The organism is Pseudomonas sp. JV414, assembly GCF_032424305.1.
In the GTDB taxonomy this organism is placed as follows: domain Bacteria; phylum Pseudomonadota; class Gammaproteobacteria; order Pseudomonadales; family Pseudomonadaceae; genus Aquipseudomonas; species Aquipseudomonas lini.
This window is the reverse complement of record NZ_VYKC01000013.1, coordinates 57,672-115,342: the sequence shown is the minus strand read 5'-3', so window position 1 is coordinate 115,342 and position 57,671 is coordinate 57,672. Positions and strand designations below refer to the sequence as shown.

Here is a 57,671-nt window from a genome sequence, read left to right as displayed (position 1 = left end):
TTTGCGGCATTATTTCTTAATTCATCCCAGCGCTGACCCGCGGTATCAATTTTAGCTAACGGATGACTTGCGCCCTTATACAAAGTGCCGGCGTCGTATTCTGAAAATGATGGAGGCGCCGCAAACGCTAAAGCACTAATAAAACAAAGCAATAGAAGTGTTTTAGACAAAAATTTACCCAGCATTTCTTTTAGACTCCTCGAGTGCACGGACCATTTCGTCGGGTGTAATATGAGCAGAGTTCAGCCCATCGCCTTGATAGAAAGATACTCCTTCCGACTGAGCATGTCGCTCGACCCACTGTTTTTTATGAGTTACAGGGTGAAGAATTGGGACGCCTGCAGCATCCTTCAAAACTATAGAGCTGATTTTCTTTCCTTGCCTTACGCCTGCCGACGCAAATTCTTTCGCCCATGCGTAAATTGCATCCTCCACATCACCATCCCCTTCCAGATAGTTAATTATGGCTTTCCTTTTTATTTTAATCAGGTAATCAACAAATATTCTATCCTGCATCGCCTCATCATATTTTTGAGACGTATCCAAACCAAGCTTATCTACGGCCTCAGCTAGAGTAGGCGTGATAAGTTGGTACCGCCCTGTTGCAAACATTTCATCATTTTCTTGCTTCTGCTGAACCTCAGCAATTGTCAGAGATGTCAGATTTGTATTGTAGAATGATTTAAGTACAGGTGTTGTAGCATTGTAAGCCGTGTAATCGTTATTCGATTCCACTTTACCCAACAAATTTGCAAATGCGCTATGGGCCCATCCAGACGGCGCACGCTTCAACAAGTGCGTACTGACAAACTCAACCGGATGAAAGTGCCAAACAACTTCAGAGTTGATAACTGCGCTCCCAGAAAGCTCCTCCCAAAACACATACTTACTTATTCTTTCTTTTTCATGCTTCAACGTTTTCGGCGACAGCTCCAACAAGTTATCTAACTTACTCCACTTAGGTGCATCGGCTTTACTCTTCCACTCAGTCGGATGATGAGCAATAAATTTGGCCCACTGATCTCTCGTATCAGCGTTCTTCAGTGCGTCAGCGAGCTCGCCCGGATCAACTTCACCATCGTGGTTTTTGTCAATTTTTGCAAAGAGATCCTTGAAAAATTGCGGCATGTCTTCCGGATCGAGAAAACCATCCGCTGTGGCGTTTGTTTCCTCAACAATCTGAAAACCCATCTTCTCCCAATCATGCTGCGTGATGACTTCTGCGCCGGCCTTCTTTACAAGGCCAGTGATCGATTGGTCATCCTCTGTCACTTTGACTTCGTAATAGTCGTCGCTGCCCTCTTTGATAACTGGAGCCTTACGCAGATCAACGGCATGTTCCTTCTTAAGTGGCGTGGTGCCAGTTGCCGGTGCTTTTTTCTTCAGTTCGGCCCCCACCGGTAGATACAGATACTGCTTGCCAATCTTCAAACCGGCAGAGTTCTTAAGGAATTCTTTCACGTCAGCTTCGGCAGTGAATATCTCGACATGTACTTGATACTTGCTTGCCACGCCACCGTTTTCGCCTGTGAGGTTTTCGGTTTGTCCCAAGTAACCAATCGGATCGCCAGCCTTGATGCCGGTTCTGGTTGATGCAACGCTATCAAAGTCCGTAGAAGTCACCGTCTCCCACTGCACATACTGGCTTGCCGGATCGTTTTCGACGTTCGTCCAGAATGTCGGCGGTGCATTCCCCGTTGGCTGCCATACTCCGCCAGACACCAGTGTGCATGAGGCCATGCGCCTTAATTTATTGCCAATCACTAGGTTAACGATTTCTTTGCTATCGAACTCGATAACACTATTGACGGCCAACTCCAGGCCGCCATCGACGGGCGCACCGGCAGGCTGTCCGTTCGTTGGATTCGCCGGACTCTGATGTATAGGCAACCGTTTAGTCGCCCTAGCTTTAACCTTTCCTTGCCAGTAATTTGGCCGGGCGCGCTCTGGAATGACGTCTGCTGTCCAAATGCGGTGATGTTGGGAGTTTTTGTATGGCTCACCATCCTTCAAATAGGCGAACCAAATTTCAGTCCCTACGTCGCGAACTTTGTTCGAACCAGCCTTCACGCTGCCGGAAAGAATTTTGCCTTTGGCGTATGTGATGTTGTTAACGTCTTTCTGCTCCAGGACTTCAAGCTTGGTACCGTTCGTCACTTTACCAGGGGAGATTATGTCGCTCGACAAGGGCGCCTCGTCATAAGCCTTGAAGTCCCCTACCTTCATGGTCACCTTCGGTTTTGGCGTTTCATCCGGTGATAACGGATAGCGCTTATACGGTAAGAGGTGCATGTAGAGGCTGTAGAAGATCAGCTTGTTTTGCTTACCCTTGTTCGGTCCTTCTTCCGGGTTAGGCGTCGACTTGTACTCGTGACGTACCAGGCAAAAGGAGTTGGAGTATTTCAGCTTTTTCTCATTGTCACCAAAGGTTGACTCCAGATAGTCCTGATTGAGCCGATACGCAACGACCTCACCATCAGCCATACAACGTACTGGTTCATTCAGCACGCACTGAGGAGCACTTTTGTCGGTGATGTGAATACCACCGTGCCAAAATTTGTTGCTACCCAGCAGGTAATGACCCGAGGTCTCACCCTCAAGGACTTTGTAGATTTCTTCAGCATCTGTGAATTGCTTACCGTCAGCCTTGCGAAACGGATATTGGAAGTTCATCAGCGGCGCAGGGCCCGCCGGAGCAGGTGCTGGAGCGGGAGCGGGAGCAGCCGCCGGCGCCGGTTGCGCACCAGTTCTATATTGGGGTTTTGGACGCAAGAACTTTTCTGGCATTGGCCAGTAACCACTACCGTTCCCGAACTTGGCGGACTTAGGCCCCGATGAGGTTTGCGAACCGAAAAAATCCCCCGCATTGCGCACCGAATTGATGCTCTCGACTACCCCCGTATGCCCGTGAAAATTGATCCAGAGTGCAATATCACCAGGCTCGACGTTCGCGAGCGGAACGACGACAAAATGGGTTACGTCAACATTCAGCTGTCCCGTTGTCAGGTATGGAATTGAATAACCCGCGTCCTTCAGCATTCGGTACAACAGACCTGAACAGTCGATTTCCTTTCGACCGTCGCCGTCGGCATCGGCATAGCCTTTCGCTGGACCGTATTCATATTGGGTATGCGGGTAGTTGGCCCGCTGTTCGAGTAGTCCGGTACTCATCGGAAGCTCCCTGCTTTAAGACATTGAATTGAGTTATCAGCGACGACGCCTTGGGCCGCCAAGTGGTCAACACCTCGCGTGCCGGACTCAGGATCCTTTTTCTGAACCTCCTGATAACACGCCATTGCTCGGGGCAGGTCAGCAGGGGCGACGGTGCCGACTTCATACACCTCGCCAAGTTGGCTCAGCGCATCTACCGAGCCTCGGCTCGCGGCGCTTTCCAATGCAGCCATTGACAGTTGCGGGTTGATACAGACTTGCTTGTCGTCGTATTCGCCCTCATCGCAGTAAAAATTCGCAAGCGTCACGCCTGCGTCGGGAATGCTTTTTGAAGCAGCAATCAAAAGATCCACAATTTTGCTGTTATCCAGGCGGGGAGCTTGCCCAGAAAGACTGATTCCCGCAGCAGCGAGTGCAGCTTGCGGCGAACCTTCTTGCGCTCCGGCCAAGTAGCTATCCAGTGCTGCTGCGTACAAATAAACACCCGATTCAGGCGATGCATGATTAGCCAGCCTGTCAAACCATGCACCTTTCCTCAGCTCTCGCTGACCTGGCAATAGTTTCTCTGTTCGAGACACAACATCAGATACGTTTTCAAGCGACCAATCTTCGACACGATCCAGAACCCAACAGTCGCCGTGTTTGAAGACGAAAACCTTTAGAAATTTGCCTGCCTGGTCACGAACGATCAGCTTGTTCGGTAAATCGACCTTAATAGTTAGGCTCGACGCAGCAGCATTTTCCGGCACAAGAACGTTCAACTCGGTAGCGTCCAGCGCTTTGATATTGCGCTGGACAACCTTTGGCTTGTCGCCATCGGCAACCACTCGAAGTTCCTGAACGGACGAGGCAATAGATGCCTTCTGTATCTCAGGTTGGGATGAGAAAACCTGGGCGAACTCTGCAAAGTTGCCGCTCGGGCATTGCGGGTCACTGGGCGATGAGGCAACGGCGCCGCTGCACATACCCAACGTCAGCAGTGCGATGGAGCACCACCTGAACTGCCTTGCGTTTTTGTTTGTTGTCATCACGAAACTCATCACTCAGAAAACACAAAAAAAGCCTTCGGTTTAACCTTCTCAGGCACCGCATTCCCCAACGCCTGATCCATCAAACTCCCCGCCTTATCCTTATCCGCAGCCCCCGGCAACACGGGCGGCTTAATCCCGATCCCGGTCCCCGAGCCTGCCGACCCACCGGCATTAATCTTCACCACCGGCCCAACCACGGTAACCCCACCCGCATCCAGCTTGATAAAACTCCCACCGGCTTTAACCGTAAGCTCCATCCCAGCTTCGATAACAATCTTGTCCCCAGCCTTAAGATGAATCTCTTTCCCAGCGCTGGTCAGCTGCGCAGTCCCCAGCTTCACATGCTGGTTCTGCCCAATCGTCAGATGATCATCCACCCGCACTTCACTCTTGCGATCAGCAATCGTGGTGCGATGCTCCTCAGCCTTCAGCTCGGTGTAAGTGTTCTTCTCAACGGTATCGTGGCGTTCATTCCCCACCCGAATCTTCTGATCGTGCTCGATGTTTTCATCCCAATCCCGCTGAGCATGAATGAAGATCTGCTCCGCCCCCTTCTTGTCTTCAATCCGCAGTTCATTAAACCCACCGCCCCCCGGTGAGCTGAGGGTTTTGAACACAGTGCGAGTCTTGTTCGCCGGCAGGTCGTAAGGAACCTGGTTTTCCTTGTGGTAAAGGCACCCAGTCACCAATGGCTGGTCAGGATCCCCTTCAAGGAAGGTCACCAACACTTCCATACCAATCCGCGGAATGGCAATGGCGCCATACCGATCCCCGGCCCAACTCGAAGAAACGCGCATCCAGCAGCTGGTTTTGTCATCAGCCAAACCTTCGCGGTCCCAGTGGAATTGCACTTTGATGCGGCCGTATTGATCGCAGTGGATTTCTTCGCCTTTGGGGCCGGTGACCATGGCGGTCTGGCTGCCGAGGACGCGGGGTTTCGGGTGTTCCAGGGCCGGGCGGTAGAACACGGCCCATGGGGTGGCGAGGAAGCGGTTGCGGTAGCCCTGGTGGAAGTCGTCTTTGTAGTCGGTGGTGTCGCTGGTCACGCCTTCTTCGAGCACTTGCGGCTGTTTGCCTTCGTGGACGACTTCGGTGAGCAGCCAGAGGTCGTTCCACTCGGTGCGCGGGTGGTCGGAGATTTCCAGGAAGTGGCCGCTGACGAGGGTGGTCTGGTCGCCATGGCCTTCGGCTTGCTGGTAGTCGGCGCGGTGGCGTTCGAGGGCGCGTTGGCTGAGGAATTTGCCGCGCGCGCGGTCGAGGAAGCGGCCCGGGTAGTCGTAGTCTTCGAGGTCCGGCTCTTGGCTCTGAACATCAGGTTTATAGGCAGCTTCCAATTGCAGGCGCGGTTTTTCAAAGTCGTAGTCGCGGCGGGTAGTCCGACTGGTGCGGGTTTCCAGGCGCAGTTTGAAGCCTTTGATCACTGGCTCGTCGGCGACCATGCCGCTGCCTTGCACATAAGCAGTGGGCTGGCCGAGTTTCGGGAACACCGTTTGATCGTCACCGAATACCAGTAAATGACCTTTGGAGGTGTGCTGGAAGTGGTAGTGAATGCCTTCCTCCTCACACAGGCGCTGGACGAAGTGCAGGTCGGTTTCGTCGTATTGCACGCAGTAGTCGCGGTCCGGGCACGGCTGGCTCAACTGGAATTTGTAGGCGTTGCCTTTGATGCCGTGTTCTTCGAGGATCAGGGCGATGATTTTCGGCGCCGACATCTGCTGGTAGATGCGCTGATTGGTGCGGTGATGCAGGTATTGCAGCTGTGGCACGAGGGAGATTTTGTAGCGGGTCAGACGCTTGCCGGCATCACCTTGGGCGACGCGGTAGATCTGGCCGTGGATGCCGGAACCCTTTGGGTCGAATGCGAGGAACGCCTGTTTGTGCAGGAGCTTTTCCAGGTCCAGGTCCGGGTTTTCGCTGACCAGTTCGAGGTCGAAGCGATACGGCTGGCTGATGCCTTCGGTGCCGGTGAACGACAGCACTTGCAGGTCGCCGGCATAGTCTTCGACTGTGAGGCTGAAATGCGTTTCGTTGGAAGGGTTAAACATTGTTTGCTCCCTGTTCGGTAGTCATCCGTTACGCCCGGAGTCGCAGACGTTGCAGCCAAGACGATGTGGCGCCCATAGCGTCACGCAGTTGGGCGGCAGTGATCGTTCGATCTGCCGCATCGAAAGCCAGCGCCTTTCGCAGGGCTGGCCAGCAGTGTTTGGGTAGATTTCTAGGGGCGTGCAGCTCGCGCTCGAGGCGTCCGTCGCGGGCCTCGGTCGACGGCAAGCGGCGGAACGGGTGTTTGCCGCCCGCCAGTTCGTAAATCACGCAGGCCACGCCGTACACGTCCGCGCTGGCCGACAGCGGCTGGCCTTCGAGCAGTTCGGGGGCGGCGTAGCCGGGGGTCCAGGCGTTGAAGCGGTTACGGCTCAGGTGCGGCAGGCCGGGCAGGATGCCCTCTTCCGCCTGGCCGAGGCCGAAGTCGAACAGGCGCACGCCTTCTTCGCTGAGCATGACGTTGCTCGGCTTCATGTCGCCGTGCAGCACGCCGCGAGCGTGGGCGTAGGCCAGCGCGTCGAGCAGCGGCAGCGCGATGTCGCGCAGTTCTTTCCACGGCAGGCCCAAGGGGCGCTCGCAGAGTAATTTGTCCAGGGTCAGCCCACGCATGAGTTCCATGGTGATGAAGGCGCGCTGGCAGTCGGTGTCCACTTCAAAGGTGTGCGGTCGCAGCACGTTGTTGTGGCGCAGTCGTCGGGTCAGGGCGAACTCGCTGTAGAGCAAGGCGCTGGCGTCCGGCGATTCGGCAAATTCTTCGCTGAGGATTTTCAGCGCGATGTAAGGGTCGGGATCGCCGAACTGTTCGTGCAGCAGATCCCGTGCACGGTAAACCGCGCCCATGCCACCGGCACCGAGCAGGCGCTCGATGCGGTAACGGCCTGCGAGCACGTCGGGCAGCGCACCGACGCTGGCCCGGGTTGGCGCCAGCGCAGGCTCGGCCACATGCGGCTTTCCGTTTAAAGGCTTGGCGAACGCAAAGTAAGTCAGGTTATTGGCTTCTTCCTCGGTCACCAGCAGGTCGTCGATCGGTGGCATGAATTCAGTCATTGGCGGATCACCACGGCAGTCAGATTGTCCCGGGCCGAACCACGCAGAGCGCCGTCGAACAGACGCTCCAGCGCAACGTGCGGCGCGGTCAGGCTCAAGGCGTTACCCAGGGCATCGCTGCTCAGCCCTTGATACAAACCGTCACTGCACAACAGAAATGCATCGCCGGGATAGACCTCGAGTTCGAGCACATCCAGGGTCAGCTGCTCGGCAGCCCCGACCGCACGGGTCAGGGCGTGGGCGGCAGGGTGAGCCTGGGCTTGCTCGACGCTCATGTTCTGCTCGTCGATCAGTTGCTGTTGCAGCGAATGGTCCTTGGACAGTTGATACAAACGCTGGCCGCGCCACAGGTAGCAGCGGCTGTCGCCGGCCCAGATGCAGGCCGCACGATTGCCTTCCACCAGCAGCGCCACCACGGTGCTGCCCATAATGCTGTCGTGGCGCCCGGCGGTGACAGTCAACTCCTGACCCAAGCGGCGGTTGAGCCAGTGCAGGCACTGGCGAATACCTTTGAGTCGTTCGTCGAAGTCGTCCTGCACCGGCAGTTCCGCCAGGCTGGCGACGATCAACTGGCTGGCGATGTCGCCACCCTGATGACCGCCCATGCCGTCCGCGACCACCCACAGCCCCTGCTGGGGACAGTCGAGAAAAGCATCTTCGTTGCGCGCCCGAACCTTGCCCGGGTCGGTACGCGCAGCGCTGCGCCAGGGACTGGCAACCTGCATCAGAGCTGCACCGGCATACGGAAAGTACGCAGTACGCCCATGTCAAACGGGTTCGGCGTGCGCTGGCTCGACAGCAAGTAGTTGGCGCGCAGGCCACCCACGTCAGCTTTCAGCACAAGCACATCGCGACCGGTCAGGTACTCGGTCTGCATCAGGTCGAACAGACGGAACAGCGACCATGGGCCGGTGTTCTTTTCGATACCGATCGGGCGGCCGGCCATTTTGTCGAGGACCAGGCTGGTGCGACCGTCTTCAGCGTCGGTCGGCCATTTGAACGACACCGGCACGATCGGGCCGTGACGGTATTCAATGGTCTTGTCGCCGAACTTGAACTCGGAACGGCTGACGGCCGGGTCGAGGGTGTACGGCTCCAGTTTGAACTGCACTTGCGGCTCGGCCGGGTTGATCGAGAAGAAGCTCTGGCGGATCACTTGTGCCGCGGCCATCTGGTCGAGGTAAACCTTGGAGATCGGCATGCTGTGACCGTCAACGCTGCGCAGGCGGTAGTTGCCTGGATCGCCACTCACGAACGGACGCATGTAGTTCTCGAAGAAGCGATCGGCAATGCCCTGGGCCTTGAAGAACTCGCGGAAGTCGCTGATCGCGACGTCGCTGGTGCTGTGGGCACTGAACGGGTAACGCTTGTTGATCGCCTTGCCGTAAAAGCTGTACAGCTCGCTCTGATAACGCTGGTTCAGGTACTGGTAGGAATCGTTGAGCACCAGACGCCAGGTGTCTTCAGCCAGCACGTTGAACCACACGCTGACCGGACGCGGCAAACGGTTCGACGCGTTGCGCAAGTTGCTCAGCGCATCACGCTGGCCGCTCATGCGGGTCTTGGCCATTTCGAATGCAGCCTGCTCCGGCGCGCTGGCGCGGGCCAGGCTCGACAGTTGCAGTTGCAGGTCGTTGAGTGCTGTCAGGGCCGGGGTCAAATCAGCGGCCGGGCCGTTGTTGTCATCCAGCAAACGGTGCAGTGGTTCGAAGCGACGTTGCAGGGATTTCTTTGCGGTGTCCGGCAAGTTCTTCGCCATGTCCGACGCTTTGTCCGCGGCGGCCGCAGCGAGCTTACCCAACTTGCCACCCTTCTCACCCAGCTTGTCAGCCGCTTCAGCGGCTTCATCAGCGCTGTCTGCGATGACCTGGAAACGGGTGTTCTCGCGCACTTCCACCAGCAGCTGCAGCACCGGGGAGTTAGCCGAAGTCAGGCCCGCCAGTTGCTCGGCGCCTTCACCGGCGTCGTTGATCGGTGGCAATGCCACCTGGCCGACCGCTTCGCTCCAGAAGTTGGCGTAGTCTCGGAAGTACAGCTGCTCCAGTTCGACCATCAGGCGACGCAAGTCCATGCCGCTGATGCCCGAACCTTCGCCCAGCACCCAGTTGTCACGCAGGATGTCGGTGACCAGTGCAGTGCCCTGGACCGAGAAGTACTGCTGATAACCCTGTTGGGTGTAGAACCCCGGGATCACGTAATCGGTGCCGACAAACAGCGCACCCTGTGGGCCCAAGTGTTGGCTGAAACGGTATTCCGGCAGATTGCGAGCCTGCTCGCGCAGCATCCGGTAAACCACGTTGGCCAGCGACTCGCTGCGCAAAACCTGACGCGCCTGCGCTACCAGTTGATCGTTCAGCGGGTAGATAAACGGCTGCTTGAGCAAACGTTCGAAGTGGGTGTTCAAGCCGTTCTGCACCGCTGTGTTGCCGGCATAACGCAGGGACCAGTCAGTGGCGACCCAATCCTTGAGCCACGTAGCATCGCGGCGATCTTTCATGTTCAGCATCAGGTACGCACGCAGGCTGTTGAGCAGGCGTTCGCGGTCCTTCATGTTGGCGCGGATCTGGCCTTCCAGCAGCGTTGCAACCCGTGGCAGCAGTTGCGCTTCAAGTTCACGCTCGTAGGCGCTCTTGACCACTGGATTGACGTCTTCGCCTTGGTACAGGCCACCGCGTTCGTGGTACGACACGTCACCTTTTTGCGGGAAGACCTGCGTTGCCGCGTAACGGGTGTCGAGGGTCTTGAGTACCGCCATCGAATCATCACGCGCAGTCAGGGCCGAGCGTTGCTGATTCCAGTTTTGTGCCAGGTTACGCAGGTTTTCCAGACGCTCGTAGTTGGCCGAGAAACCACCAGCCCACAACATGCCGAACAGCGCCAGTGCCGCCAGTGCGCCCACGTACAGGGCACGTTGGCCCCAATGGATGCGGCTGCGTTCGCGCTTGTCCAGACCGGCCAGATCGGCCTCGGGGAAAATCACTCGGCTGAGCAAATGGTGAATAAACCGCGAACGGCCACTGCGCAGGGTCGGCAGCATGCCAGCGTTCATGCCCAGGTTCGCGCCGATGCCGGCGGTGGTCTGGTCCATCTCTTGAGTCAAGTGCGGTGCGCTGGTCAGGTAGAAACCGCGCAACTGGCTGACACGCTGGTAGCGGTTGCCGGTGAACGCCATGTCGACGAACAGGCACAGGCGCTCGCCGATCTGCCCCAGTTGATGCGGGAAGTCGAGGATGCGGCCACGGCGTTGGGTGTCACGCTCCTGGTGCATGCGCATGATCACCTGGCTGTTCAGGCGACGCAGCAGCTCTTCGAACTCGGCGCGCAGCACGGCCACGTCAGTGCCGCTCTGCTCTTTGCGGAAACTGGTGCCGAGTACCTGGTCGCTTTCTTCGCGGGTCAGTTGATCGAAGAATTCGTCGAAACCGAGCAGGCGATCGGCCTTGCTCAACACTAGATAAATCGGCACGTCGACATGGAGTTTCTGATGCACGTCTTGCAGACGCGCACGCACCTGGCGGGCCAGGGTGTCGAGGTCTTGCTCGGTGTTGCCCAGCAGCATTTCCACCGGGATGGTCACCAGCACGCCGTTCAACGGACGGTTGCGGCGACGCTTGCGCAGCAGGTCGAGCAAGGTGCTCCAGGCGCTGCCATCGACTTCGGCATCCGGTTGGGTCAGGTAACGCCCGGCGGTGTCGATCAACACGCCGTGGTCGGCAAAGTACCAGTCGCAATGCCGGGTGCCGAGGGTGTCGCGGGTGAGTTTGCGGTCGATCTTGTTGATCGGAAACTCAAGGCCCGAGAAGTCCAGCAGGCTGGTCTTGCCGCTGCCCTGCGGGCCAATCAGCAAGTACCACGGCAAATCGCTGCGCCAGCGTTCGCTGCGACCGCGATACAGGCTCGAGGTCTTCAGGGTTTTCAACGCATCCTTGAAGCGTACGCGAAGCTCTTTCTGCTCTTCGTCGATCAGCTCATCACGACGAATACGGTCCTGGCCATCTTCAGTTTCTTCCACAGCCTTTTTGCGCACACCGGCGCGCCAGCTGACGAAGACCATGGTCAGGCCCCAGATCAGGAACAGCACACTGATCGTCAGCAGACGGGAGGTCGAACCTTCCCAGAACTTGTAGTCATTTACCGCCAACAGCGGCCCGACGAACCACACCAGCAGCGCGACGAACAGCACCAGCAGCAAGGTCCAGACCCAGGTCTGGCGCAGGAATGCGCCAACTTTCTTGAAAAACTTTTTCATCACACGTCCCTGTTTACGGCTGCGACTGCGGCTTAACCGCGGTCGGTTCTAGCTGCTGATAAGGTTGCAGAACGGTTTCGCGTTGCTCGCCCAGCACCCAGGCAAAACCCGAATACATCACCACCAGGCAGACCACAGTGAACAGCACCACCATCCACGCCGGCACGATGCGCACCAGGCTGCGACGCTGATCGTTCAGGCCTTCCCAATGCGGCGACAACTCACGCGGCACGTCGCCACGCAGTTGACGAATCTGCCGATACAAGGCGTCGCGGATGCCTTCGAGTTCAAGCATGCCGCGCGCTTGCACCCGGTACTTGCCTTCGAAACCGAGGGACAGGCACAGGTACATCAGCTCCAGCATCGGCAGGTGCTTGACCGGGTTTTTCGACAGGCGATCCAGCAGCTGGAAGAACTTCTCGCCACCGAAGGTTTCGTTGTGGAAGCTGCTGAGCAGGCTCATTTGCGACCACTCGCTTTCGTTGCCCCACGGCGTGGTGACGACAGCTTCGTCGACCACGGTGCACAGCACGTAACGCGCGGCCATCACCTGGCTGCTTTCGGCGCCGTTGTGCAGCGCCCGTACTTCAAACAGCTTCAGCCCGGCGGTCAGCCGCTCGTTGAGCGCGTACAGGTCTTCGCGGGTATCGCTGTGCTTGAGGCGCACCACTTCCGACAGCAGCTCGGACGCCGCTGCCACCAGCGAATTGAGGCTGATGTTGAAGGCTTCGGCCGGGCGCAAACGCGCGGCGTAGATCATCCGCTCTTCCAGCTGTTCGAAACGCGGAGGTGCAGCGAAGTCAGTCAGCGGACTCGACGCCGGGCCGTGGCCCTGACGGTCGAGCAGGACGGTTTTGTCGTCCTGGTTGTATTCCATGTCCTTGATCATGTCGGTCAGTTCCTGATGGCCCAGAATTTCAGTTCAAGCTCGGCGAATTCGCCGGACACGTGGAACGCGAAGCCGCCGGAGCGCTCGAGTTGCGCCAGGTCTTCGGAACTGAGTTCGAGGATGAAATAGGTTTTGTTGGAGTGGAACGCGATCTGCCGTGGGGCCACCGGCAACGGTTTGACCTTGATGCCTGGCAGATGCAGGTTGACCAGTTGGCGAATGCGCTCCACCGGGCCGACCTTGAGGTGCGCCGGCAAGCGATGGCGCAGTTCTTCGGAGTCGCAGTTGGCACTGGCCGCCAGCACGAACGAGGCCGAACCCAGCAGTTTGTGGTCGTGCAACGGCGACACGATGATCCCGTACTGACGCGCTTGCAGCACCAGTTCGATGGCGTGCTGTTCGAGCACCATCGACAGCACCTGACGAATCGCTTCCATCAGTTTGCGGAAACTCGCGCCCTGGTCGCTGTGCTGGTAACGGCTGTCCAGGCGCGGGCGTTTGCTCTCGCTGGAAAACGTCGCCAGATCACCGAGCATGGTCAGCAGCGTGCGGTACAACTCTTCCGGGTGAACCTGTTCCAGGCCGAGGTAATGGCGCAGCAGCATTTCGGTGCGGTTGATCAGTTGCAGCATCATGAAGTCGCCGATTTCCGCGCCACCGACCTTGCCGTTGGAGCTGATCCGCTCGGCAATGGTATCGCCCCGGTGGCCGAGCATGCTGATGACTTCTTTGAGGCACGACAGCAGGTAGCTGGACGAATGCGCTTGAATGTAGGTCGGCACGAAGTCGGGGTCGAGGCTGATCACGCCATCGGGCGTGGTGTCGAGCACTTCGCAGATTTTCAGCTTCACGTAGGCCTGGTCGCTCTGCTGCTCACCGAGCAACAGTTTGAAGTCCGGACGACCGCAGCTGACCTGGCTGGCGGAGTCGTCGCCGGCGTTGGAGTCGGCGACTTCCGCGTCGTACGCGGTGTAGCGCGCCAGCACGTCGGACTGCTCCGGGCGGCGAGACTCGATGTGGTTACCGGTCACCAGTGGCAGCGCCAGATAAATCGGCGTGTTGCCAGTGTTCGGCGGCACGTCCAGGGCCAACGGCTCAGTGTTGCCGCCGAGTTCGAAAAGGCTGCCGTCCGGCAGAATCCCCGAGGCTTGGCTGATCACCAGTTTGCCCATGTTGAGGAACTGCAAGTCGATTTCCAGGTTGAGGAAGCCCCAGATGTAGCTGCCCAGCAACTGGGTACGGGTCTTCATCTGGTGGTCGTAGTAACGATCGTTGTGCTGGAAGTGCTGCGGACGCAGCAGCATGCCTTCCTGCCAAATGACTTTATGGGAATTCATGATCAGTCATCCGCCTTGGCGAGCGTTTCATGGGTATTGCGGATGCCGGCCTGATCGAGGGTCAGGTCAGCCACGGTGACTTCCAGCGGAGTGATTTGCACGGTGTAGCGCCATTTGGTTTCCGGCAGGTCACGGTAGGCCGCGAGTACGCCGACGTAACGGCTACCCTCCTCCACGCTGAGCTTGAGCTCGATGGTTTCACCCGGGCGCAGCTCGAGTTCTTCGCTGGCCACCAGGTCCGGGACCAGGGATTCCTTGGCGCGCTCGTAGAGGCTGAAGAAATCAGCGTTCTCGAAAGTCACCGGGTGCTTGAGCTCCAACAGGCGCACAACAATCGGCGACGGACGACCGTTGAGGTCCGGGTTCAGCTGATCGCTGGCGGTCAGCTTCAGGTTGAGCTTGGTCACGGTGGAATACGGCGACAGCGACGAGCAACCGGCCAACAGCACGAGGGCAGTGAGCGCAGTCAGCGTCTTGAAAAAAGCGGTCGAGCAGCGAGACATGCGCATCATCCTTGGTGGTCGGTGTGAAGGGTGGAAATCAGGCGGATCTGTTCTTCGTAGGCCTGGGCAAAGTCGCGGGCCAGCAGGCGTTCGCTCCAGTCATCGTCCTGACGCAGGGCCTGGTGATAACGCCCATAGGCTCTCCAGCGACTGCCGGAGGTGGCGAGCAGCGGCTTGCTATCGCGCTCAAAGCGCAGGGTCAACTGTTGTGGCGAGAAGTGTTCCAGGGTGCCGCGAACGGCGGCGCGGCTGGCGGTCAGCAACGCCACCTGATGCGCCTGCAAATCGCGGAACGCACGGGAGATCGCTTGCTCCGCCGGCAACTGGCCCGGCTTGTTGCCCTGCAACAAAATGCCCAGCGCTTCACCGGCATCGACGGCGAATTTCAGTGGATTCTTGTGGTTGCCTTGCACGGTGGTCTGGGCCAGGCGCAGTTCGTTTTTCAGTTCACTGCGGGTACGCAGGCTCTGCTGCAAACCGCCGACGCTCTGCTTGAGCAGGCGCGCGGCGTTCAGGGCCAGGGCTTCGCGGGCGTCGTGGTCGAGGCCTTTGAGATCCACGCCGAGGGCGGCACCGAAGTGCTCCCAGAAACCTTCGCTCTGACGTTCGACCGCTTTCGGCGGAGGGGCTGGTGCAGGCTCTGCCGGGGCATCGATCAGCTCCGGGACCATCAGGCTTTCCATGTCGATGCGCGCGTAGTCGGCACGCTGACGGGTGTCTTCGATCGTGGTGCTCGGGGAAATCAGTTCGTCGATTTCCGAGTACACGCGCTCTTGCTGTTCGAGGGCGTTGAGCGGATCGAGATCGAGGAAAGCATCATCCGGAATGATGCTGCCCGCCGCCCGTGGACGGCCCACTTCACCGTCGAACGTCGCCGGGTCGCGCACCAGTCGCGCACGGATCTCGAAGTCACCCAGCACATAAATGCTGCCGTGCTCGATGCGCATCGGCTCGCCCTTGCGCAGGCGCGCGCCGCTTTCGCCGTCCTGAACACCGTTACTGCTGGTATCGGTCAGGAAAAACGTGCCTTCGCGGTAGCTGATCACCGCGTGGTGGTTGGACAGGTGACGCTTGCGGTCGGGGATGATCCAGTCGCAATCCTCGCCCCGGCCGATCACGCCACCGGCCTGCTTGAAGGTCTTCTGGCACAAATCCGTGGGCACGAACTGCTTGGTGTTCAGCATTTCGAAAACCAGTTCCATGGTGATACTCCTTGCGGTCACTTGCCGCGATTGACCGCCTGCGGATCACCCAATGGGCGATAGGTGTTGTCGTTGTATTTGTAGTTGCCGCTACAGCCGCCGAGGCCGCATAGAACGACGAGGGTCAGCAGGACGGCTTGCCAGTGACGAACAGACATCAGAGGGTCTCCAGGGATAGACAAAGCACAAAGCGCCGACCCGTTTGGGTGGCGCTGTTAGAAGCGAATGAGGTGAAATCGACGGTCTTTTGCCTACCCACCGAAGTCACCCAAATTGATATTCAGGCGACCAAGGCGATACAGCAGCGTGCGGCGCGGCAACCCGAGTTCGCGGGCGGCGAGGGTCTGGTTGCCGTCGTTTTTGCGCAGGCAGTCGAGCAGCAGGCTGCGTTCAACCTGCTCCAGGCGTTCGCGCAGGTTCAGGCTGCTGTCTTCCGGCATGGCTTCCATGCGCAGGGAGAAATGCTCGGCCAGCAACTCGCCGCCTTCGCACAGCAATACCGCGCGCTCGACCAGACCTTTGAGTTCGCGCACGTTGCCGGGGAAGGCATAACCGGACAGGTGATCCAGCGCCGCGTCGGACCAACGCACCGCATCCCGTTGCAGAAACGCGCACGCCTTGTCGGCGAAGTGCCGGGCCAGGTCGAGGATGTCGCCTTCGCGCTGACGCAGGGCCGGCAACTCGATCGGGAATTGCGCGAGGCGGTAGTACAAGTCCTCGCGGAATTTGCCTTCGCTGACCAGCACCGACAAATCCCGGTGCGTCGCAGCGATGATGCGCACGTCAATCTTGTGGGTGTCGTTAGAACCCAGCGGACGGATCTCGCCTTCCTGCAACACGCGCAGCAATTTGGCTTGCAGCGACAACGGCATGTCGCCGATTTCATCGAGCAACAAGGTGCCGCCATTGGCTGCGTCGAACAGCCCGGCACGGTCGCGGTCGGCGCCGGTGAAAGCACCTTTGCGGTAGCCGAACAGCTCGCTTTCCAACAGGTTTTCAGGGAACGCCGCGCAGTTCTGCACGATGAACGCCTGGGAACGTCGCGGGCCGCAGTCGTGAATCGCCCGCGCGACCACTTCCTTACCGGTGCCGGTCTCGCCGCGCAGCAGCACGGTGTAAGGGCTGTGCAAAACTTTACTGATCAGCGAATAGGTCTGCCGCATCGCCGAGCTCTTGCCGATCAGGCCATAACCGCTGGCGCTCGGGACGTTGACCGGAGTCGGCCGTGTATTGCCGGTCGGCTGACGCAAACGCTGCAGCAAGTGCAATTGGCCGAGCACGAACGAGCCCAGTTGACCGAGGGAATCGGCAAAGCCTTGCAGGTCGATATGCCGGCGACTGGCGCACAGCAGCAAACCTTCGACAGCCTTTTGCTGATTAACCAACGGCACGCACAACAGCGACTGCCAAGGCGTGGCCTGGAGCGGCAGGAAACTCGTTTCGTGCAGGCTGCCGCTCAGCTCGCTGAGGCTCACCACGCGGTTCTGGCACAGGGCGAATTGCAGCAGTTGTTCACCGTTGTAATCCGCCGGCAGGCTCGCCCCTTCCCGGGGTTGCAGAATGCCGTTCAGGCATTCGGCGTTCATTCCCAGGCAGGTGTGGGTCGCGTCCAGCAGGTACAGCTGCGTCAGCTCGCAACCGCTGAGCTCGGCCAAACCGCGCACGAAGTCACCCAGCAGCGCAGCACCGTCCGCCGCGCGCGACAGGCTGGCGAACTGCGCCAGCAAGGCTTCGGCATAGACCAGCGGTTGCGGCACTTGAGTGAACATCACACCCACCTCAGGCGAACTCGCACATCACGCTGGCGTCGCCGTCGAGCGTCGCATGCACACGCTTGAGGTTTTCACCGGTGGCCATTGCATCGAGCAAACGGTCAGCCACCAGCGGCAGCACGTGCAGGTCGAGCAAGTGGTCGATCAGGCGCGCGCCGCTGTCGCTTTGGGTGCAGCGTTCGGCCAAGTGATCGACGAGGTCCTGGGAGTAGGTGAAATCCAGCTGACGACGGTTCAGGCGCTCGCCCAAACGACCCAGTTTGATTTCGATCAGCTCGCGTAGCACCGGGCCACCGACCGGGTAATAAGGCACCACGCGCATGCGCGCCAACAGCGCCGGTTTGAAGTGTTTGCTGAGTACCGGGCGAATAGTCTCTTCCAGCACTTCGGCGGTAGGGCGCGCGCCGTTTTCGCAGAGTTCGCTGATGCGGTCGCTGCCCAGGTTCGAGGTCATCAGGATCAGCGTGTTGCGGAAGTCGATCTCGCGCCCTTCCCCATCGTTGGCCACGCCTTTGTCGAAGATTTGGTAGAACAGGTTGAGCACGTCCGGGTCTGCTTTCTCGACTTCATCGAGCAACACCACGGAGTACGGCTTCTGGCGCACGGCTTCGGTGAGCATGCCGCCCTCGCCGTAACCGACGTAGCCCGGTGGCGCACCGATCAGACGGGAGACGGTGTGCTTCTCCTGGAACTCGGACATGTTGATAGTGGTGATGAAGCGATCACCGCCGTAGAGCAAGTCGGCCAGGGCCAGGGCGGTTTCGGTCTTGCCGACACCGCTTGGACCAACCAGCAGGAACACGCCGACCGGTGCATCAGGCTTGTTCAAGCCTGCAGCAGTGGCGCGCATCGAACGGTCCAGTGCATGAACCGCTTGTTCCTGACCACGGATGCGCGTGCGCAGGTCGGTGGCGAAGCTCGCGACCTTGGCATTGTGTTCCCGAGCCAGTTGGGCCAATGGCACGCCGGTCCAGGCGCTGATGACTTCGGCTACCAGACGCGGGCAGACTTCGAAGCTCACCAGGCGCTCTTTGACTTGCAACTCGGTCAGGGAACGGTGGGTTTCGTTCAGCGCAGTTTCCAGGGACGCGACGCTTTGTGCTTCGTCTACTGGCAGGGTTTCAATCACGGTGCCTTCAGCGTCTTCTTCAACCGTGATGGTCGGTTCGACGGCAGCGGCTTCACGGGCCTTGGCCAATTGCTGACGCAGGTCCAGCAGACGCTCGGCCAGTGCTTTTTGTTCGGTCCAGAGGGTTTCCAGAGCGACCATTTCGTCTTCGGCGTTGGCCAGGCGATCTTCCAGAGCATCCAGTGCTTCATGATCGATCAGCAGACCGGCCTCGGCGTCACGACGCAGGGCCTGACGCTGACGGCCACCTTCGGCCAGTTCACCACGCAGGCGTTCCAGGCTTTCCGGGGCGGCGGCGAGGCTAATGCGTACTCGGGCGCACGCGGTGTCGAGCACGTCGACGGCTTTGTCCGGTAGCTGACGGCCTGCCAGGTAACGGGCAGACAACTCGGCCGCTGCAACTACTGCGTCATCGCGCAGGTAGATGCCGTGGCTCTTCTCGTAAACCTGAGCCAGGCCACGCAGGATGGTCACCGCTTCGCTGACGGTCGGTTCGTGCAGTTGCACCGGCTGGAAACGACGGGCCAGGGCCGGGTCTTTCTCGAAGTATTTTTTGTACTCCGCCCACGTGGTGGCGGCGATGGTGCGCAACTCGCCACGGGCCAGGGCCGGTTTCAGCAAGTTGGCCGCGTCGGAACCACCGGCATTGCCGCCTGCGCCGATCAGGGTGTGAGCTTCGTCGATAAACAGAATGATCGGTTTTGGCGAGGCTTTGACTTCGTCGATCACGCCTTTGAGGCGACGTTCGAATTCACCTTTGACGCTGGCGCCAGCCTGCAACAGGCCCATGTCCAGCGACAGCAACTCGACGCCTTTGAGTACCTGTGGCACTTCACCGGCTGCGATGCGCGACGCCAGGCCTTCGACGATGGCGGTTTTGCCGACGCCGGCTTCACCGACCACGATCGGGTTGTTCTTGCGGCGACGGGCGAGGATGTCGACCATCTGACGGATCGCGCCATCACGGCACAGCACCGGGTCGAGTTTGCCGTCGCGGGCCTGTTGGGTCAGGTTGTGGGTGAAGCGCTGCAACAGCGATTCGCCCTGCGCCGCCGGTTTGCCGTTAGCCGCCGGTTGCTCCTGTTGCGACAGGGCAAATTCTTTCAGGCGATCGATGTTCAGCTTGGCGAGCAGCGGCTGATAGCGACTGCCGGCGTAGCGCATCGGATTGCGCAGCAGAGCGAGGATCAGCGCAGCGTCTTCAACCTGGGTCTGACCCAGTTCGAGGTTGGCCACCAGCAGCGCATCTTGCAGCCACTGCACCAGCTCCGGGGCGAACACCGGGTTGCGCGAAGCGCTGTGCTCGACCCGCGATTGCAGCGCGGCGCTCAGTTCGCCGGCATCCACATCGGCGTCCTGCAACGCGCGTGCGAGTAAGCCGTTCGGACGCTCCAGCAGGCCGAGCATCAAGTCCTCGACGAGGATCTTGCTGCCGCCACGGGCGACGCAACGCTCGGCCGAACGCTCCAGATCACGGCGGGTTTCGGCGTCCAGCGCCTGGATGAGTTGTTGCAGGTCTACGTTGATCATGCTCACGTCCTTAATGAATTTTGCTGCCCAAGGTCACCACGCCGTCCGCTTTTTCGCGGCCCAGCCAACTGGTCCACCCCAGGCGACAGGCGTTCTGCTCACCGATGCGCAGTTCGCGGATTTCTTCCTGGCGCAACACCAGGCGAATGTCGTAATCGAGCGGGTCACGCAAGGTGAACCGCACCAGCGCGCACAGCGGCTGATAGCCGAAACCGATCGGCAGGAATTCGTGGAAGCGTTGCCAGTCGAGCTCGCGGATGTGAATGCGGAATTTGCCGCTGCGATCGCGCACGTGTTCGCCCAGCACCAGGTCTTCGCCGAGCAGGCTGTTGGCGCGGCCCAGGCGATTGCGCTGCTCGTCGAGGATTTCGACGCGGCGCTCGATGCATTGCTCGATGGTCAGTTCGGCGTGCTTGAAGTAGTAACGCAGCACCGCTTCGATCAGCGCCGCCGAGTGCGCCCGCAAGCTGAGCAAACCGAGGTACGGCAGCAGGCGTTTCCAGTTCAGTTCCTGGGCCCTGCGGATCTCTTCGCCACCGAGGCCGATCAACGCAAACAGCTGCGCCGAAAACGGGTCGAGCGCCCCGCTCTGGAAACTGGCGCGGTAGCGGTATTTTTTCCAGATCGGCAGCATCAGCCGTTGCAGGCGATGGTGGAACAGGTCGAGGAAGTTGCGGGTCGGATTGCCGTCTTCGCTGTCACCCAGGGCCTGTTCGCCATAGAACGCCGGCAGCGGCGAACCGGAACCGACCAGGCCAATCAGGTTGAAACGCAGACGCGCACGCATCTGCCCGTGCTCTTTGAAAAACTCCACGCGATCAACGTCGCTGCCAGGGAAACCCAGGCTCGGGTTGGCCTGGAATTCCAGCTGGTCGTACAGGTCATCTTCGCTCAGGTGCGGGTGTGCATCGCGCAGCCGGTCAATGACCAGCAGCACGGCCTGAAACAGCGAGTACTCGCGTATTACCCGGGTCAGCCCGCTTAAAGCAGGGGCTGCAGGCCCATACGTGGTGTCCATTGGTACACCTCTCCCTGTGTGCTTTTTACCCGCAGCTCGTGGAACGAATTGAGACTGGCGTAAAGCGCGAAAAACTCGTTAAGAACCGAAGCGAACACGAACAGGTCGCCCTCGCCGATATACCCTTCCGGGTCGATGGTCAGCTCGGTGCGCAAGCCGCGCACCGGCAAGCCACGGTGCAAGCGGTCAACGTGGTGGTGCTTGATGTGCTTGAGGCCGCCGAGCAGGCGTTTGCTGACTTTTTCCGCGTGTTGGTCGTAGTAGCGCGGCAGGTCGTAGGTTTCGAGAATCACCTTCAACGCATTGACGTCGGCCAGCGACAGGTAGTTAAGCGACATGTTGCTGATCAGCTTCCAGAGGAAGTCACGGTTCAGCGGCGGCGCGAAACTCGAAGTGGCCGGGGTGATGTTGCGGAAACTCAAAAACTCCGGCGTCTCTTCACAGGCCATGCAGATGTCGCCGAGCTTGAGCTTGCGCGGCAGGTTCTGGTTGGTGCACATCAGCTCGATCGACAGGGTTTCGTGGGCTTCGGTATGGCGGATGCCGAAGCTCAGGTAGGTGTCGAGGCCGTCGTGCAGCAAGGACGAACGCTGGCGGATGCTGTAATGCGGACGGCTGGTGGGCACGTCGAAACTCGGGTCGTGCTCGAAGGATTCGAACGGCACGTACTCCTGATAACCGAGGCCGCCGGGCTTCCAGCCGGTCACGGTTTCCACCGAAAACACGCCGCAGTTTTCCAGGTCGTATTCGGCCGGCAACAGCAGGTATTCGTCCTGCTTGCCATCGAGGCGAATCGGCAGCGCATCGTGCTCGAACAGGTTGACGATCGGCGTGCAGTAGAGCTTCACGTTGTCCAGGGTCGGACGCATACGCATGATGCCGCTCTTGCGAATATCGAAGCGCAACTCCAGGCCGCGCATCTGCTTCAACGTGTCTTCCGGCAGCGCCTTGAGTAGATCCAGACCGTTGACATCGACGAACAGGAATTTGTCCTGGAAGGCGAAGTATTCCTGGAGGTAGCGATAGCCGCGGAAGGTGTTCAGCGGATACGGAATCAACGCTTCTTCCTCGGCAAACCCCACCGGCTGCACGCGGTCGCCAGGCATCTTGAACGCCATCGGCTGGCCGTTCACACCGTTGATGGGCTTGCCGGCGCCGTCCAGCGGAATCAACTCAATGCCTTCGAGATTGCGCAACAGGCTCAGGTAAAGCATCTGGCTGATGTAGCGCTCACCGGCGAAGTGCAGACGCAGGCGACTCAGCTCCAACTCACCCAAGTGACCATCCGCGCTCATCTCCAGGCGCAGACTCAACAGCGAACCGTCGCCCTTCACCGAGTAGGTCAACGCCGCCAGATCCAGTGCCTGAACTTCAGTCGGGTAGCACGTGCGAAAGCGGCAACGCACGTCATCGACCGGCACACTCTCCACCGGTGTATCACGCTCGACCTTCAACGCAGGCCCGGAACGCTTCAACGGGTCGAACTGCAAAATGCTGAATGCCGGCAGCGGCCGCATGTAGTTCGGCCACAGCAACTGCATCAGCGAATGGCTGAGTTCCGGCAACTCGTCGTCGAGCTTCTGGCGCAGGCGACCGGTCAGAAAGGCAAAGCCCTCCAGCAACCGCTCCACATCCGGATCCCGCCCGGCCTGCCCAAGGAAAGGCGCCAACGCCGGGCTACGCTCGGCGAAACGACGACCTAACTGGCGAAGTGCGGTGAGTTCGCTTTGGTAGTAGTGGTTAAAGGACACGGGTTACCTGCCTGGTAGTGAAACTCATGAAAAAATTGTCCTGTAGAGCGCGACCGTCAGGCCGGCACACACGTAACCGCCGATCAGGAGATAAGGCACAAGCATGATCGAGCCGAACGCCATGTAAGCGTCCTGAGACTGCCCGGCGATCAAACAACACACGCCATAAATCACCCATGGCACGATGTAAAAAGGGATGAACTTCACCGGCGCCCACCAGACCATTCGCAGCGCTTGTTGCTCGTTTCGGCTCTTCGCGGATCGGGACATCCACAGCGAAAATCCCAAAAGCCCAGGAATGCCCCACAACAACAGGTACTCCCAATGGGTGTGGGATGAGTCGTACGTCGTGTACTCGCCAATCCACAACTGATAGGAAGAGATCGTCAGTACAGCAAGCAATGGCCACCACAAGGCGACCATGAAGAAACTCAGTTGCGCGCGGCTAAGCATGGTCGGCCCCCGACGCGAGCTTCGAGGCTTTGGCGCCTGCAAATTTGCGCTTGTACCAGCTATCCAGCCCTGTGCTGAGAAGGATCGCCGTCAAGGTGAATGTCCCTTGGCCAATGCCATAGAGCAGCGCCCGCAGCGGATGATCCGGCAGCATCCACAAAAGAATCAGCCCCACCCAGATCGCCCACAGGATCAACTTCACACGTAGCACAGGAATCAGCGCCAGCACCGCGTTGAAGACGAGAAAAAACTCGTAGAGGAATTTGCTGGTAAGACGAATGTTCACGCCACGGGAGGTCAAACCGCCGTAGGTCGAGATGTACCAGTCGGCCGCGAAGTTATTCAGAAACGTGTAACCCACACAGAAAACACTGTGGATCAACAGGCAGCAGATGATGCGCGTCGGCATGTTCATGCGGGAGGCACCGATGAGTAGCAACTGCCGGCGATTTCGATGGCCACCAACGAAATCAGGACCATGAAAGTCAGCGCGCAATGCAGCCATGACTGGCGCAGTCGCTTGCTGATTGCCGTAACAATCAGCAGAAAACTTACGATCGCGATGCCGCCGAACAAATTGCTGTCGGCGATGAACATCAGGTACATGCGCATCTCGTCTGATACGTCAATCATGGGCAAAAGGCTCCATCCTTGAGGGTCCAACTGCGCTGAAGATCCTCGCGTTCGCGTTTGACGGAGCACGGTCGCGCCGATCAGGGATCGCAATCAACGCAACGGGCGATATTGTTCGACGGTTGCGCATCACGACTGGGCCGCTCCCTGTTTCCCGCGCAAGCGGACAAAGGCTGCGTTCATGACATGGCTCAGCACAATCGCCAACAGCGTCAAACCACCCGCCAACGCGCAATACGCCATGGCGCGAACGGGGTATTGCGGTAGCAGGTAAAACAGGATCGCCAGCATCATGAAGACCGTCACGCCAAACTTGATGGCCAGGCGATTGATTAAGACCAGAGCAACATTGAGGAAAACAAAAAAGTAAAAAACCAGGTACATGCCCATGCCGATGGCCACGCCACGTGAGGTCAGGCCGCCGACGAGCTGTTTGTAGATAGGCACTGCAAAGTTATTGAGCACGATGTAGAGCACGCAGGCCAGCGCATGCACGATCAGACCGATGACTCGACGGCTATTCATGCTCAGCTCCGGTCATGGCTCTATCGGCACTCAGAATCTGGCGTTGCTGAAGATAAATAACGCCCTCGCCGGCGAAGAACATCACGTTATCGACAGTGAATGGCTCACTGTTTTCTTCTCCAGATTTCAGCCAACCTTGATCCCACAATGATCCATCATCATTTCTGATCTGAACGAAATAATAGGGCCGTTCAGATTTGGTGATTTCGACGAACTGGCCACCCTCAGCACCGCCACGCCACTTCGCATTCGGGTACTCGCTCAACACGCGATGCCGATCTTTCGAAAAGTCCATGTAGGAAACGATCACCACGAGCGCCACGCAGGCGAGCGCACCCATCGCCATCAGGAAGCGCTGTAGCCAGATCATTTCGACACAGTCCGGGCGAACGGATGGGGACGCAAGAGGCGAGTCATCTCAGCTCCAACAATAACTTTCAAATCATGCTTCCCATATAAAATATTAGGGACAGCCCACTTTTTCGTTCTTTTTTTTCGTGCTCTTGCAAAGAGCATCCCGATCACTGAACCCAGCTCAATTTTCCAGAACCCTGTAAGGTGTATTGCTGATAAAAAAATTCAACCAATGCTTTTTCGGGCTAGAAAGCCCCAACGTAAAAGCCTTGCTCGACTTATCAAATTCTATAAATACAACACCCACTGTTTTTTCATCTTCGTCGGCGCGCATATCCAACTCCAACTCGGAAAAAAGAGGTGTACGGTAAACCTGACTGGGGTTGTTTAAATCGGTGAATCGCAGATAGACAAAGTCTCGCGGGGTCAAAAGCGAGCTTGCAGGAACAGACTCGATAAGATATTGGCCAGACGGACTTTTTTTCGAATAGTCTGGCGCACGACCTAAAACCTCAACCACAATTATTGCAATAGCAATCAACAAGCTACACAACAAGACAGCCAAGCTTATGGCGTACTTATGTCCGATCTTCATTTAGCAGATATCTCAATAAGTGCAGACGTTACGGGTTCGTACATAATGTCCGAATACACGCGAAAATCGCCGCCCTTCTTATTCAGATCACGATAGTCTCGAAAGTCACTGTTTTGAACGAGCATGTAGTGTTTGCCTTCGAGCTCTCGATATCGACGTACGGCCTCATCTTTTTGCTGTGTGCTTTGCTGTCCTCTCACACCCTGATATTGCGACTCCGCCATAACGGCATTCATTTGGGCAGCCAGTTTCGCGTTAGCTTTTGCTCCCTCAACGGGGTCCGTCACTAACTTATCGAAATTCCAGTAGCCAAGAATCTGACTGAACAGAGCTACTCCATCGTTGAAATCGTAGGAATCCTCGATATAAAAGCCCAATTGCGACGGGGTAAACACGATACTCTTATCCGTTACAACGACTACACCTTCAGCAATAGCTCGCATGTTGAAGTTAGCCAGTGCCGCTCGAAGCTCATTCACCTCATCAGAGCCTGCCTGCTCAAACTCGACTACTTTGTTATTTGAATAACCAAATTTCTCAGCAGCACTGGCAACACCATTAAACGCAACCGGATAACACCCAGAGGCTTTACCGGAAAACGCTCGACGGAGCCTGCTTTTGATCAGAGTGACTCCAGCTGGACTATTCCAAGTCTCCCTCAAATGCTTTATCGCAGAATTTGCACGTTCAAAACCGGAAACCCAACTCATTTTAACGATGGATTCTTCTATGTATTCCTTGGGCGCGAAAACATCATGCTTCTTTACTTCATCATCCATCCCGCCTTCATCAGTCGGCCATGGCTTACCATTGAACCAATGGTTCATAAGGTCTGCGGCAACTGGCCATTTCATTTTTTTCATCGTATCTGGAATATCAGTGATCTTGAACTGACGCGCAGTCGCAGACTGTCCGACTTTATTACTTGCCGGAGTCATGGTCGTTGCCACTGTTGTTGCTGCCATTTCCATATCCCTCTAACAGTTACTCCAGGATCCGATTGTCACTGGCGGTGAAAGCAAATAACTAAGCGAGTACAACTCTGGTTTGAGGCTCAATGACCAACTCAACCGCCTCCGCAGTAGCCGAGAAGACTCTTTGTGTTTTGCCGTCCGCTCCCGTCACACCGCTAATGATCTTCCCCGAGGCCGTTTTAAGCGTGTACTCCACCCCGGCGAGCGGCTTTCCGCTCTCTTGGCAATTGATCACAAAGTGCTCGTTAAACGGCCACTGAATCTCCACCGGCAACGGCGGAACAAACGGCACCGGCGTATGCGAATTCCCGATAATCACCGTCGAAGACCCAGCCGTAACCTTATTGCCATGAGTACCAACAGAACCCACCGTTGCCGCCGACTTACCATTGATCAAAACGGTCGTCGCAAGGTCGCCAACCAACGCGCCACCGCACGCCGAGGCATCGCCTTGGCTGGCAGCTGCGAGGCCGTCGAAGAACACGTCGCCGGACCCGGCGACGATCGGGTTGGTGCCGTGGCCGGGGAGCGGGCAAGCGGTGGGGTCGGTGACGCGTGCTGCGGGTTTTCCTGACATGGGGCTCTCCTTAATTGACCTTGGCTTGATGACTGTTCATTGCTCAACCACACACTGGAATTTTCCAGCCCTCGTAACCCGTCGCTGTGGGATAGATCGCATGAGCGTTTACCCATTGCGCCCGTTCATCCGTCGTGAATTCGTTCTGCCAAATCAACCATTCAGACGACTTCAACAACGTGCCGTCTTTTGCGTACACCCTGAAAAAGGCTTCACTGGTGAAAAGACGGAAGATCTTTCCGGGGATGCCCAGAGCCGAATACTGCGGAATGTAGGAATTGATGTAACAAGTCCCAGGCTCGTTCCAGACTGTGGAGTACACGTGAGCGAGCCTTGAAGCCGTCACTTTCATGTAGCAGGCAGCCAACATCAGGGCAGAGGCAGTCAGGGCGATCAGCAGCAAAGCGCGGCGCACGATCATTGCCAACGTACTTGGAACCCTCAATCGCATATCCCTAGTTCACCTTCACTTGACCGCTGCCATCCAGGCGCGCGGCGAAACTGACCTGGCGCTTGAAACCATCAACTTCCAGCAGGCCTTCGATGCTGAAGGACAGGCGAAGCTGATCGTTGTCACGCGGCAGGGAGATGACACGCACGTTGCTCAGGCGTGGTTCGTAGGCTTCGATGAAGCTTTCGATGGCCAGGCGGGCCTGACTCAGGGAGTCGTGCAGGCTCAGGCGCATGTCATTGAGATCGGGTAGCCCGTAATCGGACAGCGTTTGCACGCTGCCCGCACGGGTGCTGAGCATCTTGGCCAGATGGGCAGCCACGGACGCCATGGCGGAAACCTCGCGGCTCCAGCCGACGCGTTTGTCCGCGTCGCCACCCAGGCGTTCGAAAAGGCTGCCGTATCCAGTCATGAGTTAGGCTCCGCTTACTCTTTGTCCAGCTTGCCAACCAGCGACAGGGTGAAATCGGCACCCATGTACTTGAAGTGCGGGCGCACGTTCAGGCTGACGCGGTACCAGCCAGGCTCGCCTTCAACATCGCTGACGATGATCTGGGCTGCACGCAGTGGACGACGGCCACGGACTTCGGCGCTTGGGTTTTCCTGGTCGGCCACGTACTGGCGGATCCACTTGTTGAGTTCCAGCTCGAGGTCGGTACGTTCTTTCCACGAACCGAGTTGCTCGCGCTGCAGCACTTTCAAGTAGTGAGCCAGGCGGTTGACGATCATCATGTACGGCAGTTGGGTGCCGAGCTTGTAGTTCAGCTCTGCGGCCTTGCCTTCAGCGCTGATGCCGAAGAACTTCGGCTTCTGCACCGAGCTTGCGGAGAAGAACGCCGCGTTATCGGAGCCTTTGCGCATGGTCAGGGAGATGAAACCTTCCTCGGCCAGTTCGTATTCACGACGGTCGCTGACCAGTACTTCGGTCGGGATCTTGGTTTCGATTTCGCCCATGCTTTCGAAGTGGTGCAACGGCAGGTCTTCAACCGCGCCACCGCTTTGTGGGCCGATGATGTTCGGGCACCAGCGGAATTTGGCGAAGCTGTCGGTCAGTTTGGTGCCGAACGCGTAGGCCGTGTTGCCCCACAGGTAGTGCTCGTGGCTGTTGGCGACGGTTTCTTTGTACACGAACGATTTGACCGGGTTTTCTTCCGGATCGTACGGGTTACGCAGCAGGAAACGCGGCACGGTCAGGCCAACGTAACGAGAGTCTTCCGACTGACGGAAGCTCTGCCATTTGGCGAATTGCGGGCCTTCGAAGTGATCTTTCAGATCTTTCAGGTCCGGCAGACCGGTGAAGCTTTCCAGGCCGAAGAATTTCGGGCCGGCGGCAGCAATGAACGGCGCGTGCGACATGCACGCAACGCTAGACACGTACTGCATCAGTTTCACGTCCGGCGAGCTTGGGGACATGAAGTAGTTGGCGATGATCGCGCCGACTGGCTGACCACCGAACTGACCGTATTCAGCGGTGTAGATGTGCTTGTACAGGCCCGACTGCATCACTTCCGGCGAATCTTCGAAGTCGTCCAGCAGGTCGTCTTTGGAGACGTTGAGGATTTCGATCTTGATGTTTTCGCGGAAGTTGGTGCGGTCGACCAGCAACTGCAGGCCACGCCACGACGATTCCAGGGACTGGAAGTCCGGGTGGTGGAGGATTTCGTCCATCTGACGGCTGAGCTTGGCATCGATCTCGGCGATCATGCGGTCAACCATGGCTTTCTTGACCGGCTCGCCGTTGTTCTGCGGCTTGAGCAGTTCTTCGATGAACGCCGACACACCGCGCTTGGCGATGTCGTAGGCTTCGTCGTCCGGGGTCAGGCGGGTTTCGGCGATGATGCTGTCGAGAATGCTGTATTCGCCGTTCTCGTTGCTCTTTTGCTGTGCTGCGCTAGTGCTCATTGTGTTGGCTTCCTTGGCTGATAGGGGCTCAGGCGTCCTGGGCTGCGGCGTTCAGGCCCAGTTCACCCAGTACGCGACCGCGGGATTCGTCGTCGGCGAGCACGCCTTCGATGGCTTTGCGGAACGCAGGCGCGTTACCCAGCGGGCCTTTGAGGGCCACCAGCGCGTCGCGCAGTTCCATCAGTTTTTTCAGCTCAGGCACTTGCTCGACCAGCGAGGCCGGGTTGAAGTCCTTCATCGAGTTGACGCGCAGTTTCACAGCCAGTTCTTCAGTGTCACTTTCTTCCTGAAGACGGTTCGGCACGCTCAGCGTCAGGCTCAGCTCTTGCTTGGCCAGCACTTCGTCGAACGTCATTTTGTCGATGCTGATCGGCTTGCGATCTTCGACTTTGCGTTCGTCCTTGCGGTGGGTGTAGTCACCGATTGCCAGTAGTTTCAGCGGCAGTTCAATCTCTTCCTGAGCACCGCCGGTGGCGGGTTTGAAGGTGACGTTGATGCGTTCCTTGGGGGCTACCGAGCCTTCTTTGGCCATGGCTTTTCTCCTTGCGGTTGTGGCCCTGGGGCCTATTCGAGTACCACTTCGAGATCGAGGTGGCACAGCCTGCGATAAATCTCTTCCTTGCGTTCACGCACTGCATGGTTCTGCGGTAACAACTCGCAGCAGCTATGCAGCAAATGCAGCACTTCCAGCGCAAGATCGGGCTCCCAGGCGTGCAGGCCTGAGTCCTGTAATGTTTGGTCGAGGGTTTCGAGTTGGGTCTTGGCCAGTTCGTATTTCTTGGCCATGAAGCACAGCCGTGCGAGGGCGAACTGCCAGAAGAATCGGACCCGCCCGCCCTGGGCACTTTGCAGGCCCTGCTTGAGAATCTGCACGGCGGCCTTGAGGCCGTCCTTGCGCAGAATCGGCAAGACTTCTTCCAGGGCCAGTTCCCAGGCCGGCTGGGTATCGGCGACTTCGACCTTGCGCGGCGCACTGGCGCTTTGCAGGTGCGGCATGACGTTGGCGCCGATCCAGGCGCGGGTGGCCGGATCGGCGAACGGCGCGCCGTCATGGAAACGCAATTCGATGATGCCGGGCAGACGCTGAACCAAAAGCGCGAAGTGGATTTCCACTTCGCGCATTGCCATCTCGGCGTTCAGCCCCTGAAGGCATTCCCAGACCATTCGCTGGCCATCGAACCAGAACGGCGCCTTCGCCAGGCTCGCCTCCAGCTCTACCAGCAGATCAGCGTATTTGCCCTGATCGTAGCGGTCCTGATAGGCCTTGAGTTTGTCCGCCGGCAAGCCACGCAGAACGGTGATCTGTTCTGCGTTGCGCTCGGGCACCGCGTCGATGGGCAGCCACAACAGCGTGCGATTGAGGCGCAAGGCGCGCAGATCAGTAGCCTTCTGCTTGAGCCACCAGGCACACAGCGGACGGGCGTTTTCCTGCTGGGCACGCAGGGCCTTGTGGGCTTCTTTCTCGTTATCGATCGGTGCGCCGGGGGTGAACAGCTGAGTCGCGGCCTGCTTGACCTGCGCCACCGCGGCGCCCACCACACCGGGCTCCGGCTGGTTGTCGGCGGCGCGCTGGACCATGTTTTTCAAGCGACGGGAGATCGGCAGCAGCAACGGCGCGTCATCGCCCAGGTGCTCGGTGCACGCGGCATCGAGGCCTTCAAGGTGTTCGACCAGCCGCCGGAACATCGGCAACTGCTCTTTGATCGCGACGTTTTCGGTCAGCACCTGCTCAAGACGCGGCACCAACCAACTGATGGCAGCGGAGCGAGTGCGGGCCTTGTTCGGGTGAACCTCGGCCCAATGGTTTTCACAGAGATGGTGCAACAAACCGACGCCGGCCAGCAGTCCCTGGAAGGATTCACGCTGGTACAGCGCCCAGGTCAACCACGCGCCAACACGCAAATCCTTGGATTGTGTGCGCAGCAGGTTTTCGCTGTTTTCGCGGATTTTCAGCCAGTCGATCTGACCGCTTTCGTGCATGGACGAGGCTTTACCCAACTCGCTTTCCAACGCCTCATATTCGCTCGAAAAGCGAACATCCTCGCCCGCGAAATTCTCTTTGGAAACAGAGGCTTTTGCGAGTTCAAGGTAATGGGCGGAAAGTTTGCTTGAGTAGGACATCCGTGACCTTTAATTAGGATTACAGTCTTCGGCCATTGGAGTTGAAATGGCGCTGGACAGTATCAAAGAGCTGCGATGAGTCTCATCCAATTGAGTTCGCGCTCTTTCAAGGCGCGCATCCTAATCATAATGATGGCCATTAGCAAGCATCCGATAAAACAATAAAACTGCGTCTTCGTTGTTGCTGTAGGAGATCACCCTATAGGGCACAGGGGATCCCCTGACGCCGGTCTTTACCTCCCCACCTTCGACGCATCGCCCCCGCAGCCATTGAACCCGAGCGGTTCATCAACGCCGCCAAGCATCACTGAACATTCACACCCTGAAGCGGAACCCAGCATGACAAAAATAAAACATGAAAAATGTAGGAGCTTTCCGAAAAGTTACAGTCATCCATGGACGTAGCAATAACTGACAATAAGAAATAAAAGATGCCATCAAAATGATGGCACTTTTTATTTCACCCATCTTCCTCCAAACACGTACTCAGTTCGCCTCAAACTTCTTACAAAAGTATCGAAAGCCATTCGCGCATCGCAGACACAACATTCTGAAATGCGGAAAACTCTGACGTACTTTCTGGACGCGTCCGACATTCATTCTTTTTCCCTCTTGTTAGCGTGCTGGGCAGTTTGCGTTTGCTCACGCCGGGCATGGCTTGGGCACCGCGATTTGTCTCCTCTTCGGCTTAAGGACAAGCCACGGAAAAGCAAAAGGATAAGCGCATGTTCGCCCCGGCCAATGCTGCTCACTTCACGTTACTGATCCCAACGGTTCGCAACGATTTCAAAGTACTGGCCTTTGAAGGCATTGAAGCCATCAGCACCTTGTATTCGATCCAGATCGAGCTGGTTAGCGAATACCCTGATTTCGATCTGGAAAGCTTGCTCAGCCAGCCCGCGTTTCTCCAGTTCGGCCTCAATGGTGAAGGCATTCATGGCCGTATCGAAGATGTGCGCGTAGGTGAAGCTGGTAAACGGCTGACCCGTTATCACCTGACCCTGGTGCCCGCACTGCACTACTTGCAGTTCAGCCACAACCAACGGATTTTTCAGCACCTGACGGTGCCGCAAATTATCGCTCAGGTCCTCCAGGGGCATGGCATTCAGGCCGATGCTTTCACCTTCAGCATCGGAACGAATCACGAGCGCGGGTACTGCACTCAATACGCGGAAAATGACTTCGAGTTCGTCCAGCGGCTGTGTGCCGAGGATGGTATCGCGTGGCACCACCAGCATTCCCGGGAAGGCCATGTGCTGGTGTTCACCGACGACCAGACCGTCTTCCCCAAGCTGGGCGAAACCCCTTATCAGCAAGACTCCGGCCTGGTGGCGGAACATTCGGTCGTCAGCCAGTTCTCCCTGCGTTTCAGCACCCGCCCCAGCACGACCACCCGCCGACACTACGACCTGCAACGCCCGAGTCTGTTGCTGGAAAGCCGCTTCACAACCGAGTTCACTCCTGAGCTTGAAGACTATCGCTACCCGCTGCTTTTCGAGAGCGAAAAACGCGGTAAACAGCTCGCCCGGCAGACCCTGGAACGGCACCGTACCGATTACCAATTGGCCGAAGGCGAAAGCGACCAGTCGACCCTGCGCAGCGGTCATTTTTTCAGCCTGACGCAACACCCACGCGAAACGTACAACGATCTATGGCTGCTGCTCAGTGTCACTCACGCTGGAAAACAACCCCAAGTGCTTGAAGAATCAGTCATCAGCGCTGCCGAACCTGCGGACGGCTTTACCCAGGGCTACCGCAACCGCTTCAGCGCGATTCCCTGGGACGTGTTTTATCGGCCACCGATGCCTCCCCGAAAACCTGTGCTGGTTTGCCAGACCGCGCGTGTCACAGGACCTCCCGGAGAAGAAATTTATTGCGATGAGTACGGCAGGGTTCGTGTCGAGTTTCCTTGGGATCGGGCAGAACTCAACAGTGAAAAAAGCAGTTGCTGGTTAAGGGTTGCATCCAGTTTGGCGGGCGAAGGTTTTGGGGCAGTGACCATCCCACGCGTTGGCATGGAAGTGGTCGTGACATTTCAGGAGGGCGATCCGGATCAGCCGTTGATCACCGGTTGCGTGGTCAACAAGGTCACGTCCGTCGCTCATCAATTGCCCGAGAACAAGACCAGAACTGTCCTGCGCAGCCAAAGCTCGCCGCGCAATGGCGGCTACAACGAACTGTCGATTGAAGACCGTACCGGGCAGGAAAAAATCTACCTGCGCGCCCAACGCGACATCGAGCAACTGATCCTCAACGACAGCCACAGCGTGATCAGTAACGACCGCTTCGAGCAGGTGGACAACAACAGCACCAGCCTGATCAAGGGCGAGGAATTCCACACCACCGAAGGTGTGCGTAGCACGGTGATTGGCGGTGATGAGCTGATCACTATCAGCGGCAATAGCAGCACGACGTCCGCGGGGTCGCTGGTGATTCAGGCCGGGCAACAGGCGCATGTCACCGCTACCAACGTGGTGATCGATGCCGGCATGAGCCTGACGTTCAAGGCAGGTGGTCATCACATCGTCATCAACGCCGGCGGGATTTTCAGCAGCGTGGCCATTGTCGAGGGCGGTGCGCCCCTGGCGGGTATTCCGCCGCTACAAGCGCTACAGGCTGTGCCCAGCAATCCGAATCCCGTTATCGCCAGCCCACTGTCTATCGTCACCGGCGCCCGCCAGCAGGCGGCGGACTACTGCCCGCTTTGTGAGGCCTGTCTTGCTGGCCAATGCAACATTGGAGAAGTCGCATGAGTACGCTTGAACAATGGCTACACGAGCAATCGCGATCCGGGCGGGATCTCTATCTGATGCTCGACACTGACGATCAACTCGACGAGCGCATGGCGTTGGCCAAGGAACTGGGAGCCGATCAGTACCGCAATTTGTATGTGGGTACGGCAGCCAACTCAATGGCGCCAACAGGCCCTGTTCTTTTCCATATTGGCACCGTCAAACATCCACTGATCCAGGCACTGCTCGCCACTCCAGAGCGTCATTGGGGCTGGCTGGCGAGCGCCACCAACTTTGACCTTGATGCGTTGGTCACTCACTGGCGCGACCGGCTGGTAGTCGGTGAGCGGCCGAATCAAGCGGTGTATCGCTTCCACGATAACCGCGTACTGGGGCGTGCCCTGACCTATCTGCAACTTGAGCAGCGCGCCGAATATCTTGGGCCGATCGCCAGCGTCTGTTACTGGCACGCTGAACAATGGACCGTCACTGACAACCCTGACCCCGGGGAACACCCACTACCGCTCGAACCGGCGTGGCAGAAAACCCCGACGCCGGAGATTGTCTACGCGAACGTGCAGTTCGATAACACTCGCCGCTACCTCGTCCGTGAGCACACCGAAGCCTTGGCGACCCTCGCCGAGCAGATGAATGTGGATGACTGGTTATGGGGGCAGGTTCAATTGGCCCGTTTATGGGGATGGCAGCAACCGGAGCAGGTGCATTTTTTGCTGACCCAGAGCCTGCACGCGCCGGGTTACCTTCCGCCCCGGTCCTGGCTACCCAAGCCCGAAGAAGCCCCAACGGCACATTTTGAGCGCGTGTATCAGCAAGCGCTGTATTGGCAGGGGAATGTTCCCCTATGAGGTTTGTATTTCAAGGCTTGAGCCTCGGTGGTTGTCTGTCTCTGATCCTGGGGTGTTCGGTTGTTGGTAAGCCAGAGACTTTTACTTTCGTTCCCGATTTCCCTCCTGACTTCACGTACGACCTGACGGCCACCTACGTGCCCGCCAAAGGGCAGACGTGCACGGTGCCAGGTGGGAAAGATACTCAGCTTGGCTTCAATAAAATCTACATGGATTACGAAGCCACTTCCGAGATCCCGCTTTACAGAACCGTGAGCGACTGCCCGCTTGCGCTAAACCATGTGGAGATCAAAATCACGGGGATTTTTGGCCCGGGACGAAGTAACAGCAGCTACGACTTCGCCTCCTTTGCCGTGCGCCCGGAGTTGTTGGAGCGGCACATGGGCACTTTCAACGCTGACGGCGCAGGTGAGTTCTTTGGCGAATGCCAGTGGGCTTTTCGCACAGTCGGCCCCAAGCGTTACCTAATAAAACTGCTCACCTGCAAAAAAATGGATGTACAGGGAAATGTCGCCCGAAGTCGCCCTTTCACGGCGTACACACTGACTCAGCTATCGGGGAAAACCGTGAGGTTGAAAATCAAATTAGCCGATGAAGAAAAACCCGGCTGGGGTGACACCTGGGTTCAAGTTCCTGGTGGTTGGAAACGCTGTATGGGCAAAGGCTTTGAAGATCAGCGTGGCTATTGCAATGGAAATTACAAAGATTTCAGCACTTTCAGAATGGTGGACGAAAGAGTCTGCACTATTTACCCAGGGTGCACGGAAAACAAGGACACGAACCCATGAGCCTCAAACCTTTAGCCGCCAGTGACGCCCCCTTCATGACGGGTAACATCCATGCCTGCCCACTGCGTGGTCATTCGACAAGCTTTCAATTAGTGGACGAATTCGGTGATGGCAAACCCTATGCCGGTTTAACCTTCGAGATCACCGATTACGAAGATACTATCTACACCGGAAAACTGGATGCTACAGGTTCCGGAAAGGTGGATAACCACTACTGCGGCCCAGTAGTGCTCAAACTTAACCAGCCCTTTAAAGGTGCAGAAGCACTCTATAAGGATTTAAGAACAAGACCACACTACCCCCTCCCCATCACCGAACTTCAAGTGCGCGCCGAGAAAACCCGCTTTTTCAACAAATCAGGCGTACGAACCCAAGCCAATCCCGCAAAAGACCTCGCAGCCCCCGCTGCCTATTACCAGATTGAAGTGAGTGAACTGGTAAAGCATGTGGCGCATTTGCCGCCGCTGGCCTTTCGTCGCGATCCACCCAATATGGTGGTGCACAAGCTGCTGCGATCCACTCCCAAAACCAGAGCGTTCACTATTGTCGATAAAAACATCCCGGATGGAGGTATAGGTGCGGTCTTCAGTCAGATGGACATGGCCACAGTCGAATTGGGGTTTTTCCCGCCACCGCCCAAACCAAAGGGCATTGCCCTGCTGCCGAACAAGCATCATGTGATGGAAGTGCGCCCAATGAGGGCGCTACGCCCAATGCTGTCGACCGGCAGCGAATTTTGCGCGCTCAATCTCTATCAACTGGCCTTGATGTCGACCCTGAGTTACACCGACTTTGGTCAGGAGCCGGATACACAACCCGTCAGAACGGACTGTGTGAGTTTTCCCTTGCAGCCCAGCAGCGGTAACTGGTTCGGCCATGCCCTGCCACAGTTTGATGAGTTGTGGAAAGTCGATGCCACGCAGACGAAAAAGTACTACCCGCTGTATGAAGAGGTGCCTTATTCGAAACGGCTGGAAGTTATGCCGTTCGACCCGTTGCTCTACCCCGAGGTCAACAATCCAGAGTTGGGTGACGAGCAGGAGCACCCAGCCAAACTGCACTTTCTCGATGATCGCAAACAAGTCAAAAGCTCGGACACGCAGGCATTTATCACCCATCACGACGAATTGATATTAATCAGCGTGCGCGGAACCAATGAGCTGCTGGCCGATGGCCTGCGTGATGCGGATGCCCAGCAGGTTCCTTTTGAAGAAGGGGAAGGCAAAGTCCATAACGGTTTCTACGGAGCCGCCAAGGTCGCCTACACGTTTGTCGTGAGCTACCTGGAAAAATTCTACAGCGGACAAAAACTGCTGATTACCGGGCACAGCCTCGGTGGAGCGGTGGCGCTGTTACTGGCCGAGATGCTGCGACGCGATCCGCAATATGCGCCGGATATCGTGCTCTACACCTACGGCGCACCCCGCGCCGGCGACGCAACTTTCATCGAAAGCGCCCAGCCCCTGAACCATCACCGGATCGTCAAACACAACGACCCCGTACCGAGCGTGCCCGCCACCTGGATGAACACGCCGTCCAAGTCGATGTATCTCAAACACGGGGCGGTGATTGTATTGACCCCCGTCATTGGCTTGGCATACCTGGTTGTGAACATGATCAACTTCAGGGGCGAGCCCTACGGTCACCACGGCAAGCTGCGCCACTTCATGCCGGTGATATTCGGCAAAGAACACAAGTCTTCGATTCTGTGGGAGCCGGGTTGCAGCACGATCAATGATCATGGCTGCGCAGAGGCGTTACAGCAGATCGATGGCCTGCCCCAGCGCGGTTCACTCCTAGAGCAAGTGATGCAAGCTGCGGATCACTCCGGTTGCTGGGCCAGCCTGCGGCGTTGGCAGGAGGCCCAGGAGCTCAAGCGCTCACTGGTGACCCTGAGGGAGTTCGACTGGATCAAAAACGGTTTGGAAAACATCAGCAGACAATTGACCGACCTCGAGAGGCAAATCGACAGGAATCCCACCGCGCATGCCAATTACCATCAAGACGACCAAAAGAAGCGGGCTCTGAAGGAGGAAAAGGAAAAGATCCAGATGACCCAGGCTCGACTCGTTGCGCTGCACAGCCAGCAAGTCACCGAGGCTGACGTTTATGGCAGCTACGCCGACCAGCCCGAGTGGGTACAGGAAAATCTGCTGCGCTGGAAAGCCCATCCGGAAAACATCGTTCAGGAACAGTTGGCGATGATTCCACCAGTGGCCGAAGACCACGATGCAGCCATTGCGGCAATGACCGGAGGGCATGCCGTCGGCCTGCCATTTCATCTGGATATTGATTCGATTGTGTAGCTTTGCTGGTGAAACGAGCGCTGGATCATTTGCCAGCGCAGGAGATGGCGGCGCATAGCGCCAAGGCGTAGCCAGTACAGATCACTCCCACGCAAAGCGTGGGAATGATCAAAGACCTACAGAAACTCAATCAAGCATTCGGGCAAGGCACCGGTGCCCAGTCGCCCAGGTCCGGGTTCTTGCACATGCTGTTGACCTGAGTGTTGCCGGCGCTGGCAACTTGCTTGCTTTCCGCCTGTTTGGCTTGTGCGGTCTGCAGGGTTTTCTCGGTGGTGACCGCTTCTTTCGGCACGGTTGGCAGCACCGGTTTTTTCGCCGGTTTCACTGCTTTTTTGCTCTTGGTTGGCGCCACGACCGGCGTGGTGTCGGCGGTTGCCACAGTGACCACGTCAGTGCGCTGCACACCTACTTGCTGCAGGTCTTTTTCGTAGGCCTGGGTGTAGTTGTTCAGGTCTTCGCTGGCTTTACCGTTAACCGCGACGATCAGGTCGTTGGACTCTTTGAGGCCCGCGACGATTTCAGCCAGGCGCTTGCGGCCTTCGGTGTCGTTGACGGTCTTGGCCTTGCGGTCGGCGACCAGTTTGGTGAACGCGTTCTGGTAGCACTGCTGCGAAGTCTTGGCGTACGCGGTGCTGCGGTCGATGTCGGCGGTGCTTTTGTTGACGTCAGAGGCGTAGGACGCGATGCGCTGGTTGTCGTCGGCGATCTGCTTCTGGCGCTCGGTGTAGTAACCGGTCGCGCCACCGGCCAGGGCACCGCCCGCGGCACCGATGGCGGCGTTGCGGCCACGGTTCTCGGAATCGACCAGGGCGCCCAGCAGTGCACCGCCGACAGCGCCGACGGCCGCGCCGGTGACGACCGACTTGGTCATGTTCGAGTCAGTGGCACGCAGGTGCTGCACCGGCTCATAGCAGTTTGGGTAGTACTCGACCTTGGTGCTCGAGGCGACCTTGGAGGTCGGCGACGTGGCGCAACCGGTCAGTACGGTGCTGAAGCCGACGGCCATCAGCAGCAAGTGACGCTTGGAAAGCGAAGCAAAAGGTTTACGGGAGGAAAGCATAGTTGTGTTCTCTTTTAAGTTTGACCAGCTCAGCACGGCCCACCGCCGCCTGAGTCCCTTCCAAGCTCGCTGTACAACGAACGATCAAGACCGCTGGGCGTTCGATGCGAGCAATTCCTTCAATATCGCCGCCGGGTCGGCTCGCCGTTGCTGACGATAATCACCGACATGACGAACGAATAACGTGGCGCGCGTTACCAGGCTCTTGCCCAGTACCGGCTTGCGCTCCAACTCTTCCTTGATGCGTTGAAACTGCGCCTGGATCACGGCATCGGTGTAGCGCGTGCCGGTCGCGAGGTTGTCGATGTAGATCGCCACCGCGCCATCCAGCGCGCTGCGGCCATTGTCGATGGCGGTGGCGAACAGCTTGGCGCTGGCCTCGTCCTTGGCGTCCACGGCCTGCTGGCGACTCTTCTGCAAATTGGTCAGGCGAATGTTGTAGTTGTTGACGGTCTCGGCCACCAGGGCCGCCGACTGGATCAGGTTGCCGGCCGCTTCCTCGCGCTGCTGGGCGATGAGCGAGACGTTGCGCTTGAGCTCTTCGTTGACCAGCCCCAACTCGGCTTGCAGGCGCGGGTCGACGCTGGCAGCAATGATGCTGTCCAGGCGTTTGGTCGGGTCCTGGGCGTCGTCGATGGCATCGGTCAACGAAGCCAGCCGACCTTCTTTCTGCCATTGGGCAAACAGTTCCTTGTAGCGCGAACGCGGTGCCGACAACGCGCCAATCGCGACCCGGAAGCCGGTGGTTTCGTTGTTTTGCTCGGTGCCGTCGGCGGCGAACAGCGGGTACTCGCGACGCATCCCGGTGAACAAGGTGCCCTCGCCTTCCAGGTAGTTGCCGCCCTTGACCACGAAGCCGCCGTAGGTGCCTTGGCGGCGTCCGGCGTGCACGAGTTGGAAGGACTCCTGGACCATTTCGGCGGCGTTGCCGATCACGTCGAACAGGCCGATGGGGTTTGGCAGTTTGGTACCGACCGGCATCAGACGCGCGGCCTGGCCGGTGCCACCGGCGACCTGATTGAAGACTGCCCAGTCCGCCAGTGGCCCGTCACTTTCGCTGCCTTCCAGACGACGGGGAAACAGACGCCCTTCCAGGTCCTGACGGCTAATGGCCTGCCCGCCACGGGCGGCAAATTCCCATTCGACCTCGGTCGGCAAGCGCACAAAACCCAGCCCGCCCTCTTCCGCCGAGGTACCTCGACCGCTCACCGGCAGCAGGTCCTTGTGGTATTTCATCAGCCAGGCGCTATACACCGCCGAGAAGCGCTCGGCCTCGAATCGCGACAACTTCACCTTGGGCAAACGCCCGGCCATGCCTTGCGGCGCCTCGGCTTGCAATGCCTCGCAGGCAGGCGCTGGCTCGCCGCTGGCCAACGATTGCGCCTGGGCCATGACCTGGGCGTATTGGCGGGCGGTGACTTCGTATTTGCCGATGAAATAGAGCATCGGTTTGAGCGGGGTCTTGGCGTCCGTCTTGGGCATCAACGGCGTGATGGTCTTGCCCCAATCCTTGGGCAGATCCTTGAGGGTGAACTGGCCGTTGATAAAGTCCCGACGGTAACCGGAAATGAACGACTGTTGATAACCGGCCTCACCCTCGCTGAATGGATAGCCGAGGCTGATCTCGCGGTCGTCCAGAGTGCCCTGCGCCAGGATGTAGACGTAACGGAACACCATCTGCCCTTCGCACGGCAGCGGTAGGCTGACGTCATCGGGCAACGGCTTGGGGTTGTCCAGTTTGTCGGTGCTTTCATCGGCCAAGACCAAGCTGGCCAGGCTCAGCGCCACGGCGGCGCCCAATAACTTATACATCTCGGATTCCTTCACACGCCTGGATACGCGCCACTCGCCAGCCACCACAGACTGCCGCCACGGCGCTGACGCCGAGCACTGCCGCCAGGGCCAACGCGTAGTGACGCGCCAGCAGATGGCTGGCGTACTCGCCCGGCATCTGCGCAAATAAATGGTTTAAACCCGATTGCGCCAGGCCATACAGCCCGGCACTCAACAGGGCGGCAAGGCCGGCGCTGTACAGCGCCTGCACCACCACAAATAACAGCAACGCCGCCGTGGAAAACCCCAGCAGGCGCAACACCGACAACTCTCGGCGCTTGCGCTCGACCGCCGCCAGCGCGCCGGCAAAAATCGCCGCGAACGCTCCCGCCAAGGCCAATCCGGCGATGATCCAGAACACGATCGAGAGGTTGCGGCTTAGCGATTGCACCTGGGCGATGGTCTGGGCCTGAGTCGAGACCAGCAGATTCTGTGCTGCGAAGTACTGACGCAGCGGCTCGACATCCTTGAGGCTGCGGGCGTACAGGCGAAACGCCGGATACACCCGCTGCTCCGTCACGCCCACCACATCACCTGGCCAACCGAACGCTGGCACGGCGCGACCGTCCCGGTAATCTTCAGCCGCTTCCAGCAACGTCAATGACGCGAACAGTCCGTCCCGGGCGAAGGCTTCCAGCGGCAGAACGTGCGACACCTGGACGCGAGTGCGCTGCGCCTCGCCACGACCGGCCACCTGCCGGCCGAAACTGGCCTCCAGCCAATCACCGGCCTTGGCCCCGAGTTTTTCGGCCGTGGTCTGGCTGAGCAGTACCTGATCCAGCCCTTGGGGCACCGGCAGACTGCCGAGCAAGGGGTCGTTGACGGCGGTGGGGATCATTTCGACGGTCACCGTCGAAGCGCCAGCGGTCAGATCCGCCGTCGCGGCAATCTGCCGGGTACGCGGCAAGGCGAAAGCCACGTCGCCGCGCCGGCTCAATTGTTCGATAAACGCGGCACTGAACCGGCCGCCCCCCAAGGGAATGATTTCCCGGGTGGCCGGGTCGTTTTCCAAGCGCTCGGTCAAACTGCTGACCAGGCCGAATTTCAAGCCGAACAGCACCAGCAGCGGTGCGACCACCGCCACCAGCGCCAGTACCGAACAGGCCGACAGCCACGCATCGTTGCGGTAATCCTGCCAGGCCAGGGAAGCCACCAGCGCGCTGCGCATCAGCAAGCCTCCCCGAGGATGGCGGTGACACCGCCATCGACGTCGCGATGACAACTGATACGCCGCACCTGCAAACCGCTGGCGCGGGCCAGTGATTCATCGTGGGTAGCGACGACGCAGCACACGCCCTGTTCGCGGGCCTGGGTCACCAGTAACTGCATCACTCGTTCCGCGTTCAGCGGATCGAGGGCGGCGGTCGGTTCATCGGCCAACAGCAAACGCGGCCCATGGGCCAGGGCGCGGGCGCAACTCACCCGTTGCCGTTGGCCGACGGACAAGTCACCCGGCTTTTTGCCCAGTTGATCGGCGATATCCAACACCCCGGCCAGGCGATCCACGCTGCCGTCGTCTTTCAAGCCGAGCAGTTTGCGCGACAGGTCAATGTTGCCGCGCACGTCCAGAAAATCCAGCAGGCCACCGGTTTGCAGCACGTAGCCCAAGTGCCGGCGGCGCAGGTCCGCCAAGGCACTTTGCGCATCTGCGCGCCACAACCCGGTAATGTCCGTCCTGGTTTGGACCGGCGCAAAATCAAACTGCCCGGCCTGATCCGGAGCCAGCACCAGCGCCAGCAAATCGAGCAACGTACTTTTGCCACAACCACTGGGACCGACCACCGCCAATTGTTCACCAGCGTGCAGTTGCAGCCGTGGAATCACCAGGCTGTAACGCTGGCTGCCGACGCCCCGGTTTTTGTGCACTGCGTTCATGTTCAGCATTACGGCAGCGTCGACAACGGAACGCGGTACAAGGCATCACCCGGTTCGGCATCACCGAAACGCACCCAGTTGGCCAGGTCGTTGTGGAAGGTTTCGTAAAGGCGAATTTTCGAATCCAGCTCGTCGATAAAGTCCTCCTGCTCGGCCACGCTCAACGAAAGCCACAAATCCTGGGTCATGTTCAGCGACTTGCTGCGGTATGGCAGCCCTTCCAGGTATTCACCCAGAACCCCGCCATCGGCCAGGTTGCCACCCTTGCGCAAGGCCGAGGGATCGCGGCTCATGTAGGCACTGGCGCTGGCGATTTCCTGAAAGAAATTCTTCGGCGAGGTCTGGGTCTTGCGGGCCGCATCGACGATCAGTTTCAGCGATTGCTGCAAGTCGTTGAGCTGCAATTTGGTCAGCATCACACACACCTGAAACGCCGGCAGTGCCGGGTTGGTCAGGTCGCGGTCGGCGGTCCAGGCGCTGATCAGTTGCGGCGCCTGGCTGGCGGCTTTGCGCCCCAGGAAATCCATGTGCATCGCGTAGCCGACGGCCGCCGATTTGTCGCTCAGGCTCGGCGCGGCGCTCAGCAGCGGCACGGTTTGCGGCTTGTTGCCACGCACCTGATGCACCAGGTCGGCAAACACCGAGCCGATCTCGTCCACCCGCTCACCGAACTTGCGCACATCGGCGCCCGGCACCGGAATGTACAGATCGCCGATCTGCGGGTTAGCGTCGGCGGTCAGGGTGCGATATTGGCTTTGCGCACCGCCATGGGTTTTCTTGCCGGCATCGCTGAGCAGGTGCAAGGCGTAGATCTTGATCTGCTTGCCCAGCGCGGCTTGACGCACTTCGGCCTCGTTCATTTGCGTGGCGGCATACGGGTCGTTCTTGCGCAAGGCACCGGCATCGGTGACCAACAGAATCAAGCGCCCGCCATAGCCGGACCAGTCCATGCCCTCGACCGCTTCCATCACACCGGCAAACGCATCTTCGTTGAACGAATGGCTAGAGACCGTGGACGCCTTGACTTGCCGCGCCAGGTCCATGAAGCGCTGTGGGTCGCGGCCCTGTTCCAGGGTGATCAAGGTTTTGGCGACGTATTCCAGGCCCGGGGTTTTCTGGGTGCTGCTGCGAAACCCCACCAGGCCGAAGCTGACACTGTCCAGCTCGCCGCGTTCCGCAATGCGGGTTTGCAGTTGGTGTACGACGTCGCGGACCTGATCGATGTAGGGCTGCATGGACACGGTGGTGTCAACGACCAACACCACGGCGGTGCGGAACGCGTCGGCGTTAGCGGTAGTGATTGGCGTGTTGTTGGCAGCGGCCTTCGGAGCATCACCGGGGTCGATGGACGCCACGTTCAGCAACTGCACCGACTGGCCGTTCTCATCGAAGCTCTCGCGCGAATCGAAAATCGGCAACAGGTAAAACTGATTCTGCGGCACCGCACTGGCGGCCGGTTCCAGGGCCAGTACCTGCTGGTTGTCTTCGCGATTCTGCTGGGCCTTGAGCAGCAGGTTTTTTGCCGCCGACGGATCGGCCAATAACCTCTCCACGTCGCCGGGCTGACGCAAGAACATCACCGGCGCACGGCCGGAGCGTTCGGTGAACTTAAGTACCAGGCTTTGCTTCCAGTCGCTGACTTGCGCGGCCGGCAACCAGCCCTCACTGCGCCCGTCGGTGGCGGCGCCGACACGCAGCCAAGGGCTGCCATCAACCTCTTGGCGCTGATAGACGTAAAGCACCGAGAACGCCGGCAAGGCCTTGTCAGGTGTGGCCCCCGGGTCGCTGGCGAGTTTCGCCCCCGGCTTGCTGAGTACTCGCTGGAACAAGGTTTTTTTGCCGGCCATCAGCAGCGGACGCTGACCGCCATCGACCTCTGTGGCCACGGGAGGGGGCACGGGTGGCGCCACGGTCGGCGGCGCACTGGCCGGCGGTGCTGAAACCACCGGCACCTTGGCGTCGGCTTCGACGTCACCGGACAGCCACCAATAACCCGCGCCGCCCAAGGCCAGCGCCACGGCCACCGCGATGGCGGCGAGTGCCAACACCGGCCCCTTTCGCTGTTCCGAGACCGTGGACGACGGCGTCGGCTTCACAGTTGGCGGAACAAGGTTGGGCCGAGGTTGTGGCTGCGCGGGGCCGGTCGGTATATCGATGGACACTGGCGTCAGTCCCGCCAGGTCATTGCTCACCGCAATCGGCGATACCGGAATGGGTAATGGCCGGATGGTGGTCGCTTCAACCGATTCCCGAGGCAGATTATCCAGCGCCTGCAACAGCGCCGCTGCATCCGGGAAACGGTCGGCCGGATCCTTGGCCAACAGCTTGCGCAGCACTTCTTGATAGCAACCGTGGTGCACTGGCAGCTCCGGCAACGGTTCTGTCAGATGCGCCAAGGCCGTGGAGAGTGCGTCATTGCCGGTATACGGCAGTTTGCCGACGAGGATTTCGTAGAGCACCACGCCCAGGGCATAAAGATCGGCCCGACCATCAATATCCTGGCCGCGCGCCTGTTCCGGGCTCATGTAGCTGGGAGTACCGACGGCGAAACCGGCCTGGGTGAACTGGGTGCGGTCATCCATGGACTTGGCGATGCCGAAGTCTGAGAGCACCGCCGTGCCATCGGCACGGAACAGAATGTTCGCCGGTTTGACGTCGCGATGAACCAGCCCCAGCCCATGGGCATAGCCCAGGGCCGAGGCGATCTGGCGGATGTAGATCAGGCCCTGTTCCGGCGTCAGGCCGGCGGCGATGCGCTCCTTGAGCGTGCCGTTGGGCAGGAATTCCATGGCCATGTAATACAGCTCACCGACATGGCCGATGTCATGGATGGTGACCGTATGCGGGTGAGACAGGCGCGCCAGGGTTTTACCTTCGCGCAGGAAACGCTCACAGAAACTCGGGTCCGCCGCCAGTGCGGCAGCCATGACCTTCAGCGCCACCTTGCGCTCCAGCGAGCGCTGGGTCGCCAGGTAAACGCTGGCCATGGCGCCTTCGCCAATCTCGCCGTCAATGTCATAGCCGGGGATCAGAATGTGCAAGGCGGAATTCATGACGGCACCTTCACGACGATGACGGTGATGTTGTCCGGAGCGCCGCGCATCAGGCCCAGGGACACCAGGCTGCTGGCGATTTCCCCGGGCTCATCGTGACTCAGCACCTCGCGGATCTCATGGTCTTCAACCGTTTTGGTCAGCCCGTCGCTGCACAACAGGTAACTGTCGCCGGGCATCAACAACAGATCGACTATCGCCAGTTTCAGTTGCGCCTCGACCCCGATGGCACGGGTGACAATATTGGCCCGTGGATGCACCCGGGCTTCAGCTTCGCTGAGCAGGCCGCTGTCCTGTAGATCCTGAACGTAACTGTGGTCCCGCGAGATGCCTTCGAGCAGGCCGTCACGCAGGCGATACAAGCGGCTGTCACCCGCCCACAGGCACACCCCGCGCAAGCCGCGCGCCGCCAGCACCACCACAGTGCTGCCCATCATGGTCACGCCGCGGTTGGCGGTTTCTTCACGCACGGCGGCGTTGACCCGCAGCAGGTCGGTTTTCAGCGCCGCGACGTATTCATCCAGCGAGCGGCCCACGGCAATGCTACGCAAACTGTCGACGATCAGACTGCTGACGTAGTCGCCCGCCGCGTGCCCGCCCATGCCATCGGCGACCACCCACAGGCCGTTTTCCGGCCGGTCCAGGCAAGCATCTTCGTTAACCTGGCGGACCATACCGACATGGCTCTTGCTTGCAGACTTGAACGTCTTTCCAACGCTTGGAGACATCTACACAACACCTTCTTGGCCGAGCAAAAATTGCGCAAAATCAGCGGCGGCCGGCAAGCCCTGGCACCGCAACAAAGCAGGGGCGATACGCTGTGAACCCTGGCCCCACCACAGGCTTGTGCCTTCGCAGGCCAGTTCGGCAAGCGCGCTCATTCGCGCCTTCGGGTCGGTGGCATCAAAGCGATGCAGGCCGGCAAAACGGCTGCTTGGAGCGCGTGGCAGGTACGCCGGGCTGCCCAGCGTCTCCAGTCCTGCACCGAAGGCTTCGAAGCTCGCCTCCACGCTCAACGTGCTCAACAGCAATTGCTCAACATGCTCAAACCAGACATCCGAGCCGCCCACCACCGACGCTGGATCAGCGTCGTGGTCCAGCAGCACCGCGACGGTCAGCGGAAAATACCGGCCAACCCGATCGATGCTCGGCATCACCACCCCAACGGCGGCCTGCGGCCCACACACACCGGGCCCGAGCATAAAACGCCACAGCGGACTGACCAGATAGGCATCCAGCCAACGGTCCCCAAGGCTCTGGCTGGCGAGCAGGCCCGCCGCCAGCCACGAATCCCAGGGGCCGATAAAACTCTGCGGCAAGCCACGGCTGACAAAGTCCCCGCGACTGGCCAGCTTTCCATAGAAGCCCGGCGTGCTCATAAACGCTCCGGCAGGCTGAACCCGCTGAGCACACGGCTCTTGAACGGGTTGAAGGCGCTGTTGGCCCTCAGCTCATAAGAGACGCTGGCGCCGTCGACCCGCAGCCGCAGGTTGAAGCGATCCGGCGAGTTGCCGGCGGTCAGGTCCGATTGCTCCAGCAGGCGGAACCAGGCCCAAGGCCCGTCCAACGTGATGCCGGAACGACCGCTGGATGACGGCGGCATGATCGAGATCCGCACCACGCCGATGCTGCCGGGGTTGGGCCATTGCATGGAGGTGGGGCGGCTCGGGCCGTGGTCGTAGCTCAATTGCTGGCCGTCGAGGTCGAGCAAAAACTGGGTAATGGTGGCGTCCATCGCCACGGGCTTGAGTTCGAAGCGCACCATCGGCTGGGTGCCGCCGGAACGGAAAAACGCATCCCGGATGGTCGCTGCCCGCTGGAAGGTTTGCAGCACGCCCGGGGCGATGCCAAGCTTCTGTGCGGCGCCCGGTTGCCAGCGCCAGGCCTGGGTCGAGGTATCCACGTACGGCTGCAGGTATTTGCGGAAGTAGTTGTCCATCACCCCGCCCACGCCGAAGAACTGGCCGAAGTCGTCCAGGGTCGCGTCCCGCGCACTGCCCGGCGACATCGGATAACGCCCGGCCAGGGACTGGCGATAGATGTTCACCACTTCGCTGGTCCAGGCCGCGTTCAGTTGATTGCGTACTCCGCCCATCATGCTGTTGGTGGTGGAGTTGACCACCGACTTGACCAGGCCCTGCACCAGTGGCGGCTGACGCTCGGCGTTGAGGCTGACCCGTGTCGCGGCCGCTGCGGCCTGGTTCTTGGCTTCGCCGAGCAAGGCGTCGCCGCTGGCGCCGACCATGGCGCTGACCTGCACATACAGGGCGTTCATGTCGGCCAGAAGGCCGTCGATGGCTGCCGGCTCGCCTTCGTTTTTGCTGACGATGCTGTTGAGTCCGGCAAAATGCGCGGTGATGGGATCTTCACTGGCATCCGGTGTGTTTTGCATTGCCTGCTCCTGGCCGAGCAAGCTGCCCAGACGCTCCTTGAGCTTGTCGACCCCGCCCTCCACCGGTGCGCCCTTGGCGGCCAGCAGGCGTTCTTCCTGTTGCAAGTCGGTTTCTTTTGCCACTGCCACCAGCAGTTTTTTCAACGGCGAGGTCGGGCCGGAAATCACCCGCAGCACATCGGCGGCCTGGGCCACGCTAGTGATCGGCACAAAGTCGATATCAGCCAGCAAGGCATCCCACTGGCGTTGGTAATCCTGGAAATACAGACGGCGCACGTCGGCGGCCAGGCTTGCAACGTTCTGTTGTTCTGCCTGATCGTTACCGAGGACCCACTGTTCCTCGGCCAAGGTGCCGGTCTGGCTCAGGCTGGTGAGCAAAAACCCTTGGCGGTAACCCTTGGCCGTGAAGAAACCGCTCAAGGGTTCGCCCAGTGGCTTGCCGCTCTTGCGGCTGAACACCAGCGCGGCATCGCGCCCGGCCGCTTCGTTGAGACGAAAGTCCGGGATGCCGTCCGGCAGTTTCTGCCGCTTGATCCGGTCATAGACGCGCTGGGCTACCGGCAGCTGCTGCAACTGCCGGCGCAGGTCGTCGATCAGGCGAGGGTCCAGACGTGCGGTGGGCGGATGACGCTCGAACAGTGCCTGCAAGTGCTCCTCCAGGGCTAGACGCTGCTCGGCCGGCAAGTCGCGCGGCAGGCTGCGATCCCAGTCCAGGGCGATCCACGCCTTGATGAAATCGGCATCGTAATGCTCGCTGTCGGCGAGCATCAGGTAGGCCTTCAAGCCTTCGTAAAGGAAGTCCGAATTGCCGCCGCCGTGCAGTTGCTCTTCGATGCGCGTGAGCAAGCGTGGCGCGAAGACCGCGATCAGCAGCTTGCGATAGACGCTGCCAGACTCGGCTTCAAGCATGTTGCCCTGATACAGGCCCAGGCCTTCGGCCCAGCTCGGCGCGTCGTCGGCCAAGTGCTTTACCGCGTTGAGCAAGGGCAACACCGCGAGCACGTCCCGTTGCGCGGGGCTGAGGTTCTGCACGGCCTGGCCCAGGGGCGCGACTTTCTGATCGACTTGCGCGATGTACGCCTGGTTGGCGCGGTAGCTGACCCACCACAAGGTCCCGACCACCAGCACCAGGGCCACGGTCGAGGCCAGCACGCCCCGGGCAATCCACTTGCGCCGACGTTCGACTTTCGGGTTGACCCCCACCAGTCCACGCTCGGCAAAGGCCACGGCGCTGAAGAGTCTTTCGATGAAGTAACTGCGCCCGGTACCGTTCTGGCGTGCCAGGTGCTGGCGGTCCAGGTTCATGCTCTGGGCCATGGAGCCGATCAGCCGGTCAATCGGGCTACCTTCCTGAGTGCCGCTGGTGAAATACACCCCGCGCAACAGCACTCGCTCTTCGAAGGCGTTGGGTTTGAACACGCCCTCAAGGAAGCTTTGCAGGCAATCCTTCAACGCGCCGAACTGTTGCGGGAAGCCGTAGATCAGATCGCGCCGCGCCGGGTCGCGTTCCTGTTGCAAACGCTCCACCAAACGATCGTTGAGGCGCTGTTCCAGGCCGGTGAATTCGCTTTGCAGATGGGCCAGTGGGCTGTCATTGTTTTTGCCGTCGTCCAGGGCAAAGGTCATACCCCAGACCTGAGCCCGTTCTTCCTTGCTCAGGGTATCGAAATACTCCATGAACCCAGGCACCAGATCGAGCTTGGTCAGCATCAGGTAGATCGGAAAGCGCACGCCGAGTTGCGTGTACAGCTCCTGGATACGCAGACGGATCGCGGCGGCATGGGCGGCGCGCTCGGTGTCGCTGCCCAGCAGCAGGTCGGAGAGGCTGATGGCGATAAACGCGCCGTCGATCGGACGCCGGGCCCGCTGTTTTTTCAACAGGCCGAGAAAACCCAGCCACGCGGCTTTATCGACCGTCGCGTCGCTGTCCTGGGTGGTGTAGCGCCCGGCGGTATCGAGCAGCACGGCCTGATCGGTAAACCACCAATCGCAATTGCGCGTGCCACCGACGCCGCGTACCGCCCCGGCGCCCAACTGCGCCGCCAACGGAAAATGCAGCCCGGAATTGACCAGCGCCGTGGTCTTTCCCGAACCCGGCGGGCCGATGATCACGTACCACGGGAGTTCGTACAGGTTACGTCGCTCGTCACCACCCAGCTTGGCTTTCTTCAACAGCGCCAAGGCCTCGTCCATGCGTTGGCGCAAGGTTTCGAGTTCTTCGGCGGTGGCGATGCTGGTCGGGTCCGGCGGGGTTTGCGCCGCCAGGCTGCGCATCACTTCGGCGGCCTGACGGCGAGCCTGGATGATGCGAAACACCCGATAGGCGATCCACACCGCGAACACCAGAAGGATCAGCGCCCAGCGCCGGCCTTCGGGCACCAGGAATTCAAGCAGCGGCCCGACAAACCAGATGATCAGGCTCAGGGCGATCAGCCCCAGCAACGGAATGACCCAGCGGATGATAAAACTGAAAAACGCCTTCACTCGACCCCCTCCGCCAACACTGTGATTTCGACCCGACGATTGCGTGCGCGGCCCTCTGTTGTAGCGTTCGAGGCCAGCGGTTCGGTGTCGCTGCGACCTTCGGCGCTGAAGCGTTCGGGCTGGCCGGTTTTGGCCGAAAGGATTTGCAGCACCGAATTGGCCCGCGCCTCGGACAAGGCCCAATTCGATGGAAACCGCAAGGTGGCAATCGGGCGATTGTCACTGTGGCCGGTCACCCGGACCTGGCCCTTGACCTTACGAACGGCATCGGCGATGCGCAGCATCAGCGGCTGGAAATCGTCGATGATGCTGGCGCTGCCCGAGGCGAACAGCTCATCGCCACGGATGGTCACCACTGAACGGTCAACGGCGTCTTCCACCGCTATCCGGCCCGCCTTGATTTCATCGGCAAGGAAGCCCGCCAGGCGGGGACGCTCGATCAGTTTCGGTTGCACCACCGGACGGTCGATGGCCTGCACCGGGATCTCGCCCAGCGCATGGATATTTTTAAACACCGGCTCGGCATCGGCGGCCAGTTTCAAGCGCAGGCCGAACAGCAGTGCCAGCAGCAACGCCACGCCGATGGCCACGGCAATCCATGGCGGCATGAATTGCGCCAGCCGGTCGCGGGCCACGCTGACGCCGCGCCAATGCGGCGACAGTTCACGCTCATAATCGCCACGGGCGCTGCGGATGACCGCACTGGTGCGTTCACGCAAGGCTTCCAGTTGGCTGCGGCCGTCGTTCATGACCCGATAACGCCCTTCGAAACCCAGGCACATGCACAGGTACAACAGCTCCAGCAGATACAAACGTTCGCGGGGGCTTTGCAGGCAATGCTCCAGGAGCTGGAACACCTTCTCGCCGCCCCAGGCTTCGTTGTGCACGGTGATCAGTAGGCTCTGTTTGCCCCAGTCGCTGGCACCACCCCACGGCGTACTCAACACCGCTTCATCCAGAGCGGTGCACAAGGCGTAGCGGGCCAGCAACACATCGTTGCGCACCACGCCGGCAGCCTCGGCGCGCTCCTCGAACTGGCGCAGGTAGGCCAGTAATTGCGCCCGCAGGCTCGCCGGCGCCGGGTGGGCAATGGTGTTGCGCAAGCGGGTCAGCAACGCCAGCAACGGGCCAGCGGCGCTCTCCAGGGGGTTGAGACCTTCGGCGCTGCCGATCAAAAGCGGCGCGGCCGGCATCGAAAGCGGCGCGGCCTGGGCACGACCAGCATCCGGACGGGCGGGCTCGGCGCCACGGCCACCGGGTGTCGGCATGAATTGGGTACGATCGTCGTTGCTCATTGCGGTTTATCCTCGGATCGCCCAGAAAGCCAGGTTCAGCCCCGGGAATTGCCCCGCGATGTAGAACGCAAAACCGCCGGAGTTGGCCAGTTGCTGCCAATGCTCGCTGCCCCGGTCCAGTTCGTAATAGGTGGAGCCAACGTGATACGGGATCTGCCGTGGCGCCACCGGCAGCGGCAGCAGGCCAATGCCCGGTAATTGCAGGTTGACCAGGTTGCGGATGTGCTCCACCGAGCCGACCTTGCTCTGTTGGCCAAAGTGGCTGCGCAGGGTTTCGGCGGGTACGTCGGCGCGCACCACCAGGATGAAGCTGGCGCTGTCGAGCAGGGCCTTGTCGGCCAGCATCGCCACATGGACGCCATAGGCTTTTTCGACGATCGGAATCGGCGTGGCCTTGCTGTCGATCAGCATCGACAGCGCCTCACGCAGGGCTTGCATCACCGGCGCGAAACTCAGCGCCAAGTCATCGTGCTGGTACTGCGGGTATTCCTGGGGCCGTCGCCCGGAAGCGGTAAAGGTCGAGAACTCGCCGGCCAGACTCACCAGCTCGCTGTAGAACCGCTCGGGGTGCAATGGGCTCAACTGGCTCAAGTGCTGGATCAGCGGCTGGGCACGGTTGACCAGTTGCAGCAGCATGAAATCGGCAATCTCCGAGGCACCGCCGGCACCGGACGCCACCACCCGCCCGGCGAGGGCTTCGCCGCGCTGATGCAGCAAGCCCAGCAGTTCGCTGCGAAACGCGGCCAGGGGGTTGGAGGCGACCACATCCAGCAGCGGCGGGATGTAGGTGTCGTCGAGCACCAGGGCTCGGTCGGCGCGTTTCTCCTTGATTCGTACCAGGCCGATGGCGGCGTAGTCGCTGATGCCATCCCGGGCTACCAATAATCGCAGCGCCCTCGAACCCACTGCCACCGGGGCCTGGTTTTCGAACGGCGCGTTGTCGTCCCGGACTTCGCGCACCTGGCTCACGTAGCGCGCAGCGCCCAAGGCTTCGCCTTCGTCGACCGTATCACGCGCACCGGCGCGCTTGAGCGGCAAGGCCAGGTACACCAAACCATCGCGCAGGTTGTCATCGACATTCAGCGGGCTCGGTGCCAGGTCATCCTGGGGAATGTTGAATGGCGTGCCGTCCGGCAACAGGCCCCGCGCCGAGATAATCGCCAGTTTGCCCTGGGCCAGCAGGCCCTGGTCGATCAGCAATTCGGAGAAACCCCAGGCGCCGGCCGACAACGGGCGGCTCCGGGCGTCGATGAGGTTCTCCAGGTAACGGTCATGCTGCTGGAAGTGCTGCGTTCCAATGAACATGCCTTCCGACCAGACCACACGATTGTTCCAGGACATGGGGGGCTCCGATTGCTTATTGGGCAGGGCTGGATGGGGAAACCACGACGGCGCTGCGCACGGCTCGCACGTCGAGGCTGATCTGGTATTCGGTGTATTGGCGCGGCGGGACATTCATCACCGCGCGCCACAACGACTGATCCAGCTCGCGATACCCCACCAGTACGCCGATATGGCGGGTGGCCGGGTCGAGGTCGCGCTGCAGGCTCAACTGCTGGCCGGGCTGGATCAGCACTTCGTCCTGGTCGATCAGGTCTGCGCCGAGCGTCGCCTGGGCCCGTTCGGCCAGTGCGAAATAATCGGAACGGCCGAAGGTGGCGGCATTTTTCAATTCAAAAATACGCACCCGGACCGGGGCTGGCTGGCCAGTGGCGCCGGGGTTGAGCCCGGCAATGGCGTGAAAGTGCAACTCGACGGCGGCCGTGTCGGCCTCGGCCTCGGCCTCTTCGGGCTGGGGTTTGGCTGCATCCTTGGCACATGCGGTCAGCAGAAGCGCGGTAGCGACTGCGAGTAAAAACCTGGGAATCATCCTGCGTCCTCAATGACGTTTCAGCTATCCGTTGTTCCGTTCTTTGCTATGAATGGCGCTATGCGATGGCGACGCTCAGCCGCGGCGCTGCCTCGTACTGTGTTCTTCGTAGGCGCGGCTGAATTCACGACCGAACAGGTCCTGGAAATCCTCTTGGGCCTCGCGGGAAATATTGCTGTAGAGCTCGGTGAACTGCTGCCAGTACTGGGCCTGTCGCGAGCCATTGAAAATGCTCGACAGACCACCGGGCTTGCCCATGCGCTCTTCCAGTTGTGCCGGCTCGAAGCGCGCCAGCAGGTGCTTGATCGCAGCTTCCACACCGGCCATCACCGCCAATTGATGGGCACGCAAGTCATCGAAGCTGTCGCGCACCGCCAAGTCCGGCGCCATGAACGCCTGATTGCTGTGGCGCAACAGCAACAGCAATGCTTCATCGACGTTGGGAGCGAATTTCAGAGGATTGTTTTCCACCGGTTGAATCATCGTCTGCTGGATGCGGAACTCGCCCTTGAGGCTGCTGCGGGCACGCAAGACATCGATCAGGCCTTCGACCATCAGCCGATAACTGCGACCGATGCTTTCCATTTGCGCCTCGGCCTGAGCCTTGTCCAGGCGCACTTGATCCAGCCCGGCCCCGCGCAGAAAAGCTTGCAACAGGTCGGGTTGAGAATTGTCGGCAGGATTGACCGGGCGTTCGACGATGGCCACGGGTTCGCGCAGAGGTGCCGGCTCGATCGGTACACTGATGTGAGGTACGGGTGGCGGCGCAACTTCTGCAACAGGCAAGGAAGCGACAGGCGGGGGGGCAACCGCCACCGGCGCAGGCTTGTCGCTGAACAGATCCCAATCTTCCGGAATCAGTTGGGCCGACGCCTGCGGCGCGGGCTCGGCCACGGGCGTTGGGTTGGGAATCGGGGTCGGTGGGCGGAAGTCGTGCTGCTCGGCCGGGACATGGTCGGGTTGGGTGGCTGGCGGGACGCTGGTCGGTGTCAGAAAGTCGAACAGGTCCGGCATCGTGTCCATGGCCGATACGCCCTGAAAATGTGCAGGCGGTGCCACAGGCAACGACGTCGGCGTATTCACGACGGCGCCCTGACGCCCCATCAGGGCCTCGAAGCTGCTGGACGAATCGGCGAAAGGGTTGCCGTCGGTCACCGGCAGACTGAAATCGATACGCGCCTGGATTTCATAATCACCGATGCGGATAACTTCGCCATCTTGCAACGGCTCGCTGTTGCCCTTGCGCAGACGAATACCGGCCTTGACCAATTCCACACCGTTAGTGCTGTTATCAGTTAAGTAATACCGGCCATCTTTATATTGAATAACGCAATGTTTTCCGGAGACCAAACGCTCTGGATCGGGCAATACCCAGTCATTATCAGAATTGCGGCCAATTGCCATCACTCCCTGATCCATGGATTTTTCAGAGCACTGGCCAGGGGTAATCTTGTGATAACTAGTGATAGTCAAACACAGTGACATCTTGCCTCCTTGCTGAACACTTTGCGCGCGGGCGAATCGGGATTCACTCCCGCGAGACTCGCTCCGACAACCTTGCAAAAACAACCTGAAAACGGTTTTTTAACAGCACAATTGCTGATCTTAACCTGCTTGCGTGACAAAAAACCTGCGTCAGTGCCTGCCTCGACCTATCGGTCGCGCGGGTTGTTAAGCACCTCACATCTGTCACACAGAGGAAATAGCTTACCTTGACAAGCCATAAGTACTACACCAAAAATGCATAACTTCTTGAATATAAATGATGGCACTTTAAGATCACCGCGCATCTAAAGGGCTATTACACTCAAGGAAGCACGTGAAGTTCCAACTGGAACTAGCATGTGAACTGCCCGACTCTGTCAGTCGGGCGATAGGGAGATCAAATTCAGTGGAAGTGCCTTTGTTGCTCGCCGCCGTTTCCGCGACTTCGCCTTGTGGTGAAGATCTGGAATATGACGCGGATTTTTTACGCCTGGAACGCGATTCCCTGGGCCAGCCCGAGCGCAGCATGGGCGATTCAATATTGCCTGCGACCCCTCCTGAATGGCGCGGCATCCAGCAGCAAAGTCTGGATTTGTTGCAACGCAGCAAAGACCTGCGTATCACCCACTACCTTTTGCAAAGTTCCCTTGCCCTCGAAGGCGTCACCGGCCTGGCCCGCGTCCTGACACTGATCAGCGAATTGCTCAAGCAATACTGGGCCGACCTGCATCCGCGCCTGGATGCCGAAGACGACAACGACCCCACCGTGCGCATCAATGCCCTCGCCGGCCTGACGTCCGATGCCACCATTCGCCTGTTGCGCGAAAGCATCCTGGCCCGTTCGCGAACCTTTGGTGCTGTCAGCCTGCGCGCCGCCGCCAATGCCAGCGGCCTGCAAAGCTTCCCTGACGAAAACCTCGGCGCCGAGCAGCTCGCCGGGGCGTTCCTGGACAGCGATCCCGAACAGTTGGAAATCACCCGCGCCGCTTTGCACGAGGCCCGCAGCGTCGCCGAGGCCATCGAGCAACAGGTCAGCGAACAAGTGGGTTCCGCCCAGGGCGTTGACCTTGGACCGTTGAAGCAACCGCTAAAAATGGCCCTGCAGATTCTCGGCCAGTTCGCCCCGCAGAGCGGCGACAGCCCCCTGCCCGACTCCATCAGCGACGACAGTGCCGCGTCGGTTGAACACACCACCGTACCAAGCACACCGCGCAGCACTGGTACCAGCAGCGGCGAAATCAACAATCGCGACGACGTGCTGCGCAGCCTGGACCGGATTCTTGCGTACTACACCCGTCATGAGCCCTCCAGCCCGCTGCCGGTGCTGTTGAACCGGGCGAAGAATCTGGTGCACGCCGACTTTGCGGCGATCGTGCGCAACCTGATTCCCGACGGCATGAGCCAATTTGAAAACCTGCGCGGACCAGACAGCGAATAAAAGCGAACGGATCACGCAGTCACGTCACCGGTACCACCGGTGACGCCAACACCGTCGCTTGAGCGACCAGGAGCAGCAACGTGGCGAAGCAAAGTTCTCAGAAATTCATCGCGCGCAACCGCGCGCCTCGAGTGCAGATCGAGTACGACGTCGAGCTTTACGGCGCCGAGAAAAAGGTCCAGTTGCCCTTCGTCATGGGCGTCATGGCGGACCTCGCCGGCAAGCCCGCCGAGCCTCTGGCGCCTGTGGCCGATCGCAAGTTCCTTGAGGTGGATGTCGACAACTTCGACTCGCGCCTCAAGGCCATGCAGCCACGCGTCGCGTTCCACGTGCCCAACGAGCTGACCGGCGAAGGCAACCTGAGCCTGGACATCACCTTTGAAAGCATGGACGACTTCAGCCCGGCCGCCGTGGCGCGCAAGGTCGACTCGCTGAACAAGTTGCTCGAAGCGCGCACCCAACTGGCCAACCTGCTGACCTACATGGACGGCAAGACCGGTGCCGAAGAAATCATCATGAAGGCCATCAAGGATCCGGCGCTGCTCCAGGCGCTTGCCAGTGCGCCGAAGCCAGCCGAGCCTCAGGCTTAATCAGGACGAATGATCATGACCGATTCAGTACGTGCAGACGCTCAGACACTGGGCACCACCGAAGAAGCCAGCGAGTTCGCCTCCCTGCTGCTGCAAGAATTCAAACCCAAGACCGACCGCGCCCGCGAAGCCGTCGAAACCGCCGTGCGCACCCTGGCCGAGCAGGCCCTGGCGCAGACCGACCTGGTGTCCAACGACGCCATCAAGTCGATCGAATCAATCATCGCCGCCATCGACGCCAAGCTCACCGCCCAGGTTAACCAGGTCATCCATCACCCGGACTTCCAGCAACTGGAAAGCGCCTGGCGTGGCCTGCACTACCTGGTCAACAACACCGAAAGCGACGA

General features: G+C 59.4%; 48 protein-coding genes (2 of these 48 cut by a window edge). 7 read left to right on the top strand and 41 right to left on the bottom strand.

Going from position 1 to position 57,671, the window contains the following annotated elements; all coding sequences use genetic code 11:
• The 29 genes from F6R97_RS15375 to tssA (F6R97_RS15235) form a co-directional block, all read right to left on the bottom strand.
• On the bottom strand, nt 1-185 hold the 5' end (the start) of the coding sequence (locus tag F6R97_RS15375) for a hypothetical protein (protein WP_315866774.1). Its footprint begins 319 nt before the window's first position; the window shows 185 of its 504 coding nt (coding positions 1-185); the start codon lies at nt 183-185; its stop codon lies beyond the left edge, outside the window.
• Nucleotides 175-3,171 (bottom strand): EF-hand domain-containing protein, encoded by a 2,997-nt coding sequence (locus tag F6R97_RS15370; RefSeq protein ID WP_315866773.1) that lies wholly within the window; start codon nt 3,169-3,171, stop codon nt 175-177. Before F6R97_RS15370 ends, F6R97_RS15375 begins: the two co-directional genes overlap by 11 nt.
• Nucleotides 3,168-4,199: a hypothetical protein gene (locus F6R97_RS15365; protein ID WP_038980699.1), complete on the bottom strand. Its 1,032-nt coding sequence runs from the start codon at nt 4,197-4,199 to the stop codon at nt 3,168-3,170. Before F6R97_RS15365 ends, F6R97_RS15370 begins: the two co-directional genes overlap by 4 nt.
• An 11-nt stretch (nt 4,200-4,210) precedes the next feature.
• Nucleotides 4,211-6,247, bottom strand: a complete 2,037-nt coding sequence (locus F6R97_RS15360; RefSeq protein WP_315866772.1) for a type VI secretion system tip protein VgrG — start codon at nt 6,245-6,247, stop codon at nt 4,211-4,213.
• Between the two features lie 28 nt (nt 6,248-6,275).
• Nucleotides 6,276-7,292 carry a serine/threonine-protein kinase gene (locus F6R97_RS15355; protein WP_315866771.1) on the bottom strand — a complete coding sequence of 339 codons (1,017 nt, stop codon included), beginning with the start codon at nt 7,290-7,292 and terminating at the stop codon, nt 6,276-6,278.
• Complete coding sequence (locus F6R97_RS15350; protein WP_038980693.1) at nt 7,289-8,017, bottom strand: PP2C family protein-serine/threonine phosphatase; 729 nt, start codon at nt 8,015-8,017, stop codon at nt 7,289-7,291. Before F6R97_RS15350 ends, F6R97_RS15355 begins: the two co-directional genes overlap by 4 nt.
• Complete coding sequence (gene tssM / locus F6R97_RS15345) at nt 8,017-11,541, bottom strand: type VI secretion system membrane subunit TssM (protein ID WP_315866770.1); 3,525 nt, start codon at nt 11,539-11,541, stop codon at nt 8,017-8,019. The genes F6R97_RS15350 and tssM (F6R97_RS15345) overlap by 1 nt, the downstream gene beginning before the upstream one ends.
• Before the next feature lie 13 nt (nt 11,542-11,554).
• Nucleotides 11,555-12,430 (bottom strand): type IVB secretion system protein IcmH/DotU, encoded by an 876-nt coding sequence (gene icmH, locus F6R97_RS15340; protein WP_038980689.1) that lies wholly within the window; start codon nt 12,428-12,430, stop codon nt 11,555-11,557.
• 5 nt (nt 12,431-12,435) lie between these two features.
• Nucleotides 12,436-13,767, bottom strand: coding sequence for a type VI secretion system baseplate subunit TssK (gene tssK, locus F6R97_RS15335; RefSeq protein ID WP_007894604.1), 1,332 nt, complete (start codon nt 13,765-13,767; stop codon nt 12,436-12,438).
• Nucleotides 13,768-13,769: 2 nt separating this feature from the next.
• Nucleotides 13,770-14,270 (bottom strand): type VI secretion system lipoprotein TssJ, encoded by a 501-nt coding sequence (gene tssJ, locus F6R97_RS15330; protein WP_038980687.1) that lies wholly within the window; start codon nt 14,268-14,270, stop codon nt 13,770-13,772.
• 5 nt (nt 14,271-14,275) lie between these two features.
• The gene (tagH, locus tag F6R97_RS15325) at nt 14,276-15,472 is read right to left on the bottom strand and encodes a type VI secretion system-associated FHA domain protein TagH (RefSeq protein ID WP_038980686.1); all 1,197 of its coding nucleotides are present in this window, start codon (nt 15,470-15,472) and stop codon (nt 14,276-14,278) included.
• 17 nt (nt 15,473-15,489) lie between these two features.
• A complete protein-coding gene (locus tag F6R97_RS15320) occupies nt 15,490-15,630 on the bottom strand; it encodes a hypothetical protein (RefSeq protein ID WP_008150087.1) in 141 nt (46 codons plus the stop codon).
• Between the two features lie 93 nt (nt 15,631-15,723).
• The gene (locus F6R97_RS15315; RefSeq protein WP_050681677.1) at nt 15,724-17,241 is read right to left on the bottom strand and encodes a sigma-54 interaction domain-containing protein; all 1,518 of its coding nucleotides are present in this window, start codon (nt 17,239-17,241) and stop codon (nt 15,724-15,726) included.
• Between the two features lie 10 nt (nt 17,242-17,251).
• Complete coding sequence (gene tssH / locus F6R97_RS15310; RefSeq protein WP_315866769.1) at nt 17,252-19,909, bottom strand: type VI secretion system ATPase TssH; 2,658 nt, start codon at nt 19,907-19,909, stop codon at nt 17,252-17,254.
• A gap of 4 nt (nt 19,910-19,913) precedes the next feature.
• Nucleotides 19,914-20,921, bottom strand: a complete 1,008-nt coding sequence (gene tssG / locus F6R97_RS15305) for a type VI secretion system baseplate subunit TssG (protein WP_038980679.1) — start codon at nt 20,919-20,921, stop codon at nt 19,914-19,916.
• Nucleotides 20,885-22,672, bottom strand: coding sequence for a type VI secretion system baseplate subunit TssF (gene tssF, locus F6R97_RS15300; protein ID WP_315866768.1), 1,788 nt, complete (start codon nt 22,670-22,672; stop codon nt 20,885-20,887). Before tssF ends, tssG begins: the two co-directional genes overlap by 37 nt.
• Before the next feature lie 24 nt (nt 22,673-22,696).
• Nucleotides 22,697-23,125 (bottom strand): hypothetical protein, encoded by a 429-nt coding sequence (locus F6R97_RS15295; RefSeq protein WP_315866767.1) that lies wholly within the window; start codon nt 23,123-23,125, stop codon nt 22,697-22,699.
• Nucleotides 23,118-23,540, bottom strand: coding sequence for a hypothetical protein (locus F6R97_RS15290; RefSeq protein WP_048396243.1), 423 nt, complete (start codon nt 23,538-23,540; stop codon nt 23,118-23,120). The genes F6R97_RS15295 and F6R97_RS15290 overlap by 8 nt, the downstream gene beginning before the upstream one ends.
• Entirely contained in the window at nt 23,537-23,758 is a 222-nt protein-coding gene (locus F6R97_RS15285) for a hypothetical protein (RefSeq protein ID WP_038980673.1), read from the bottom strand. Before F6R97_RS15285 ends, F6R97_RS15290 begins: the two co-directional genes overlap by 4 nt.
• A 129-nt stretch (nt 23,759-23,887) precedes the next feature.
• Nucleotides 23,888-24,283 carry a hypothetical protein gene (locus tag F6R97_RS15280; RefSeq protein ID WP_038980671.1) on the bottom strand — a complete coding sequence of 132 codons (396 nt, stop codon included), beginning with the start codon at nt 24,281-24,283 and terminating at the stop codon, nt 23,888-23,890.
• Nucleotides 24,276-24,653, bottom strand: a complete 378-nt coding sequence (locus tag F6R97_RS15275) for a hypothetical protein (protein ID WP_315866766.1) — start codon at nt 24,651-24,653, stop codon at nt 24,276-24,278. Before F6R97_RS15275 ends, F6R97_RS15280 begins: the two co-directional genes overlap by 8 nt.
• A gap of 165 nt (nt 24,654-24,818) precedes the next feature.
• Nucleotides 24,819-25,232: a hypothetical protein gene (locus F6R97_RS15270; protein WP_048396240.1), complete on the bottom strand. Its 414-nt coding sequence runs from the start codon at nt 25,230-25,232 to the stop codon at nt 24,819-24,821.
• Nucleotides 25,229-26,197 (bottom strand): DUF6402 family protein, encoded by a 969-nt coding sequence (locus F6R97_RS15265; RefSeq protein WP_048396413.1) that lies wholly within the window; start codon nt 26,195-26,197, stop codon nt 25,229-25,231. The genes F6R97_RS15270 and F6R97_RS15265 overlap by 4 nt, the downstream gene beginning before the upstream one ends.
• A gap of 61 nt (nt 26,198-26,258) precedes the next feature.
• Entirely contained in the window at nt 26,259-26,783 is a 525-nt protein-coding gene (locus F6R97_RS15260) for a PAAR domain-containing protein (RefSeq protein WP_048396239.1), read from the bottom strand.
• A 43-nt stretch (nt 26,784-26,826) separates the two neighbouring features.
• Nucleotides 26,827-27,204 (bottom strand): hypothetical protein, encoded by a 378-nt coding sequence (locus F6R97_RS15255; RefSeq protein ID WP_315866765.1) that lies wholly within the window; start codon nt 27,202-27,204, stop codon nt 26,827-26,829.
• A gap of 34 nt (nt 27,205-27,238) precedes the next feature.
• Nucleotides 27,239-27,646 carry a type VI secretion system baseplate subunit TssE gene (gene tssE, locus F6R97_RS15250; protein WP_007934529.1) on the bottom strand — a complete coding sequence of 136 codons (408 nt, stop codon included), beginning with the start codon at nt 27,644-27,646 and terminating at the stop codon, nt 27,239-27,241.
• Between the two features lie 14 nt (nt 27,647-27,660).
• On the bottom strand, nt 27,661-29,136 hold the full coding sequence (tssC, locus tag F6R97_RS15245) for a type VI secretion system contractile sheath large subunit (protein WP_008007668.1): 1,476 nt from the start codon (nt 29,134-29,136) through the stop codon (nt 27,661-27,663).
• A 28-nt stretch (nt 29,137-29,164) separates the two neighbouring features.
• A complete protein-coding gene (tssB, locus tag F6R97_RS15240; protein WP_027926311.1) occupies nt 29,165-29,668 on the bottom strand; it encodes a type VI secretion system contractile sheath small subunit in 504 nt (167 codons plus the stop codon).
• A 32-nt stretch (nt 29,669-29,700) separates the two neighbouring features.
• Entirely contained in the window at nt 29,701-31,257 is a 1,557-nt protein-coding gene (gene tssA, locus F6R97_RS15235; protein ID WP_315866764.1) for a type VI secretion system protein TssA, read from the bottom strand.
• A gap of 725 nt (nt 31,258-31,982) precedes the next feature.
• On the opposite strand from tssA (F6R97_RS15235), the gene F6R97_RS15230 reads away from it, so the two are divergent.
• From F6R97_RS15230 to F6R97_RS15215, 4 genes are read left to right on the top strand one after another with little or no spacing between them, the layout of a single operon-like run.
• A complete protein-coding gene (locus F6R97_RS15230; RefSeq protein ID WP_048396238.1) occupies nt 31,983-34,010 on the top strand; it encodes a type VI secretion system tip protein VgrG in 2,028 nt (675 codons plus the stop codon).
• Nucleotides 34,007-34,855: a DUF4123 domain-containing protein gene (locus tag F6R97_RS15225; RefSeq protein WP_038980655.1), complete on the top strand. Its 849-nt coding sequence runs from the start codon at nt 34,007-34,009 to the stop codon at nt 34,853-34,855. Before F6R97_RS15230 ends, F6R97_RS15225 begins: the two co-directional genes overlap by 4 nt.
• Nucleotides 34,852-35,643, top strand: a complete 792-nt coding sequence (locus F6R97_RS15220; protein WP_038980654.1) for a hypothetical protein — start codon at nt 34,852-34,854, stop codon at nt 35,641-35,643. The genes F6R97_RS15225 and F6R97_RS15220 overlap by 4 nt, the downstream gene beginning before the upstream one ends.
• Entirely contained in the window at nt 35,640-37,949 is a 2,310-nt protein-coding gene (locus tag F6R97_RS15215) for a lipase family protein (protein ID WP_315866763.1), read from the top strand. Before F6R97_RS15220 ends, F6R97_RS15215 begins: the two co-directional genes overlap by 4 nt.
• Nucleotides 37,950-38,079: 130 nt before the next feature.
• On the opposite strand, the gene tagQ is transcribed toward F6R97_RS15215, so the two are convergent.
• From tagQ to tagH (F6R97_RS15155), 12 genes are all read right to left on the bottom strand, one after another.
• Entirely contained in the window at nt 38,080-39,009 is a 930-nt protein-coding gene (gene tagQ / locus F6R97_RS15210; RefSeq protein WP_038980650.1) for a type VI secretion system-associated lipoprotein TagQ, read from the bottom strand.
• Between the two features lie 84 nt (nt 39,010-39,093).
• Entirely contained in the window at nt 39,094-40,821 is a 1,728-nt protein-coding gene (locus F6R97_RS15205; RefSeq protein WP_038980649.1) for a formylglycine-generating enzyme family protein, read from the bottom strand.
• Nucleotides 40,814-42,010, bottom strand: coding sequence for an ABC transporter permease (locus F6R97_RS15200; RefSeq protein WP_038980647.1), 1,197 nt, complete (start codon nt 42,008-42,010; stop codon nt 40,814-40,816). Before F6R97_RS15200 ends, F6R97_RS15205 begins: the two co-directional genes overlap by 8 nt.
• On the bottom strand, nt 42,010-42,726 hold the full coding sequence (locus F6R97_RS15195) for an ABC transporter ATP-binding protein (RefSeq protein WP_038980645.1): 717 nt from the start codon (nt 42,724-42,726) through the stop codon (nt 42,010-42,012). The genes F6R97_RS15200 and F6R97_RS15195 overlap by 1 nt, the downstream gene beginning before the upstream one ends.
• Complete coding sequence (locus F6R97_RS15190; RefSeq protein WP_315866762.1) at nt 42,726-45,770, bottom strand: serine/threonine-protein kinase; 3,045 nt, start codon at nt 45,768-45,770, stop codon at nt 42,726-42,728. The genes F6R97_RS15195 and F6R97_RS15190 overlap by 1 nt, the downstream gene beginning before the upstream one ends.
• Nucleotides 45,767-46,498, bottom strand: coding sequence for a PP2C family protein-serine/threonine phosphatase (locus tag F6R97_RS15185; protein ID WP_038980641.1), 732 nt, complete (start codon nt 46,496-46,498; stop codon nt 45,767-45,769). Before F6R97_RS15185 ends, F6R97_RS15190 begins: the two co-directional genes overlap by 4 nt.
• The gene (tagF, locus tag F6R97_RS15180) at nt 46,499-47,149 is read right to left on the bottom strand and encodes a type VI secretion system-associated protein TagF (RefSeq protein ID WP_315866761.1); all 651 of its coding nucleotides are present in this window, start codon (nt 47,147-47,149) and stop codon (nt 46,499-46,501) included. It abuts the gene before it with no gap.
• Complete coding sequence (gene tssM, locus F6R97_RS15175; protein ID WP_038980638.1) at nt 47,146-50,646, bottom strand: type VI secretion system membrane subunit TssM; 3,501 nt, start codon at nt 50,644-50,646, stop codon at nt 47,146-47,148. The genes tagF and tssM (F6R97_RS15175) overlap by 4 nt, the downstream gene beginning before the upstream one ends.
• On the bottom strand, nt 50,643-51,941 hold the full coding sequence (locus F6R97_RS15170; protein ID WP_315866760.1) for a DotU family type VI secretion system protein: 1,299 nt from the start codon (nt 51,939-51,941) through the stop codon (nt 50,643-50,645). The genes tssM (F6R97_RS15175) and F6R97_RS15170 overlap by 4 nt, the downstream gene beginning before the upstream one ends.
• 6 nt (nt 51,942-51,947) lie before the next feature.
• A complete protein-coding gene (gene tssK / locus F6R97_RS15165; protein ID WP_038980634.1) occupies nt 51,948-53,282 on the bottom strand; it encodes a type VI secretion system baseplate subunit TssK in 1,335 nt (444 codons plus the stop codon).
• Between the two features lie 16 nt (nt 53,283-53,298).
• A complete protein-coding gene (gene tssJ, locus F6R97_RS15160) occupies nt 53,299-53,811 on the bottom strand; it encodes a type VI secretion system lipoprotein TssJ (protein WP_007894506.1) in 513 nt (170 codons plus the stop codon).
• Nucleotides 53,812-53,886: 75 nt separating this feature from the next.
• Nucleotides 53,887-55,296, bottom strand: a complete 1,410-nt coding sequence (gene tagH / locus F6R97_RS15155) for a type VI secretion system-associated FHA domain protein TagH (protein WP_038980632.1) — start codon at nt 55,294-55,296, stop codon at nt 53,887-53,889.
• Nucleotides 55,297-55,702: 406 nt separating this feature from the next.
• Between tagH (F6R97_RS15155) and tssA (F6R97_RS15150) the strand changes: the two genes are divergently transcribed.
• The 3 genes from tssA (F6R97_RS15150) to tssC (F6R97_RS15140) all read left to right on the top strand — a co-directional run.
• Nucleotides 55,703-56,734, top strand: coding sequence for a type VI secretion system protein TssA (tssA, locus tag F6R97_RS15150; protein WP_315866759.1), 1,032 nt, complete (start codon nt 55,703-55,705; stop codon nt 56,732-56,734).
• 80 nt (nt 56,735-56,814) lie between these two features.
• Nucleotides 56,815-57,324 (top strand): type VI secretion system contractile sheath small subunit, encoded by a 510-nt coding sequence (tssB, locus tag F6R97_RS15145; protein WP_007894500.1) that lies wholly within the window; start codon nt 56,815-56,817, stop codon nt 57,322-57,324.
• 15 nt (nt 57,325-57,339) lie between these two features.
• A protein-coding gene (gene tssC / locus F6R97_RS15140) for a type VI secretion system contractile sheath large subunit (RefSeq protein WP_038980628.1) crosses the window boundary here: on the top strand, nt 57,340-57,671 show its 5' portion. Its footprint extends 1,162 nt past the window's final position; 332 of the gene's 1,494 nt are visible here — the first part of the coding sequence; its start codon is at nt 57,340-57,342; the stop codon falls past the right edge of the window.

What these genes read in the sequence shown, in the direction of transcription:
- tssM (WP_315866770.1), bottom strand. Translation starts at nt 11,541, where the DNA reads ATGAAAAAGTTTTTCAAGAAAGTTGGCGCATTCCTGCGCCAGACCTGG.
- F6R97_RS15260 (WP_048396239.1), bottom strand. Translation starts at nt 26,783, where the DNA reads ATGTCAGGAAAACCCGCAGCACGCGTCACCGACCCCACCGCTTGCCCG.
- F6R97_RS15220 (WP_038980654.1), top strand. Translation starts at nt 34,852, where the DNA reads ATGAGGTTTGTATTTCAAGGCTTGAGCCTCGGTGGTTGTCTGTCTCTG.
- tssB (WP_027926311.1), bottom strand. Translation starts at nt 29,668, where the DNA reads ATGGCCAAAGAAGGCTCGGTAGCCCCCAAGGAACGCATCAACGTCACC.
- F6R97_RS15270 (WP_048396240.1), bottom strand. Translation starts at nt 25,232, where the DNA reads ATGAAGATCGGACATAAGTACGCCATAAGCTTGGCTGTCTTGTTGTGT.
- F6R97_RS15350 (WP_038980693.1), bottom strand. Translation starts at nt 8,017, where the DNA reads ATGCAGGTTGCCAGTCCCTGGCGCAGCGCTGCGCGTACCGACCCGGGC.
- tssE (WP_007934529.1), bottom strand. Translation starts at nt 27,646, where the DNA reads ATGACTGGATACGGCAGCCTTTTCGAACGCCTGGGTGGCGACGCGGAC.
- F6R97_RS15360 (WP_315866772.1), bottom strand. Translation starts at nt 6,247, where the DNA reads ATGTTTAACCCTTCCAACGAAACGCATTTCAGCCTCACAGTCGAAGAC.
- tagQ (WP_038980650.1), bottom strand. Translation starts at nt 39,009, where the DNA reads ATGCTTTCCTCCCGTAAACCTTTTGCTTCGCTTTCCAAGCGTCACTTG.
- F6R97_RS15170 (WP_315866760.1), bottom strand. Translation starts at nt 51,941, where the DNA reads ATGAGCAACGACGATCGTACCCAATTCATGCCGACACCCGGTGGCCGT.
- F6R97_RS15290 (WP_048396243.1), bottom strand. Translation starts at nt 23,540, where the DNA reads ATGAACATGCCGACGCGCATCATCTGCTGCCTGTTGATCCACAGTGTT.
- tssC (WP_008007668.1), bottom strand. Translation starts at nt 29,136, where the DNA reads ATGAGCACTAGCGCAGCACAGCAAAAGAGCAACGAGAACGGCGAATAC.
- F6R97_RS15200 (WP_038980647.1), bottom strand. Translation starts at nt 42,010, where the DNA reads ATGCGCAGCGCGCTGGTGGCTTCCCTGGCCTGGCAGGATTACCGCAAC.
- tssJ (WP_038980687.1), bottom strand. Translation starts at nt 14,270, where the DNA reads ATGTCTCGCTGCTCGACCGCTTTTTTCAAGACGCTGACTGCGCTCACT.
- F6R97_RS15320 (WP_008150087.1), bottom strand. Translation starts at nt 15,630, where the DNA reads ATGTCTGTTCGTCACTGGCAAGCCGTCCTGCTGACCCTCGTCGTTCTA.
- F6R97_RS15185 (WP_038980641.1), bottom strand. Translation starts at nt 46,498, where the DNA reads ATGTCTCCAAGCGTTGGAAAGACGTTCAAGTCTGCAAGCAAGAGCCAT.
- F6R97_RS15370 (WP_315866773.1), bottom strand. Translation starts at nt 3,171, where the DNA reads ATGAGTACCGGACTACTCGAACAGCGGGCCAACTACCCGCATACCCAA.
- F6R97_RS15295 (WP_315866767.1), bottom strand. Translation starts at nt 23,125, where the DNA reads ATGCTTAGCCGCGCGCAACTGAGTTTCTTCATGGTCGCCTTGTGGTGG.
- F6R97_RS15355 (WP_315866771.1), bottom strand. Translation starts at nt 7,292, where the DNA reads ATGACTGAATTCATGCCACCGATCGACGACCTGCTGGTGACCGAGGAA.
- tagF (WP_315866761.1), bottom strand. Translation starts at nt 47,149, where the DNA reads ATGAGCACGCCGGGCTTCTATGGAAAGCTGGCCAGTCGCGGGGACTTT.
- F6R97_RS15315 (WP_050681677.1), bottom strand. Translation starts at nt 17,241, where the DNA reads ATGTTCACTCAAGTGCCGCAACCGCTGGTCTATGCCGAAGCCTTGCTG.
- tssJ (WP_007894506.1), bottom strand. Translation starts at nt 53,811, where the DNA reads ATGATTCCCAGGTTTTTACTCGCAGTCGCTACCGCGCTTCTGCTGACC.
- tssA (WP_315866764.1), bottom strand. Translation starts at nt 31,257, where the DNA reads ATGTCCTACTCAAGCAAACTTTCCGCCCATTACCTTGAACTCGCAAAA.
- tagH (WP_038980686.1), bottom strand. Translation starts at nt 15,472, where the DNA reads ATGGAACTGGTTTTCGAAATGCTGAACACCAAGCAGTTCGTGCCCACG.
- F6R97_RS15215 (WP_315866763.1), top strand. Translation starts at nt 35,640, where the DNA reads ATGAGCCTCAAACCTTTAGCCGCCAGTGACGCCCCCTTCATGACGGGT.
- F6R97_RS15195 (WP_038980645.1), bottom strand. Translation starts at nt 42,726, where the DNA reads ATGCTGAACATGAACGCAGTGCACAAAAACCGGGGCGTCGGCAGCCAG.
- F6R97_RS15275 (WP_315866766.1), bottom strand. Translation starts at nt 24,653, where the DNA reads ATGATCTGGCTACAGCGCTTCCTGATGGCGATGGGTGCGCTCGCCTGC.
- F6R97_RS15225 (WP_038980655.1), top strand. Translation starts at nt 34,007, where the DNA reads ATGAGTACGCTTGAACAATGGCTACACGAGCAATCGCGATCCGGGCGG.
- F6R97_RS15280 (WP_038980671.1), bottom strand. Translation starts at nt 24,283, where the DNA reads ATGAATAGCCGTCGAGTCATCGGTCTGATCGTGCATGCGCTGGCCTGC.
- F6R97_RS15285 (WP_038980673.1), bottom strand. Translation starts at nt 23,758, where the DNA reads ATGATTGACGTATCAGACGAGATGCGCATGTACCTGATGTTCATCGCC.
- F6R97_RS15205 (WP_038980649.1), bottom strand. Translation starts at nt 40,821, where the DNA reads ATGTATAAGTTATTGGGCGCCGCCGTGGCGCTGAGCCTGGCCAGCTTG.
- tssG (WP_038980679.1), bottom strand. Translation starts at nt 20,921, where the DNA reads ATGGACACCACGTATGGGCCTGCAGCCCCTGCTTTAAGCGGGCTGACC.
- F6R97_RS15265 (WP_048396413.1), bottom strand. Translation starts at nt 26,197, where the DNA reads ATGGCAGCAACAACAGTGGCAACGACCATGACTCCGGCAAGTAATAAA.
- tssK (WP_038980634.1), bottom strand. Translation starts at nt 53,282, where the DNA reads ATGTCCTGGAACAATCGTGTGGTCTGGTCGGAAGGCATGTTCATTGGA.
- tagH (WP_038980632.1), bottom strand. Translation starts at nt 55,296, where the DNA reads ATGTCACTGTGTTTGACTATCACTAGTTATCACAAGATTACCCCTGGC.
- F6R97_RS15255 (WP_315866765.1), bottom strand. Translation starts at nt 27,204, where the DNA reads ATGATCGTGCGCCGCGCTTTGCTGCTGATCGCCCTGACTGCCTCTGCC.
- F6R97_RS15365 (WP_038980699.1), bottom strand. Translation starts at nt 4,199, where the DNA reads ATGACAACAAACAAAAACGCAAGGCAGTTCAGGTGGTGCTCCATCGCA.
- tssK (WP_007894604.1), bottom strand. Translation starts at nt 13,767, where the DNA reads ATGAATTCCCATAAAGTCATTTGGCAGGAAGGCATGCTGCTGCGTCCG.
- F6R97_RS15190 (WP_315866762.1), bottom strand. Translation starts at nt 45,770, where the DNA reads ATGAATTCCGCCTTGCACATTCTGATCCCCGGCTATGACATTGACGGC.
- F6R97_RS15230 (WP_048396238.1), top strand. Translation starts at nt 31,983, where the DNA reads ATGTTCGCCCCGGCCAATGCTGCTCACTTCACGTTACTGATCCCAACG.
- icmH (WP_038980689.1), bottom strand. Translation starts at nt 12,430, where the DNA reads ATGATCAAGGACATGGAATACAACCAGGACGACAAAACCGTCCTGCTC.